This is a genomic window from Actomonas aquatica (assembly GCF_019679435.2).
Classification (GTDB): Bacteria; Verrucomicrobiota; Verrucomicrobiia; order Opitutales; family Opitutaceae; genus Actomonas; species Actomonas aquatica.
Map to the genome: position 1 here is coordinate 5091057 of NZ_CP139781.1, position 57671 is coordinate 5148727.

Sequence of the window (57671 nt, forward strand, 5' to 3'; positions counted from 1 at the left end):
GGCGACCAGCGGTGGGCGTCGGGCAGGACGATGGTGGGCAGGGATTGGAGATCGGTCGAGGGCGCGAGGGACTGCTGAAGTTCGGCCGCGGTGGAGCCGTCGGGGGCGACGATGCGGACGGCGAGGTGGTGGGACGCGTTGGCCGGATCGGCGGCGATAAAACGCAGGCGCAGATCGAGCGACCATTGGCCGGAAGTGGCATCAAAGGTCGGCGCGGCGTGGACGCGGGCGAGGCCGGCGGCGGGCAGGTAAACGAGGTGCACCGGACGGTAGATGCCGCCGTAGAGGTTGAAGTCGCTCAGGTCGGAGGGCATGGCCTCGAGCACGCGGGAATTGTCGGCGCGCACGGCGAGCGGGATGCGGCCGGCGGGGATGCGGTAGTCGGCGGCGGGCAGGTCGGGCAGGGCGCTGGCGCGGTAGGCGGCGACGGCGGCGGTGATGTCGACGATGAACTCGTCGTAGCCGCCCTCGTGGGTGTCGACGAGTTGGTCGCCGATCCAGATCTGGGCGCGTTGGCCGACGCCCTCGAAGTGGAGCAAAGTGCGGCCGCCCGGGTGGGGGTTGGCGATGTCGAGGGTGGTGCGATACCAGGCCGGGCCCTGGTAGTAGGGCACGTCGGGGTCGACGGCGTCGGTGGCGTTGTAGCTGTGGGGCAGGGTGACCTGCGACCAGACGGGGAGTTGGAGGGCACGGCTGTCGCTGCGCAGGGTTTCCCAGATGCCGCCGAGGTCACCGCGCACGAAGTCCCAGCCGGAGGTGAGGGTGGTTTGGTCGGCGAAGTCGCGGGGCGGCGTGGTTGCGGGGATCGCGATGGAGGCCGCGGAGGACGGTGTCGCGGCGGCGAGCGAGGGGGCGGATGCGGCGCTCAGCCCGAGGAGGGCGAGGGCGAGGAGGAGGGAGAGGCGGGGGGCGAAAGACCGTGGGAACCGGGCACGCGGCAGCACAGAGGGGGAGGGCATGGGGTCGGGGTTCATAATTATTCCGGGGCAAAACCTTGCGTTCGTCATAGCGGAGTCAGTAGAAAAATTCGAAATTGAAAGCCGGTTTCATATATGAATATTAATGCCCCTGCCCCCACTCGTGTTTCTTCGGTTTCTTTTGGTCGTCTGCGTGCGCGACTGTGTCTGATGGCGCTGGGTCTGTGGCTCGGCGCGGCGAGTGTGAATGGGGCAGCGGAGACGACGGACGCGGTGATGCGTCGGGTTTTCGACTGGCAGGTGGCGAATCTCTGGAGCACGCAGCAGCCGGTGGAGCATCGGTGGGGTCCGCGGGGATGGGTGCACGGGGCGTTTATGACCGGCGTGATGGAAGCTTACCGCAGCACGGGCGATGCGGCGTATTTGGACTACGCGGTGGCGCGGTCGGAGGGGAACGGCTGGGAATTGGGACCGCGACTGGAGCATGCCGACGATTATGTGATCGGGCAGACTTACCTGGAGTTGCATGCGATGGGCGTGGCGTCGGCGGAGTTGGGACCGTTGCAAGCGCGGGTGGATGAACTGTTGGCGGATGAGCACGTGGGGCGGGAGCTGTGGTGGTGGTGTGACGCACTTTACATGGCGCCGCAGACGCTGGCGAAGTTGGCGGCGGAGACCGGGGAGGGGCGTTATCTGGAAACGATGGACGCGTGGTATTGGGACACGCATGCCCTGCTTTATGACGAAGCGGAGGGGCTGTTTTTCCGCGATAAGCGCTTCCTCGATCCGGAGGATGGGAAGAAGGTCTTCTGGAGTCGGGGCAACGGCTGGGTGATCGCGGGCTTGGCGCGTTTGCTGGATGTATTGCCGGCGGAGCATCCGACGCGGGCGCGATATCTGGCGTTGTATCGCGAAATGGCGGCGGCGTTGGTGAAGGTCCAGCCGGCTGACGGACTGTGGCGGGCGAATCTGCTGCACCCGGAGGCCCCGCATGGGGAGGCGAGCGGCAGTGCGTTTTTCTGCTACGCGCTGGCGTGGGGCATCAATCAAGGGGTGCTCGACGCGGCGGAATATCGTCCGGCGGTGGAGCGCACGTGGGCGGCGTTGCTCGAGTGCGTCACGCCGGAGGGCAAGCTGGGCTGGGTGCAGCCGATCGGTTTTGCGCCGGACGAGTATGATGGGACGACCTGGCAGGAGTATGGCGCCGGGGCGTTCTTGGCGGCCGGGTCACAGGTGCGGTTGTTGGAGTGATTGAGGCCGCGCGCGTGGCGGTGAGGGGCGTGCCTGAGAGGTAGGGGGCTGTGAGGCAGGGCGTTTTTTAACGCAAAGAGCGCGAAGGACGCAAAGGAAGGCGGTGGGGAGATGGGGCTGGCGAGCCAGCCCGTTAAAAGGGGAGCCGCTAGGGTCAGGCTTCTTTCTCTTTCGTCTTTCTCTTTATCTTTATCTTTATCTGACGACGCGGAGCGTCGCCAGGCGCGGTGGTGGGGAGGTGGCGGCGCGGCGGGGAGAAAGAGAAAGATAAAGAATAAAGAGAAAGATAGGAGGGGCGGGGGGGGGGCTGGAGGCGGGGTGAAACCTTTGGGCGGTGGGGGGCGTCGTAGAGGGGGTGCGCTGGTTGAGGCCTTTCTCGACATCGGCCGGGGCGCGAAACTTACTGCTCGCTCCATGTCTCTTCCTGCCCGCCCCCACTGGACGAATCGCTCGGCTTTCACGCCGCGGGGCTGACGCTGCCATCATGCTTTCCGCGTTCCCGGCCAGTTCCCGTCCGTCCCGTGTCCGTCGTGGCTTCACGCTGCTGGAGATCATGGTCGTGATCGCGTTGATCGGTTTTCTGGCGGCGGTGCTGGCGGTGGGCGCGTCGACGATGTTGCGCGAACGCAAGGTGCTGCCGGAGGACGTGGCGTGGGAGGCAATTCGCAAGGCGCGGGAGTTTGCCCTGCTGCACGAGACCGAGGTCTGGCTGAGCTGGGACAATGAGGAACGGGTCTTCCGGGCGAGCACGGCGGCGGGTTCGGAGACCTTTCCGGTGCCGGAGGAGATGGACTTTGATCTCGAATTTTTGGGCACCAGCAAAGGCGGGCGCACCATCATGATCGGGGGGCGTTTGCTGGAGGCAGGGCCGATCGACGGCGTGCGGTTTTTTGGCGACGGCACCTGCACGCCGTTTCGCGTGCAACTCGTCGAACGCGGCGTGGATCCGACGATTCTGGAGGTCGATCCGTGGACCTGCGCACCGGTGCTGCGCAACAAGGAGGACGGTTTCTGATGTCGGCCGTGCGACGCAGAAACGACGCGGGGTTCACCCTGCTGGAAGTGATGGCGGCGATGGTCATCGTGTTGATGGCGGCGATCGTGTTGGCCGGCGCATACATGAACGTCTTGCAAGGTTACGCGCACGCGGAACGGGCGACGCGGGTGAATGCCGATGTGGCGTTTGCGCGGGAGATTCTGTTCCACATCGCCGACTTGGAGCAGGTGGAGGAGGGCGGCGATTTTCAGACGGCTGATGGGCGCAACGTGGAGTGGCGGGCGGTGGTATTACCGACCAACGTGGCCGACCTGTTTGACGTGCGTTTCGAAGTGCGGGTGCAGGGGGACGCGCAGCACGACGATGAGGAAGTGGTGGAGGAATTTCGCTTGCTGCGGCCCACGTGGTCGGAGGACGACGAGCGCGACAAGTTGCGTGAAGAGTCGCGGCAACGCATCGAGGAGTTTCTGCGGGATCGGGAGGCGCGACGATGAGACGGCGCGGTGGTTTTACATTGCTGGAGCTGATGGTCGCGCTGGCGCTGGTGGCGCTCGTGATCGTGGGGCTCAACACCTTCATTTTTTCGATGAGTGAGCTGTGGGGGCGCGGGCGGGATCAGCGGCTCTTCGATCAGCACGTGCGGGCGGTGACGCGGTTTTTGGAGCAGGAGTTGCGGGGAGCTTCGCTGCCGCCGGCGGTGGGGATCGGGCAATACGCGGTCGAAGCGGCCGAGGTGGAGGTTGAGTTTGGTCGGCGGGCGGAGCTGATCACCTTTGGGCTGCGCGAAGGCAGTCGGATTCTGGAGTGGCCGGAGCGGCCGTTGCCAGACGTGTGGTGCGCGTTGGAAGTGCGCCGCGACGAGGGGTTGGTGCTGTATTGGCAGTCGGCGTTGGAGGAGGACTTCGACAATGAAGCGCCGCGCGAGATGGTGCTCACGCCGCTGGTGACGAAGCTCAGTTACGATTATTACGACGCGGAGTTTAATCGGTGGGAGACCGAGGAGCTGCTGCAACGCGGCGACGACCGCGAGTTGCTCACGCCGACGCGCTTGCGGCTCACCTTCACCTACAAAGACCGCGAGGTCGAAACCCTCGTGCGCCTGCCTGCGCTGGGCAAAGGCCTGCCGGCATTCTGAGGTATGGACACGCCACGCCTCAGTTCAGACTCGGCAAGGTCGCGACCGCGAACGCGCGGATCGGTGCTCGTGATCGTGCTGGTGACGATCGTCTTCGCGACGACGGCGCTGCTGCTGTTCATGGAGAAAGCCAGCACCGATTTGATGGTGCCGGTGCGCGATGCGGATCGGCTGCGGTTGCGGCAGGAAGCCTACTCGGCGATGGAGACCACGCTGGCGGTGTTGGTGGATTTTAAGGAAGCGCTGGGCGGATTGCACAGTCCGGCGGAAGGTTGGGCGGAGCCGCTGGAATGGATTGGCTACGAGCCACCGGAAGGCATGGAGGTGGAGGTCATCTTCGAGGATGAGAGCGGCAAAATTTCCATCTCGCGGCTGGATTTCCAAACGCTCTACGACCTCTTCATCAACTGGGGGCGCACGGAGGACGAAGCCGAGTTGTGGGCGGATGCGCTGATGGGGTGGATGCACGAGGATTACGAACCGCGCTCCTTCAACGCGCCTGAGGCCGACGACTATGAGCGCGGCGAGATGCCCATCGTGCCACCGGGTCGGCCGATCCGCAGCTTTGGCGAGTTGCGTGCGATCGATGTGATCCGCGAGGAGTGGTTCGACGAGAACGGGTATCCGAACGAGCACGGGCGGCGGTTTGCGGCGGCGGTGTCGTTGTTTGATTTTGCCCGCACCAATGTGAACTCGGCGCCGGGTCAGGTGCTCGGCGCGATCGGGCGCTACGACCTGCAGCAACAGGAAATGATGGAGGACTATCGGCGCGGCGCGGGCGTTTATCGGGGCAACGGCAACGGCTACTTCACCTCGACCGACGAGTTGGAAGGCGTGTTTGGCAGCTCGGCCGGGGGGCAGGATTTTGGTGTGGAGATTCAGGCCTTGCGCGTGATGGTCACGGTCAAACAGGGCGTGAGTTCTTATCGACTCACGACGGTGATTTCGCCCAGCGGCGGGGCGCGGATCTTGGCAGGAGATCCCTTGCCGCGCAAAGAATCGGACCTGCAGCAGGGCGGGCCTGGCGAGGCCGAGGCGGCGGAGGATGCCACCGATACGGCGGGCGAAGGCGGTGGCAGCTCCAGCGGTCAACGCCACTCGGCGGCGGAACTGGCGGCGGCCGAAGGCGACGAATCGGAGATCCCTGATATCGAGTATCCCTTTACACTGTTGGAGATTCGCGAGATTGATGCCCCGCCGTCCTTGGCGGAAGCTGGCCGCTCGCCGGAGATATAGACCTATGCCCTCTCTTTCCTCACGCTTTTCGGTTCTGAAGACGCGACCACGCTCGGTCGTGTTGTTGCCGGACCATCGCTTCTTCGTGCGTTCGGTGCCGGTCTCGCGCGACGTCGAAGCGGGCACCGAGCGCGAACAGATCGAGCTCGCCCTCGAAGCCATGGCGCCGTTCCCGCTCAGCCAGCTCTACTGGGGCTACTGGACCAAGGCCGGCTGCGAGCGCGCGCTGGTATTTGCCGCCTACAAAAAACGTTTCACCGCCGACGCGACCGAGGACTGGGCGGAGGCCGAATGGGTGGCGCCGCGTTTCGGCGCGCTGCTGGCGAGCGAAGCGCCGGCTCCGGCCACGACGTGGATTTTGCGCAGCGACGAAGGGCTGACCGCGCTGCACTTTGGCGATGAGAGTGGCGTGCCGACCCGCGTGACGTCGGTGGAGCTGAGCGACGAAGCGACCGAGACCCAAATTTCCGCAGCCCGCGAACACCTCATCAAAACCTGCGGCGGTAGCCGCAGTGTGGAGGACATCGACGAACTCGAAGTGGATCCCGGTCAACCAGGCGACGACGCGCTCGACATCCGCCACGGCGCGGCGAAGGCCGAGTTGAGTCTAGACCGCGCGCAACGTCTCGACGTGCGCGACCAGGACGAGCTCTCGGCGCGGCGACGGGCGCGGGTGCGCGACACCTGGGCGTGGCGCACGGTGGTGGCGGCGCTGGTCGTGCTGCTGTTGTCGGCGCTGGGCGAAGCGACTTTATTTGGATTGGAACTGTGGCAAAAAGGCCGCCGTGCGCGCGTCGCCGCGCAGACGCCGATTGTGAACGAAATCGAGACGGCGGAGCGGCTCGCATCGCGCATCGAAGAACTGCGCACGCAGCGCCTGCGGCCTTTCGAAATGATCGCGCTCGTGGATCAGCCGCGGCCGGAATCGATCGTGTTTTTGGAGACGCGGGCGATCGGGCTCTACACGATGGAAATCGAGGCCGAGACCGACAATCAGGCCGACGTGAATGTTTACATCAACGCCCTGCAGCAGCTGGCCGGCACGGAGTCGGTCGAGTCGCTCGGGCTCAATGCGCGCGGCGCGCGGGCGACGCTCACGCTGCGGGTGAATTTCTCGCCGGACGCCTTCGATACGGCGGCGCCGCCGCCGCCCGAGGAAGCGATGCCGCCGCCGGCGAGTGAAGAGGAGGTGTCGGTATGAGAGCTTGGTTCATGGGCAAACACGCCCGGGAAAAGTTTTTGTTGCTCGGCCTGTTGGTCGCCGCGGCGGTGCTGTGGGCGAATGATCTGACGCAGCGGCTCGGCACGACGGCGCGCGAAGTGACGGTGCTCTCGAGCAACCTCCAGACGCAGCAGCAGTGGTTGGACAACCGCGAGCGCATCGAAGCCGAAGCGCGGGCCGCGGTGGAGGATCTCGACAGCTCGCGCACCTTCAACAGCGTGGCGCTCTCGGCAGAGTTGAGCACGATCGCGGAGCAGACCGGCATCGCGGAGACGTTGCGTTCCAGTGCGGCCGGCACGCAGCAAACGGCGCAGTTCTCGGTGCACCAAGTGGAGCTCACGCTCACGCGGGTGCCGTGGGAAAATCTTCTGCAGTTTTACGAAGCGCTGTCGCAGCGCGCGCCCTACATCAGCATCGAGCAGTTCCGTTTGTTTTCGGTGCGCAGTGATACCTCGTTGCTGAATGCGCAGTTGCTCGTATCGTCGGTCGAAATCACGACCCCTTAGATGGCAGGACGATCATCCAACATACCGGCCAGCGTGGAACCCACTGCCGCCCAATGTCAGGCGGCGGCGGAAGCGTGTGCCTGCTTCAACATTCGCCGCACGGCGCGGTTGGTGACGCATGTGTATGACGAAGCCTTGGCACCGCTGAAGGTGAGCTCGGGGCAGTTTGTGATCCTGCTGGCTGCGCGCATTCTCGACGCGGGCACGATGCAGGAGTTGGCGGAGGCGGTGTCGCTGGACCGCTCGGCGCTGTCGCGGTCGTTACGACCGCTGGTGGCGCGGGGGTTGTTGAGCATCAACGTGGGGCAGGATCGCCGACGGCGCGAAGTGTCGATCACGGCAGACGGCATGCAGCTCTTGGCCGACGGGGCACCGCATTGGCAGCAGGCGCAGGATCGCATGCAAGCGGCGCTGGGCGGCAACGGATTTGAGGGTCTGTTGCGGATGAGCAAAGACAGCTTCGCGGCGTTGTCGGCCTGAGGGTGCGACGTGGGCCCGAGGCGGGGCACTGAGGCAAGCGGTTGGCGATTCGCGGAAAAGAGACCTTGCGGCGGCACCAACACGGCCAACGGTGGTCTGCCTTCCTCCATCCATGAAACGCCCCGAATTTCGCTTCGCCCTCCTCTCAGCAGCCCTCGCGCTGGCCACCGGTTTGACCGCTCAGGATCGTCCGCTGCCGACTGGCGCCGTGCCCGTCGTCTCCTCCGCGATCCCTGATCAATCGGGTCAAGTGGGTGGTGCCACGGTCTCCGTCGACCTGCGGGAGCATCTTGATCTGAACACGGAGCGCACCGGTTTTGTGCGCTTCGATACAACCTTTGGTAAGCTCGACGTGGAGCTGTTGCCGGATCACGCGCCGCTGAACGCGGCCAACTTCCTGACCTACGTGCGGGCAGGGCACTACGATGGCACCATCATTCACCGCACGGCGTTTTTTGATGCGCAGGACAACCTGCCGGAGATCGTGCAGGGCGGCGGTTACACGCCGGAAAACCCGCCGCAGTATAAAACGCCCAACGATCCGGTGGTCTTGGAATACAGTCACCCCAACGAGCGGGGCACCCTGGCCGCAGCGCGCACGCAGGTCGCCGATTCCGCCACCTCGCAGTGGTATTTCAACACGTCGGACAATACCACGGGTCTCGGCCAAACTGACGGCCAAGGCGGCTACAGTGTGTTCGGCAAGACGGTGGGCTCCGGTATGGCGGTTGTGGATACGATGGGCCTGGTGAACACCTTTGCCTACAATACCATTCTGACCGATTTGCCGTTGCGTTTCTTCAGCGGTGGTCCGCTGACGGAGCAGAACTTCGTTAACATTTTTTCGGTTTACGAAGTGCCGCTCTACCCGGCGGCGGCGGGCGATGAGGCCGTGCTCAATTTCAGTGCGACCAGCTCCGATGAAAGCGTCGTGATGGTGACCGTCGATGGCTCAAACCTCATTCTGACACCGGTGAGCGCCGGCAATGCCACCATCACCGTAGCGGCGGAAACCATCAGTGAGGATCGGGTGGAAGACAGCTTTGTCTTCGCGTCGACGGGTCTGGGAATCGCGCAGCAACCGCAGAGCCAGGATGTGAGCGCGGGGGCGAGTGCGACCTTCACGGTCGATGCTCCGGCGGCCAATGGCACCAACACCTACCAGTGGTATGTCTTCCGTTCCGGGATGGCGGAGCCGGCGGTGATCGCGGGTGCAACCGGTGCGTCCTACACGGTGAACAACGTGCAGGCGGCCAACATGGGTGCTTACTTTGTGCGGGTGACCAATGGCGGTGACACGGTGCAGTCCGACGCCGCTCTGCTCACGCTCACGGGCGGCACCAGCCGCCTCTCCAATCTCTCGACCCGCGGTCGGATTCCGGCCGGTGGCTCGCTCACGCCGGGCTTCGTGCTGACGGGCGACGGCAACAAGCCGCTCGTGGTGCGAGCGGTGGGACCGACCCTGATCGACTTCGGCCTGACGGCCGGCTTGTTGGACCCGACGATGGACATCATCCCGCAGGGTCTGAGTGAATCCGTCGTAAGCAACGACAACTGGGGCGACGCGGCCAACGCGGCGACCTTGGTGACGACCAGCAACCAGTTGGGCGCGTTCCCGCTGACGGCGGCCTCGCTCGACGCGGCTCTGCTGACCGATGTGGCGTTGCCCAACAGCAACAACAACCGCGGCTACACCGTGCGTATCCAGTCCACGGATGCGGCGGCCTCGGGCATCGCCCTGGCGGAGGTTTACGATCCGGAAGCACTGGGGGCGGCGACGCGCCTGGTGAATGTGTCGGCGCTCGGTTACTCGGGCACCGGTGATGACGCACTGGTCCCGGGTTTCGTGATCGAAGGTTCGGGGGCCAAGACGATGTTGATCCGCGTGGTGGGTCCGTCCCTGGAGCAGTTTAACGTGGGGGGGCGCATGGCTGATCCGCGCCTGACGATCGTGCCGCTGCAGCAAAGCTTCGCGGTGGCGGCGAACGACAACTGGGGTGGCACCGATGCGCTCAAGACGGCGTTTGGCACGACGGGCGCGTTCAGCTTTTCCGGTGACGCGTCGCTCGACGCCGCGGTGCTGGTGCGGTTGCCGCCGGGTGGTTACACCGTCGTTGTGGCGGGCGCGGCGGGTGGCACCGGTCAGGTGCTGGTCGAGGCCTACGACGTGCAGTGAGGCTGACGCGCAGGCGTATTTAAAATGATAGGACGAAGACCGCGGAGGGATCCGCGGTCTTTTTTATTTTTGGTGGAAGGGGAGGGGGAAGGGCGCGCGCGGGAGGGCGGAGGGGCAGGAGGGGCAGGTGGGGGAGAAAGATAAAGATAAAGAATAAAGAGAAAGATGGGGGGGCGGAGGGGCAGCGTTAGCGCGAGCAAGCTCGCGGCCTACGTGGAGGGTTCGGCCGCGCACTGTAGGCTGCGAGCCCTGGTCGCCTCTGGCGCCGCCGTAGGCGGGTAAACTTGCTCGCGCTGCGTCGGCCCGGGCGGGCTGCGCCGGCCTTTACATGCTGAAGCTGCTGCTCAGGGAGAAGATGGCGCTGACCATGGCGTAGGCGATGAAACCTACAAAAACGAAGACGCTGAGCAGCACGCCGCTGGCGAGGACCTTGGTGAAGGTGTTGAGCTGACCGCTGATCTTTTTGCGGTAGGTCACGGCCATCTTTTTGAGCGAGGGCACGACGTTGCCGGTGTTTTCACCGACGGCGAGTTGGTCGAGCACGAGGTCGGGGAAACAGCCGGTGCCGGGCAGGGCCTGCGAGAGCGATTCACCCTCGAGGATACGATCCGTGGCCTCATCAAAGGCGCTGCGGTGGACGCGGTTTTGGATCTGCTTTTCGGTCATGCGCAGGGCTTCGGCGGTGGTGATGCCGTTTTCCAGCAGCACCGAGAGGGTTTGGCTGAAGGCGAGCACGGTCTGGCTCTGGGCGAAGTCGCCGAGGAGCGGCATACGCAACAACCAGCGGTCGCTCACGGCGCGGCCGGCTTCACTCACCCGCCAGCGCCAGAGGGACAGGCCGAAGAAGATCACGGCGCCGATGACAATGAGGCCGTATTTGAGCGCGAACTCGGAGACCGCGACGAGGATGGCGGTCGACCACGGCAGGTCGCCGCCGAGGGCATCAAGCAGGGTCTGCAGGCGGGGCAGCAGGAAGAAGAGGAAGAACAGGATCACGCCGGTGGCGACGACCGTCATGAAGATCGGGTAGGCGAGGGCGTTGCCGAGTTGCCGCTGCATTTCCCGCTGTTCGGAGAGATGCTCGATGATGCGGTTGAGCGTGTCGTTGAGGTTGCCGGTGGCTTCGCCGGCCTGGATGAGGTTGACGGTGGATTCGTCGAAGACCTGCGGGAAGTCGACCAGCGCGCGGGAGAGGTTGGCGCCTTCGGAGAGGCGTTCCCAGACCTCGGTGCTGAGGCCCTTGAGCACGGGATCCTTGAGGCGGGTGGCGAGCAGGCGGATGGCTTCACCGGCGGAGAGACCGCTGGAGGTGAGGTCATACACGGCCTGAAGGAAGGGCAGGCGATGCTTGCGGGTAAACTTGATCTTGCCGGCGTGACGGGAGCTCGACGGCGACGGGGGCGTGTTGGTGGAGGTAGCCGGTTTGCCGGGCTTCGGCTTCTTGGCTTTGCGCGGGGCGGCGCCGGTGCGCTCGTCGAGCTTGATCGGGCGCAGTCCGCGAGCCTGCAGGCGGCGCAGCGCGTCCTTGCGCGACGGCGCTTCCAGCTCGTCGGCGACGGCCTGACCGGAACGGTCGCGGGCGGTGTAGGCGAAACGCGGCATCAGCGGAGAGGCAGGGCTTTTTCTTTAACCACGGATGGACACGGATGGCTTCGCCTACCGGCTACGCATCGGAATTGTTTATCAAAAGCTTGAAGCGGAACGTTAGTGACGCTCATCCGTGTCCATCCGTGGTTTATAAAAGTCCGGTGGTTCACGCTTCGGTGACGGTGACTACGCGGAGGACTTCCTCCATGGTGGTGTGGCCGGCGCGGATCTTTTCCCAGCCGGATTGGCCGAGGGTGCGCATGCCGTTTTTGCGGGCGACCTGGCCGAGGGTGCGGGTGGATTCGCGCTGGAGCACGAGTTCGTGCAACTCCTCGTTGAGGCGGAAGATTTCGAAGATGCCGATACGACCGCGGTAGCCGGTGCCACGGCAACGGTCGCAGCCGCAGGGGACTTTGAGGGTGGCGGTCTGGTTCTCGGGTTTGTCGGGGTCGAGGCCGAGCACGAGCATGTTCTCGCGGAGCTTGACCGGGTTGACCGGCTCGTCCTTGGCGCAGTTGGGGCAGAGGCGGCGCACGAGGCGCTGGGCGATGACCAACTCGATGGAGGACGCGACGAGGAAGGGCTCGATGCCCATGTCGACCAGACGCGTGATGGCGCCGGGAGCGTCGTTGGTGTGGATGGTGGAGAACACCAAGTGACCGGTGAGGGAGGCGCGGATGGCGATGTCGGCCGTCTCGCGGTCACGGATCTCACCGACCATGATGACATCGGGATCCTGACGCAGCACGTGGCGCAGGGCGGAGGCGAAGGTGAGGCCGATCTCGGAACGCACCTGGAGTTGGTTGACGCCCTCGATCTCGTATTCGATCGGGTCCTCGATGGTGATGATGCGCAGGTCGGTGGAGTTGATCTTGCGCAAAAAGGCGTTGAGTGAGGTCGACTTACCCGAGCCGGTGGGACCGGTGACGAGGATGATGCCGTGGGGGAAATCGAGGACCTGGGAAATGATCTCCTGCTCCTGTGGGCTCATGCCGAGCATCTCCATGGAGAAGGCCTGTTTCTTCTGGTTGAGTAGGCGCAGGGAAATGGACTCGGCGTAGATGGTGGGGAAGGTCGACACGCGAATGTCGAGCACGGTGCCGTGGGCGCGGAAGTTGATGCGACCGTCCTGGGGCAGGCGTTTTTCCGAAATGTTGAGGCGGGCCATGATCTTCACGCGGGAGATGATGGCGTCCTGGTAACGCAGGAGGTTTTCGGGCACGGGCACCGGCACGAGCAGACCGTCAACGCGGTAGCGGATGCGGAGCTGGCCCTCCTGGGGCTCAAAGTGAATGTCGGTCGCCTCGTCGGTGACGGCTTGGGAAATGACGTCGGTGACGAAGCGCACGACGGCGGCGTCCTCGTCGACGATCTCGGCATCCTCGGCCGCGGCTTCGGGGGCGAGGTAATCCTCGTCGCCGTCGTCGAGGGAGCCGGCGCCGACGCCGAAGTGTTCGACGATGAGCTGATGGATGCGCTCGGGCACGGCGAGGTGCCAGACGAGGGGACGCGGAGTGAAGGTGCGTATCCAGTCGGCCATGACGTCGTCGGCCGGCCAGGCGGTGGCGAGGTGGAGCGGCGCGGTGGCGAGTTCCTCCTCGGTCAGCGGCTCGGCGTCGGTCGGACGCAGGTCGATCGGGAGGATCTGGTATTCGTGGACGAGGCGGGCGGGGAGCAGGCGGAGCGACGGGCGGTCGGCGCGCAGGTCGGAAGCGACGTCGAGGCCGGCGGCGGCGGCGACGTTGTCGAGGGTGACGGCTTCGGCTTCACCGCGGGCGGCGGCGAGGGCGGCGATGCGGGCGTGGCGCGGGGCTTCGAGCACGGCGAGCTGCTGCTCGTCGTCGAGCGGCTCGATGAGGGCGGCCGGCAGGGCGTCGGTGGTGGTCATCGGAGCCAAGGCTTATTGATCCATCGGTTCGCCCTTGAGGACGCGCTCGGTTTCTTCGCCGATCTCGGTGGCGCGCAGCCGTTTCATGGCGTCGGCGTTGTCGATATCGGAGTGGGTCAGCACGACCGGGCGGAGGAAGAAGATGAGGTCGGTGCGCTGGTCGTCGCGGGAGCGGCTGCCAAAGATGTCGCTGATGATGGGAATGGGGCCGAAGCGGGTGCGGCCGCGGTTCTCCACCTTCTGCTGGAGGCCGCCGAGCACGATGATTTCGCCGCTGTTGACGGTGATGAAGGACTCGGCTTCGCGTTTGCTGATGACGGGCTGTTCGTTGCCGTCGACCTCGACGGTGTCGATCTGGCTGGAGACCTCCTGTTTGATCTCCATCTGCACGGAGCCGTTGGAACCGATGAGGGGTTTGACCTGCAGGGTGATACCCACCTCGCGGCTCGAAATGGTGGTGCGGCCGAAACCGCTGTTGACCGAACCGGAGTTGGTGGTGTCGGACAGGAAGCTGTTGATCGTGGGAATATCGCGGCCGACAAAGACGCGGGATTCCTTGTTGTGGGTCGTGACGATCGACGGGTTGGAGAGGATGTTGGCCTTGGTTTTGCGGCTGTCGTCAGAGGTGATGTTGACGATGGAGGTGAGGTCCCAACCGCTGAAGGTGGCGAAGCCGGAGGCGAGGGCGGTGGCGGCGTCGGTGGCGTCGCCGGCGAGTGCACCCACGCCACCAATACCGATGCGATCTCCGGTGGCGTTGAAGCCGACCAGTTTGCCTTGATCGACGACGAGGTTGAGCGAGCTGATGCCGGTCGAGTCGCGATCGGTGAGGGCGACCTCGGCGATGACGACCTCGATGCGCACCTGGGCGAGCAGCACGTCGATCTTGTTAACGAGCTCTTTGATGAGGCGGATGTCCTCGACGGTGCCGGAGACGACGACGGCGTTGCTGCGTTCGTCGGCGAGCACGGTGACGAGCTCGGAGAATTCGTTGGTGTTGATGCCGGCGGCGTTCGCGGCGGCCTGAGCGGCGTTGTTGTTCGGCTGCGCGGGCTGGACTGTCTGCATGGCGGCGGTGCCGGTGCGGCGGGCGGACTCTGTGCGGGAGGCAGCTTGGTTTTGGCCGGAGACGAGCTGGCTCACGAGGGAGGCGACCTCGGTGGCCTCGGCGTGCTTGAGGGGGATGACCTCGTTGCGGGTGTTGGGGTCGGAGCGGACGTCGAGTTTGGCGATGAGTTTATCGAAGAAGGTGTGCAGGCGCGGGTCACTGATGACGACGATCTGGTTGGTGCGGTCGTCGGCGTTGAAGGTGGTGCCGGTGCCGAGTTGCTGCTGGGCGGGGCCCTGCAGGATGGTGCGCATCTTGTTGGCGAGGTCGGAGGCCTTGGCGTAGACGAGCGGGTAGAACTTGGGTTCGAGGGAGGCGACGTTGGGGCGGTCGAGTTGTTTGACCAGGATTTCGACGCGCTGGAGCGTGCTGATCGTGTCGGTCACGAGCAGGGCGTTGGACTGCTCGAAGGGCATGGCGCCGCCGAATTGGGCATTGAGGAGGTTGGCGATCTTGGCGGCGAACTGCTCCACGCGCACGAATTCGAAGGTGAAGAGTTTGGTGGCGACACGGCCGCTGGGCGGGAGGTTGAGGGTGCTGCCTTCGATGAGTTCGGGGGCCTCGATGCGGGCGGAACCGATGGGCACCACTTTCACGAAACGATCGCCGAGGGGGGCGATGGCGATGCCGTTCATGGCGAGGGTCGTTTCGATGGCGAGCAGGGCCTCGGCCGGGGTCATCGGTTGTTTGATGACGAGGGAGAAGGACTGCTGGGGCAGGTTGGAGGGACGGAGGACCTCGCGGCCGGTGAGTTGCTCGATGAGGCCGTAGGCGCCGTCGACCGGACCCTCGGGGATGTCGATCTCCTCAATGGTGTCCGTCACGATCGGGGTGAGCGACGGGCTGAGGCTGCTGGCGGACGGGGACTCGTTGGTCTGGGCCGGGGCGAGACTCGCGAGCGCGAGCAAGCCGGAGGCGAGGACGCCGAGGCGGAAGAAACGGGAAAGCATGCGGAGGAAAGTGATCAGGTTGGCGAAATGGCCAGGAGGAGGCGGAATGTGAGTCCATCCCCGGGGTCATGTAAACTGAGATATGGCTCGCGGGGACAACACAGAGACGCACGGGAATCGAGAAAGTTGCGGGATTTTGGCACTTGCGGGCTGCGGGGGGCGAACGACAGCTTCGCCGACGTATGGGCAACGTGTTTGGCGAAGTATTTAAAATCTCCACTTGGGGCGAAAGCCACGGTCCGGCCGTAGGTGTGGTCATCGATGGTTGCCCGCCGCGCCTGCCCATCACGGTGGAGGAGATCCAGGCCGAGCTCGATCGGCGCCGTCCGGGCCAGAGCGACATCGTCACGCCGCGCAAGGAGGCCGATCAGGTGGAAATCCTGTCGGGCGTCTTCGAGGGGTTAACCACCGGCACGCCGATTTCGCTGCTGGTGCGCAACGCCGACCATCGCTCCAGCGCGTATGACGAGATGAAGGACAAGTTCCGTCCGTCGCACGCCGACTTCACTTACCAGAGCAAATACGGGATCCGCGATCATCGCGGTGGTGGCCGCAGCTCGGCGCGCGAGACCATCGGGCGGGTGGCGGCGGGGGCGCTGGCCAAGAAGTTGCTCAAGGGCGTCGAGGTGCGCGCCTTCATCACGCGCATTCAGGACATCGCGATGCCGGAGGCGGCCTTGGCGGAGTTTCCCAGCGCGGAGGCCGTGGAGGCGACCCCGGTGCGTTGCCCGCATCCGGAGACGGCGGCGGCGATGATCGAGCGCATCAAAGCGGTGCGCTCCGACGGCGATTCGGTGGGCGGCGTGATTGAATGTCGCGTGCGGGGTCTGCCGGCGGGGCTGGGTGAACCGGTTTTTGATCGGCTCGAAGCCGATCTGGCGAAGGCGATGCTGTCGTTGCCGGCGACGAAAGGTTTTGAGGTCGGCAGCGGTTTTGGCGGCACCTTGCTGAAAGGCAGCGAGCACAACGACCGCTTTGAGAACCGCGACGGTCAGGTGCGCACGGCCAGCAACCGCTCGGGCGGTGTGCAGGGCGGCATCAGCAACGGCGAGGAGCTGGTCTTCCGCGTGGCGTTTAAGCCGACGGCGACGATTTTGCAGAAGCAGGCCACGGTCGATCGTGACGGGCAGCCCACGGAATTGATGGGCAAGGGCCGTCATGATCCCTGCGTGGTGCCGCGGGCGGTGCCGATCGTCGAGGCGATGGCCGCGCTGGTGCTGGTGGATCATTGGATGCGTCAGCAGGCGCAGAACGGGAGTTTTCCGCAGTGAGTGACGTGACTGACAAACCACTGGTGTATCTTGTGCTCGGCGCGCCGGGCAGCGGGCGGCGCGAGATCGTGGCCGACCTGATCGAGAGCGGCGTGAGTGCTGATGACGTGCCGGTGGTCTTCACGGCGGCGGCCGAGGCGGAGCGAGGGATCGAAACTACGATGCCGCGCGGCGAAGTGGCGACGTGGCTCTGGGAGGAACACGAAGATTTTGCACCGACGATGGCGGCGGTCTGGCCGGAGGCAGCGACGGTGGGGTTCTTCATTGTCGATGGCCTGCGCAACCCGGTGGATCAGATCGAAGCCTTCAAACCCTGGCTGGCGGGGCAGGGGCTGGAGTTGGCCCGGGTCGTGTGCGTGTTTCACTGCGCGCTGGTGGCGGAGCACGAGCGCCTGCGGGCGTGGTATGACGCCTGTGTGCATTTTTCGGACATCGTCCTGCTCAACCGTCGCGAAGGTGTGGAGAACAAGTGGATCTCGGAGCTGCGCACGCGCTTCAGCAAATCCTACCTGCCGTGTCTGGTGGAGATGGTGAAGAAAGGCCGTGTGGCGAATCCGGCGCTGGTGCTCGACCTGCAGGTGAGGCGCTACTCGCACTGGTTTGACGCCGATGAAAACCCCTGGTCGGGCCTGGTCGACGACGACACGGAGATCATCATCGAAGATGAGGAGGATCCGAAGGGGCGCGGCAGTGCGGACGAGGAGTTGGATTTTGACGAAGAGGACACCTACCTCGCGCGCCACCCCAGCGGCTTGCGCAAAAAGGACATCCCGGATATTGCCAAGATTCTGAAATGACCCGCCGCGCCGGGCGGGCGAAAATCGCGGCATCACCTCGGGAAATCACCGCGTGAGCAAAAAACGAGGCGAAATGGCTGGTGGAGAAAGTGATAGGTCAGTCCTCACTTTTTGTCATTTCCGTTAGGTTTCCTAATTTAGGAAATCTACCTAGCTGCTGGCGACTTGTGCCGGTGCGGTAGGGGCTCTTCCTTAGCCGCGTGTCGACTCACCTTGCTGCCTTTGTCGGCCGTGGCGCGCTGCGTCGTGGTCGAGTGACTACGTTTAAGCTCTTTGCAGGGCTGGCCTTGCTGCTGGGCCTTCTCGCCGGCCGTGCGACCGCGGTCGACCTCGACTTGGCCTTCGATGCCGACGTGCGGAAGTTTGGCTCGGGACGGGCCGTGGCGGTGCAGGACGATGGCAAGGTGCTCATCGGCGGGCAGTTTTCCTCCATCAACGGCTTCGCCCAGGCTGGGGTGACCCGGCTCAACGCCGACGGCAGCCGCGACACCGACTTCGATGTCGGCAGCACCCTGAACGGCACGGTCACGGCGATCGTGGTGCAGCCGGACGGCAAGATTCTGATCGGTGGCTCCTTCACCGAATTCGCGGCCGGCACGCACAACCGCATCCTCCGCCTCAACGCCGACGGGAGTCTCGACACCTCCTTCAACGCGGGCAGCGGCTTCAACGGTTCGGTGCTCGCCATGGTGCGGCAGGACGACGGCAAGGTGATCGTGGGCGGCGGCTTCACGACCTACAACGGCACGAGCCAGGCGCGCATTGTGCGTCTCAACACCGATGGCTCGATCGACACCGGCTTCAACCCCGGCTCCGGCGCCAACGATTCCGTCTGGGATCTTGCCCTGCAATCCGACGGCAAGGTCGTCGTCACCGGCTCCTTTACCGCCATCAACGGCACGACGCGTAACCGCATTGCCCGGCTCAACAGCAACGGCTCGCTCGACACGGGCATCTCCTTCGGCACGGGCGCCAACTGGGGCATCTACGCCGTGGTGATCGACAACGATGGGGGCTTCGTGGTCGGTGGCGGGTTTTCGACGCTGAACGATACCACCCGGCGCAGTCTGGGTCGCTTCACCGCCAGCGGCGCTCTCGATACGGAGTTTGATCCCAGCAACGGCTTGAACGGTTTTGTGGCCGATCTGCAGCTCGACAGTGCGGGCCGCGTCGTGGTGGCCGGTGCCTTCACCGGCGTTTATGGTGACTGGGGCTCTTCGCTGCCGGGTCTGCTGCGGCTGCAGGGTGGGGCGGTCGATGAAGGTTTCTCGGTCGGGTATGAGGAACTGATCCTCACACGCTCGTCTTACGTGACCGCGATTCAGATCGCGCCGGGCGACCGCGTGGTGGCGGCGGGTCATTTCTACGATGCCGACTCGGGCAGCGCCGGCTATGTGCGGCTCGCCTCCTCCGGCGCCTTGGACACGACGTTCACGCGTTCCCGTGGTCTGGAGGTCGCGCCGGCGGTGCGCACGCTCGTGCAGAGCAGCCAGGGGCGTTATTACGTGGGCGGTGACTTCGACTGGATCGGCGGCGCGGCGCGGCAAAACATCGCCCGCTTCACGGCCGACGCAGCGATCGACACCAGCTTCAACCCCTCGACCTATTACGCGGCGATGGACTTCGACGGTCTGGTGACCGCGATCGTGGAGCGCAGCGATGGGCAGGTCTGGGCCTTCGGCACCTTCAGCCACGTGGCCAACTCGGCCGGCAGCACGACCTCCTGGGAATATGCCGGCGCGGTGCGTTTCGCGCCCTACGGCGACATTCAATCGAGTTACGATGGCAGCATCTCGGTCGAAGGCGGCTACGTGGGGCATGCCACGACCGACTCCACCGGCCGCCTGATTCTGGCGGGCAACTTTACGGGCATCAACGGCACGGCCCGGGCTGGCGTCGCGCGCGTCAGCGAAACCGGCGTCCTCGACACGACCTTCGCGCCCGGCAGCGGTCCGGCGGATGGCAGCATTTCGGGCGTTGATGTGCTGTCGAACGACGACGTGCTCGTCTCCGGCTCCTTCACCAATTTCAGCGGGGCGGGGGAGGCCTACCTCGTGCGCCTGAGTGCGACCAATGGCGCCGTCGACACGACCTTCGCGGGCAACACGGTTTTCAACGGCATCGTCAACAGCGTGGCCGTGCTGGCCAACGATCAGATCGTCGTGGGCGGCAACTTCACTTCGTCCGGCGGTTACACTGTCAATGGTATCGACCGACTGAATACAGATGGCACCAGCGATCCCAACTTCCTGCCCGGCGCAGGCGCTGCGGGCACCTATCCCTACGTGTATGCGGCGCGCCCCGACAGCAGTGGCCGCATCGTGGTCGCCGGCACCTATACCTCGCTGCGCGGCGAGGCGCGTCCCGGCGGCCTGGGCCGCATGACGGCCAACGGACCGCTCGATCCGCTCTTCGACGACACGTCATTGGACGGTGGATACGCCTCCGATTCGCTCACGCTGCCGGATGGCAAGATCCTGGTGCGCGGCAGTTTCACCGGCATCAACGGCGAACCCCGCGTCGCGCTGGCCCGTTTCCATGGCGGCTGGGTGCTGCGCGGCGGACTCGACTCGGCTTTTGACGGGGCGCAACTGGCGACCAACACCGTGCGGGGCGTCCTGCCGGCGACCGATGGAGGTTACTGGATCTTTGGTGACTTCACGACCATCGCAGGCCAGACGCGCAACCGCATCGCCAAGCTCGATCGCTTCGGCCTGCTCGATCCCAGTTTCGCGCCGGTCAACGGCTTCAACGGCAACGTCAACGGTGCCCGCTTGCTGGCCGACGGCGGCATGCTGGTGTGGGGGCAGTTCAGTTCCTATGAAGGCGCGGTTTCCTACGGCGTGGCCAAGCTGACGGCGACCGGAGCGCGGGATGAAAGCTTCACGCCGCCGGTGCTTAACGGAGCGGCGTTCACGGTGGCGCCCTACGGGGCCGATCAGTGGCTGGTGGGTGGCAATTTCTCCAACGCGGGCGGCACGGCGGCCGGTGGTTTGGTGCGCCTGAATGCCGACGGTTCCCGCGACACCTCATTGGTGGTGCCGAGTGGCACGGCGGGCACGGTGCAGGCGCTGGCGGTGAGCGACGCCGGGGCAATTTATGTCGGCGGCTCGTTCACGCAGTTTGCCGGTCAACCGGCGGCCGGTTTGGTGCGCCTGAGCAGCACTGGTGCGATCGACGAAACCTTTGCGCCGGGCGAGGGCAGTGCGGTGTGGGCGTTGCATCTCGATGCCGACGGCGGGATCTGGGTGGGTGGTGACTTTGCCTCCTGGGACGGGACCGGACCGCGGGGCCTCGTGCGCCTGCTGGCCGATGGCAGCATGGACACCGACTTCATGGGCGGGCTGGGCTCCGGCATCTACAGCGGCGTGCGGGTGCTGTCGGCATTGCCCGATGGTCGCGTGTTTGTGGGCGGTCGCTTCACGGCGCTCGGCGGTGGTGAACGTCGTGGTCTCGCGCGAGTTTATCCGAGCGGCACGATCGATCCGTATTTTGATATCGGTGAAGGTTTCAACAACGAGGTGATGGCGCTGACCCCGCTGGCCGACGGGCGGCTGGCGGTGGGCGGCAGCTTCACGCAGGTGCGGGGGGAGGCCCGCAATCGCGTCGCGGTGATTTATGCGGGCGACGATGCCCCGCCCTTCATCGCGGATGATGCGGTCATCACGCGTGAGATCGACCCGGGCGAGGACCTGACGCTCAGCTACGCGCTGATCGAAGGCATGAGTTACCAATGGTATCGCGACGGGGTGCGGCTGCCGGAGGAGGTCGGCCACGAGTTGGTCATCACGGACGCTGGACTCGAGGACATCGGCCTTTACACCGTGCGTTTCAGCAACGGCGCCGGCGAATACGTTAATGCCGGCACGCAGGTCATCGTGCGGCTGGCTCCGGCGGTCAGTAGTGCGCCGGTGAATACGGCGGTGGGCTACGGCGCCAACGCCACCTTTGCGGTGGGCGTGGTGGGTCCGGGACCGTTTACCTACGCGTGGTATCGGGACGGTGAGCTCATCGCCGGTGCCGATGAAAGCACGCTCACGGTGGGTGATGTCGGCGACGGTGATTTTGGCGCGAGTTTTTATGCAGTCGTGACCAACGCCTACGGTTCCATCACCACCGGCGCGGTGTCGCTCGACTTCGATTCGACGGCGGTGCCGGGCGCGTTGCGTGAGGTCTACTCCGACGTGCTGCCACAAAACCAGTATGCGCGCGTCGCGCTGCGCACCCCCGATGGTTCGACCTATCTCGGTGGTTCGGGTTTCCTCATTCGTCTGCGACCGGACGGTTCGGTGGATGACTCCTTCTCGACCAACTTCACGTCGCTCACGGTCGAGCAGATCGCGCTGCAGTCGGACGGCAAACTGGTGGTGGGCGGATACCTGTGGCCGGCCGGCGGCTCGCCGCAGGATCTGGTGCGTCTGCTGCCCTCGGGCGCGGTTGACCCGACCTTTGAGTCGCCGCGTTTCAATGGCGTGAGCGACATCAACGCCCTGCTGCTGCAGACCGATGGAAAGATCATTGTGGCCGGTCGTTTCTTCAGCATCGGCGGCGTGGATCGTCAGCATGTCGCGCGGTTCAACACCGACGGTTCACTCGACGAGGGTTTTGGTCCGAGCGATGACACGGATGGGCCGAGCGACGAGATAGCTTCGGCCCAGCTCGACGGCGATAAGCTGATCGTAGCCGGCACGTTTGCGACGTGGGGCGGCACGACGGTGAACCACCTCGCCCGCCTCAATGCCAACGGCTCGTTGGACACCAGCTTCGGTGGCGGCCTGCGCGCCAATGACGACATTGCCGAGATCATTCCGGCGCCGGGTGGCACGTGGTTGATCCGCGGTGTGTTTACGACCTATGGCGGGGTGGCGCGCCCGAAGATCGCTCGCCTGTTGAATTCCGGTGCGCTCGATACGACGTTCAGTCCGGGGAGCGGTCCGGAATCCACCAGTTCCTTCAGCACCGGCAGCATCTCGGGCATGGCGGTGGAATCAAACGGTTCCATCGTCGTGGTGGGAGGCTTCAGCAGCTTCAACGGTTGGCCGGCGCAGAACAGCGTGCGGCTGACCTCCACGGGCGCGATCGACACCGAGTGGGCCACGCCGATCGGCACCTTTAGTTTCACCAACCTGTTGCAGTTGTCCGACGGCACCCTGTTGGCGGGCGGCACCTTCGATTTGGATTTCGATTCGACGACCGATTACGCGCGGTCGGTGCGGATTCTCAGTGGCGTTTATCCGCCGCAGGCGCCGGCGATCACCTGGCAGACCGAAGGTTACGCCAATGCTGTTGACGCGGGCAGCGTGCGGGTGCTCACCGCTCTGGCCAGCGGCCCGGGTGAGTTGCAATTCCAGTGGTATCGGGACGGACAACCGGTGATCGACAGCACGCTTGTCACCGGAGCGACGACGGGCCGCCTTTCGTTGCGCAGTCTGTTGCCGACGGATGCGGGGTCGTATGTCCTGCGCGTCACGAGTGCCGAGAACGGGTTCGTCGAATCGGCGCCGATCACGATTGATGTCGGTGCGGTGCCGACGGGCCTGGGCAGTGCCGATCCGACTTGGAGCGTCGATACGGCCGCCTTCGATCCGCATGCGTTCACCTACGGTCCTGACGGCTCGATTTACTACGTCAGCGGACGTTCCGGCAGCGGTTATCAAGTCAACAAACTGAACGCCGACGGCATCACCGTGCCGTTGTCTGAGTTCAACCCGGGAGTCTCGGCCAACAACGTGATCCAAGCCGTGGCGCTGCAGTCCGACGGTAAGGTCGTGATCGGTGGCAACTTCGTCACGTTGGATGGCACCGATCGTCCCTACCTCGCCCGGCTTAACGCCGATGGCTCGCTCGACACCAGCTTCCAGTCGACGGTGGATGGCGCGGTGCGCTCGTTGCGGGTGCTGCCGGACAATCGCATTTTGGTCGGTGGTTCGTTCAATACCATCTCGGGCACGAGCCGACGCGGTCTGGCGCGCCTCAACGCCAACGGCAGCTACGACGCGTCGTTCGGTGATTATCACAACCTGAACTCGGTGTTGCAGGTGGAGCTGTCGAACGACGGCAGCCGCATCTTTGCGATGGGCACGAACTCCACCGCCGGTCGCATGGAACTCGTGCGTCTCGAATCCAACGGCACGCTGAGCCCCGGGTTCAACACCATCTACACGCCGTTCAACCAGCTGAACTCCTTCGCCCAGGATGCCAGTGGCCGGATCTACGTGGGGGGCTACTTCACCAGCGTCTCCGACGTCACGGTGCGGGGCCTGGCTCGCTTGTCGGCCACGGGTGTCGTCGACACCAGCTTCGGTCCGGTGAATTCGGCGGGGCCGGGTGGCACGGTGACCGGCATTCTGGCGGCGCCGGATGGCTTCCTCTACGTGGCCGGCACCTTCGGCACGTGGGATGGTTTTGCCCTCGGCGGTCTGGTGCGTCTCGATGCCAATGGTCAGCTCGACCTCGCGTTCCCGGCCGATGGCTTGCAACGCGTGCGCTCGGTGAGTGAGGCGCGGTTGGATTGGACCGACACGGGCAAGCTGCTCCTCGCCGGCGATTACAGCTATGCGCCGAAGCGCGGCTTTGTGCGTTTCAACGTCGATGGCGGACCCACCGGTGCGCTGCAGGTGATCGACGCGTCGGGTGATCGCGCGGTGGTGGAGGGCGTCGATGTGGCGCTCTATGCCCGCGTGGTCGGTGGCGGCCCGATTACCTATCAATGGAGTTTGAACGGCGTGGACCTCGTCGGCGCAATCGGCCCGCAGCTGTTGCTCGACAATCCGACCCAGGACCAGGCCGGCGTTTATACGCTCACGGCCACGAACGGTTTGGGCAGCGTGACTGCCGATATGACGGTCGGTTTCCTCGGCGCGGATCCGCTCTCGCCGATTCCGGGTATTGCGATGAACACCGGCATCGGCGGCAACGCCGCCGGCGTGACCAAACTGAGCGATGGCAGCCGCATCGTTTACGGCAGCTTTTCCTCATTTGAAGGCGTCACCTTGCGCGGCATTGCAAAGCTGAGGCCGGACGGCTCGCTCGACTCCAGCTTCAACAACAACCTGCCATTCAGCACGACCTCGGCGAACAACGTGTATCAGATCATCGAGGAACCGAGCGGCACGTTGCTGGTGCTCGGTCGCTATCTCTATCTGCCGGACAACAGTCGCTTGCTTGTCGTTCGCCTCAACGCCAACGGCACCCTCGCGCAGACCTTGGTGCAGGACGGCGACCTCGGAAACTTCCGCCAGGCCTATGCCATCGCGCGCCTGGCCGACGGCGGCATTTTGTTGGCCGGATTCTTCGCCGAGTTCAAAGGCACCGCGGTCTCCAATCTCATCAAGCTCCACGCCAACGGCACGCTCGACACCAGCTTCCTGCCGGGCGGCGTCGTGAGCACGGCCAACAACATCTTTGAAGATGCGAGTGGTCGTTTTTATGTGACCGGCACGTTCACGTCCATCGGTGGCCAGACCGTGCCACGCACCTTGATGATCCGCCTGAACGCCAACGGCACTTGGGACGAGAGCTTTGCGGTCACGGAACTCGCTTACTCGCCGACCCGCGTGGTGTTTGGTCCGCAGGGCGAACTCTACGCCTCGGGCAACCAGGTGCTCGCGACCATCGATGGTGAGGGGCAACGCCTCGTGCGCTTGTCGGCCGATGGCGCGCTCGATCGTTCGTTCAAGACCGAGTTCAGCAGCATCTACACGTTCGCGATGGATCCGTTGGATCGTCTGGTGGTCGTCGGCCAGCTGCCGGTAGCCACCCCGAACACACGGCTCGCGCGTCTGCTCAACAACGGCTCCATCGATCGCTCGGTGGTGATGACCGGTAGCGCCACCTATCTTGAGCGTGACGGCGACAACCTGCTCATCCTCACCTCGGGCAACGTGAACAACGTCTACGTGCGCGGCATCTCCCTGCTCAACGCCGGTGGCGCCGAACCGTTCGCGTTGGTGGAGACGCCGCAGGGCGGCAACTACATCCCGGGCAACGCGGTGACGCTCGGTGTCGGTGTGCGCGGAGCCGATCAAGCCACCTACCAATGGTATCACGACGGCGAGGTGATCGCCGGCGCGACGGACCCGGCGCTCTTCATTCCGTCGTTCGCCCCCAGCGATGCTGGCGCTTACACCCTCGACATCACGGTCGACGGGGAAACGTCGACCACCGATCCGGTCGATCTCACGGTGCGCTCCAACGCCGGCCGGGCCGGTGAGATTGATCTCACCTGGGGTGTTGGCGGATCCGCCTACAGCCTCGGTGGGGTGGGCGAGGATGCCGCGGGCAATCTCTATGCGTTCAACTACAGCCCGGCCTCCGGTATCGGGGCGCGCGTCTTGGTCGCTTGGGACGAACTCGGCCAGGAACGCACCGACTTCACTCTCGATGCCCGCTTCACCAGCGGCACGGTGCGAGGTCTGTATGGATTGCCGGACGGCAAGCTATTGGTGTTCGGCCAGAGCCTGCGCATCGACACCACCAACACGGCTATCGTGCGCCTGTTGGCGGATGGCACCATCGACTCCACCTTCGATTACACCCGCTTCACCAGCCACAACATCATGCGCGTGACGCCGATGGAGGATGGCCGCCTCTTCCTACTCGGTTCCGGTCTGGCGGGCATCAATGCCAACTTCGCCATCGTCGACACCGACGGCACGTTGGATGGCACCATGAACCCCATGACCGGCGTCTCGGTGTCCGATGCGGCCCCGGCCGGCGACGGCAAGTGGTGGGTGCGAGGCAACTACCTGTTGCCCGATTCCAACAACACGCGGGTCTATGTCTGGCGCATCAACGCCGATGGTTCCTTTGACTCGAGTTATGCCGGCCTGCGCGCCCGCTACAGCGAAAGCATTCAGTCCATCGCCGCGGCGCCCGACGGCGCGGTTTACGTGCTCAGCTACCATTACCCGAGCGGCCTGCCCAACGTCTACACCGTGCGCAAGCTGCTGCCCGACGGCACCTTTGATGCCAGTTTCAACACCAACCGCTTCGAAGGCACATCGGCCACCGCGCAGGTGCCGATTGGTGGCATGGCCAGCGACTCGCAAGGACGCCTCGTGCTCACGGGCAATTTCCGCTCCTATGACGGGGTCGCCCGTAACCGCGTGCTGCGCCTCCTGCCGGACGGCTCCGCCGATCCGTCCTTCGTATCGGTTGGCACGGACGCGCCGACCGCTTCCAGCAGCTACCCGAATTTCCTCTTCATCGCCGAAACGGCCGAGCGGATCCTTGTCTTCCAACAGACGCTTTCCGGTTTTGGCAACGTGACGGATCGGTCTGGTCTCTATGCACTCCACAACGGCGAGATCGATCCGGCGGCGACACCGGAGCTCACGGCTTCGGCGGCGGCTGTGGCGGCCTACGCTTATGAGCCGGTGAGCCTCGGGCTGCCGGTTTACGCTCCGGCGGATGCCACCGTGCAGTGGTTTAAGGACGGCAGCCCGATCGCCGGCGCCGTCAGCTGGGGACTGAGCTGGTGGGCCGTGCCGACCGAGGCGGCCGGCGCCTATCACGCGACGATCACCACCGCCGGTGGTTCGCTGACCACGCCCAGCGTTTCGCTCTCCGTGGAGCGTCCGGTTTACAGTGGCGCCCTGAGCAGCAACAACGCCGGTGCGACGGTCGACAGCCGGATCGAGTTGACCGAGACGCTGCCCGACGGGCGCGTGTTTGTGGTCGCCCGTCACGGTGCCTTCGTGGACGGCGCGGGCCCTTATCAGCTCTTCTTCCTCAACCCCGACGGCACGCTGGATCACGGCCTGCCGACCACCCTGAACAACACGCAGGAAAATCGCTACGTCTACGCGGTGGAGATCGACGACAACGGTCGCATCTACCTCGGCGGCCTTTTCACCACGGTCAACGGCCAGTCCCGCGCCAACCTCGTGCGTTTGCTGCCTGATGGCAGCATCGACTCGAGCTTCGCCATTGGCACCGGACCCAACTCTGCGGTGCGCGGCCTCGCTTTTGATGGGGACGGCAAGCTGCTGGCCGCCGGTCAGTTCTCGCAGTGGAATGGTCAGACCAGCCACAGCGGCACGAGCAACTCCCTGCGTTACCTCGTGCGCCTCAACTCCGACGGCTCGCTTGACCCGACGCTCGCGATGGGCACCGGCTTCAACAACTACCTCTTCGACGTCGCGGTGGACGCCGAGGGCGGGATCCTGGTGGGCGGGTATCAGAATCTGTTCAACGGCTTCACGTCGCGCTACCTCTCCCGCCTCACCGCGGATGGATCGATCGATGCGCTCTTCAGCCCGGTCATCAACAACGTGGTGCAACGGATCCGGATCGAGCCGGAAACCGATCGCATCGGCATCCAGGGCACCTTCACTTCGGTCGATTCCACCGCGAGCCGCGGTTTCGCCTGGCTCAACGCGGATGGCACCCTGAACCAGGCCTTCAATATCCCGGTCAGCCCGTCGAGCCTCGATGTGGCGGCCGACGGTTCGGTGTATTACACCAGCGGATACTATCCCTACCGCATGCGTCCCGACGGCACGGCTGACTCCGCCTTCAGCGCCGGCAACAACACCCGCGGCTATTTCGAGGGGGAGAACAACTCGCAGGTCACACTGCGGGGCATCGCGGCCACGGGGAACCAAGTGCTGGTTTTCGGCGACTTTGTCGAAGCGGGCGAAATCGAGCGCGTGGCGCTGGCCTGGTTGGAAGCGACCGACGGGGCCGAAGCGCAACCGCTGAGCTGGGTGTCGGCCCCGACCAACATCAGCACGGTGCCCGGCGGCCGCGCCGTCTGGACGTCCCAAGTCTCCAGCACCGGCGGTGGCACGGTCACCTACACGTGGACCAAGGACGGCCTGCCTGGTCAGGTGCTCAGCACCGGCTCCAGTCTCTCGGTCAACAACGTCACCGCGGCCGACGCCGGCACCTATCGCCTCGTGGTCGACAACGGTCTGGCGACGCTCACGGCCGTGGTGCAGTTGAGCGTGGGAGACGCGATCGGCTCCGGCCCGGGTTCACCACGGATCGACTTCTTCAGCGAACAGGCTGCCACAAATGATCGCAGCGTGCTGCGTCTGCTGGACGGCAGCCTGCTGCTCGTCGGCGGGACCAGCATTCGCCGCGTCGACGCCTACGGTGCGACGGTCCCCGGCTACACCCCGTTGATCGCCGACAACCAGATCGTTGGTGCCGAGCAGGGCCCCGACGGAGCCCTCTATGTCTGGGGCTCGTTCGAAACCATCGGTGGCCATGCGACCGCCGGTTTGGCGCGATTCACCGCGAACGGCACGGTGGATACCGGATTTGTCTCGCCCTTCACGGGCCTCGGCGTGCCCGGCATTAATGCGGTGGCGCCGCTCGCGGCCGCCGGAGACGGACTCTACATCGTCTGGTCCGGCAATCTCGAGCTGGACGTGGCCGGCACTCCCACCCTGGGGCTGGCGCGCCTGCTGGGTAATGGTGATGTGGATACGAGTTTCAACCCGAACGGCGGGGTCGAAGGCACGGTGCAGAGCATGCTCGTCCAACCCGATGGCCGCCCGGTGATTGTGGGCAACTTCACCGCCATCGGCGCCGCCTCCCGCAGCGGCGTGGCCCGCCTCAATGCCGATGGCAGTCTCGATACTTCCTTTAACAACATCGCGGTGTCCAACGTTCAGCGGATCCACCGTCTGCCCGACGGTCGTTTCCTCATCGGCGGCAGCTTTACCACCGTGGATGGTCTGGGCCGGCCGCGCCTGGCGCGGCTCGATGCCAACGGCTTTGTGGACCAGAGCTTCGGTCCGCTTGGCTTCGACTTCAATAATGTTTACGCCTTCGCGGTGCGACCGGACGGTCGCATCGTGGTGGCGGGTTACCTCGGCTCGGGGGCGGCGATCACGACCCAAATCGCGCAGTTCCTGCCGGATGGTTCGTTGGACACGACGTTCGACAGTTCCTTTACCTACCAGCGAACCACTGGCAGCTACAACCAGGCCAGCATCACCGATCTGGAGGTGTTGGCCAACGGTGACATTGCGGTGATGGGCAACCTGATCTTGATCAGCAACGAGGTCAGCCGCACGGGACTGGCACGCATTCATGGCACGCCGCTGGCGCCGGGCTTCTTCGGCGCGCCGCGCGGACCGCGTTCGGCAGGCGCCGAAGGCAGCGTGACCTACACGGCCGATGCCTACGGTTCCGGCGCGCTCACGTATCAGTGGCGCAAGGACGGCACGCCGATCGACGGCGGGACGGACTCGACCCTCGAACTCAGCGCGCTTACCGCGGCCGATGCCGGCGATTACGATGTGATCGTCACCAGCGACCTCGGCAGTGCGACCAGCCCCGCGGCGACGCTGGAAATCGTCGCGCCGCCGACGATCACCAGTGATCCGATCGACGTGGCGGTGCCGCTCGGCGAGCCCGCCAGCTTCGCGGTGGCTTACAGCGCCAGCGGTGTGGCGACGGTGCAGTGGTTCTTCAACGACGACCCGATCGTCGGCGCGACGGGTGACACCCTGAACCTCACGGCGGTCACCCTCGATGACGCTGGCGACTATACCGCCGCAGTCACCAACGAGGTGGGCACGACGGTCAGCGCCTCGGCCACCCTCACGGTGCAGACCGCGCCAGAGATCTCGGTGGCGCCGGTGGGCGGCACCTTCGATCCGGCCGCGACGGTGGAACTCAGTGTCGAAGCCACCGGCAACCCGATGCCGACGTATCAGTGGTTCAAGGACGGCGAGGCGATCACCGATGCGATGGCTGCGACGCTCACTCTCACTGGCGTGACTCGCGCCGATGCCGGCAGCTACACCGTGACCGTCACCAACGTGGTGGACGCCGTGACCAGCGGGCCTGCTGTTGTGGTGGTGAATTACGCGCCGGGGATCACTTCGCAGCCCGTCGATGTCGACGCGGTGGAAGGGGATCGTGTTGAACTGAGTGTGATCGCCGACGGTCTGCCGGCGCCGACTTACCAATGGTTCTTCAACGGCGGTGAACTCTTTGGCCGCACCGATGCGACTCTGGTGATCGATTCCGCCAACGCCGGGCACAACGGCTTCTACACGGTCGAGGTGACGAACGCCTTTGGCAGCGACACGAGCGATCCGGCCGAGGTCGTGGTGGCCTTTGCGCCGATCGTCATCAGCCATCCGACCGATACCACGGTGAACGCCGGCAGCACGCTGGAACTGAGCGCGCAGGTGATCGGCTTGCCGACGCCGACGCTGCAGTGGCGCTTCAACGGCACGCCGATCGACGGCGCGACCGGATCCACGCTCACGGTGCCGAACGCGCAACCGGCGGACGCGGGCAGCTACGACGTCGTTTACCAAAACAGCCAGGGCAGTGGCACCACCAACGCCGCGCTGGTGACGGTGAACTACGCGCCTGCCATCACGACGCAGCCGACTCCGGTTACGCTCAACGCCGGACAGGGCACGAGCTTCAGTGTGGCCTTCACCGGTCACCCGACGCCGACCGTGCAATGGTTCTTCAACGGTGAAGCGATTGCCGGCGCGACGGGTCCGTCGCTGGCGCTGAGCGACCTGCAGGCGGCCGACGCCGGCGACTATCACGCGGTGGTGACCAATGCCCGCGGCAGCGCGACGAGTGATGTCGCCACGCTCACGGTGCAGACGGCGCCGGTCATCAATGAGCAACCGATCAGCGAGACGGTGAACCGCGGTAAACCCGTGAGCTTCACCGTGGTCGCCGAAGGTCTGCCGACGCCGACGTATCAGTGGCGCAAGGACGGCGCGCCGATCTCCGGCGCGACGGCGGCGACTTACGCCATCGCCGAAGTGCAGGCGGATGACGCCGGCAGTTACGACGTGGTCGTCACCAATGCGGTCGGCAGCGTCACCAGCGCTGCGGCGACGCTCACCGTCAACGTAGGTCCGGAGATCACGACCCAGCCGCAGGACGCGGTCGTGTTGGTGGGCGACGATGTCACGCTGAGCGTGAGTGCGACCGGCGGCGATCCTTTGACGTATCAGTGGCGCAAGGACGGCACGCCAATCCCGGGCGCGACGAGTTCCACGTTCGAGTTGTTCGCGGTGACCGAGGACGACCTCGGCGACTACGATGTGGTGGTGACCGATCCGGTTGACTCCGTGACGTCGAATGTCGCTCTGGTGGTCGTGGCCGAAGTCGTGGCGACGCACAGTGTGCGCGAAGGCGCCTACGTCCCGGGCGGCACGATCACGATCGATGTGGTGGTGGAATACAGCGCGGCGGTGACGAGTCTGCAGATGCCGGTGTTGCTGCCGGCGGAAGTGGGCGGCGAAGCCTGGAGTTACGTGAGTGGCTCGGGGGCACAGTTCTTCCCGGGTGGTGAAGCCAGCCTGTTTGCATCCTGGTCGGGCGGTGGCCTGCCGCAGAGCGCGTTCGACTTCAGCTACACGCTCAACGTGCCCAGCGCGGCGGCGGGAGACTACGAGTTGACCGCTTGGTTCAACATCGGGGTCGCGGGTGAGACCTTGCAGGACATGGTCACGCCGGATCCGCTCATGCTGACGAAAATGCCGGCGACGCATTCCGCCGACAGCGATGCGAACTTCGAGCTCAGTCTCAGCGAGCTGCTGCGGGTGATCGAACTCTACAACACGCGTCTCGGCACGGCTCGCACGGGTCGTTACGTGCCGGCCGAGGGCACGGAGGACGGGTTCGCCAGTGACCCGACGACGGCCGCCGGCACGCCGCCGGCGTTCACGACCTTCCACTCGGCCGACAGCAACCGCGACGGTGAGTTAAGCCTCAGTGAACTGCTGCGCGTGATTGAGCTCTACAACACGCGCGATGGCACCACGCGCACCGGTCGCTATCACGTCTCTCCGGGCACGGAGGACGGGTTTGCGGCCGGGCCGGGGGCCAACTGAATGGCACCTTCCGCGGGCCACCTTGTCGCTGCGCTCCAAGGCAGCTACGAGGTGGCCCGCCGGGGCGACGGCGTTGCCGGGAATAGTTTCTGAAAACCAGTCCTCGGTTTGCGGGTCGGTGCAGGGTGTCTATTCTGCATCATGTCCACGACTCAGGAAAACCAGCTTCCTCATATTGTCGTGCTCGGGGCCGGCTTCGGCGGCCTGAGCTTCGCGCGGTCATTCCCGACCACCAAGGCGCGAATCACGGTCGTGGACCGGCAAAACCACCACCTTTTCCAGCCCTTGCTCTACCAAGTGGCGACCGCCGGTTTGGCGGCGCCCGACATCGCGCAACCCATTCGCACGATCCTGCGCGATAAACCCAACCTTGAGGTCCTGATGGCCGAGGTGACGGCGGTGGACGCCGAGAACCATCGTGTGGTGCTCGATGGCGGTGAGTTGCACTACGACTACCTCGTGGTAGCACTTGGGGGAAAGACCTCCTACTTCGGCAAGGACGAGTGGGCGGAGTATGCGCCGGGGCTTAAGTCGCTCGACGATGCCATGCGTTTGCGCCGCAACCTGCTGCTGGCCTACGAACGGGCCGAGCGCGAATCCGATCCGGAGAAACGCCAGGTGCTTATGACGACGGTCGTGGTGGGCGGCGGTCCAACAGGAGTGGAATTGGCGGGCTCGTTTGCCGATTTGGCCCAGACGGTCCTGTATCGAGATTTTGACCACATCGACCCGCGTGAGGCCCGTATCATTCTGGTGGATGGCGGCGATCGACTGCTAGGCAATTTTCCGCCGGAGCTTTCGGCCCATGCCGAAAAAACGCTGCGCGTTCGTGGCGTGGAGATTTACACCGGCACCCGGGTGACTGACGTGCGCGCTGGCGAAGTCGACTTTGGCGATCAGACCGTGCAGGCCGGCAACATCGTGTGGGCCGCCGGGGTGGGTGCGAGTCCGGTGACGGAGTCGCTCGGCGCCGAGCGAGATCGGGCGGGCCGCATCCTGGTGGAACCCGATTTCAGTGTGCCGGGACATCCGGAGATTTTTGCCATTGGTGACTTGGTTTCGCTTACCGACACCAAGGGCGTGAAGGTTCCGGGCGTGGCGCAGGGCGCGATGCAGGCGGGTGAACACGTGGCGAAAGCAATCGAAGGCGATTTGGATTTGAAGACCCTGCGTGAGCCCGGACTGCGACCGGCGTTCGCGTATTGGGATAAAGGTGACATGGCGACGATCGGGCGTTCGGCGGCCGTGGCGCGCATCGGCAAACTCAAGCTGCGCGGCTGGTTCGCGTGGGTGGCGTGGCTGGCGCTGCACTTGGCCTTCCTCGTCGGTCTGCGCAATCGCATCTCGGTGTTGATCCAATGGATCTATGCTTACTGCACCTACAAGCGCGGCGCGCGTATCATCATGGGCATGACACGGCTTGGCCCGCCCGGGCGGCAGTTGGACAAACCGCACCGCGAGACCGTGCCGGCGGCCGGGCGTGACCCGGAGCCGGTGGGAGCGGGCTCGCGCTGAGGTGGTGCGGCGGTTCGACGCGTTCTTAGACGGTGCCATCCGGCGCAGCGCGACCAAGGTCGCGGCCTACAGTGCGGTAGCGAACGCGAAATGTAGGCTGCGAGTTTACTCGCGTTGCGTTGCCTCTCCGCTCGACGCCTGGAGGAAGGTGCTTACAGCGGCCGGAGTTGGTCGGCGATGCTCTTGGTTTGGGCGGTGGCGTTGTCGCCGGTTTGTTGTGTGCTCTTTTTTTCGATGAGCAGCACGCTGCACTCTTCGGCGGCGACGGGGTTGTGCAGCACGCCGCGCGGCACGATGCACATCTCGCCCGGGCCGAGGTCGACGCTGTGGTCTTCGAACTCGATCTTCAACCGGCCGTCGATGACGAGGAACAGTTCATCTTCGTCGTCGTGTTTATGCCAGGTGAAGGAGCCTTTGAGTTTGGCGACCTTGGCGTAGTGGTCGTCGAGTTCACCGATCACGCGCGGCGACCAGTGGGCGTCGAGTTTGGCGACTTTGGCGCGCAGGTTGATGGCTTGGGCGGCGCTCATGAGGTGGAATTGGGCCAGGGGTATTCCATGTAGATGGCGGTGCGGCGGGCGGTGTCTTCGCCGTGGAGGCGGGCGACGAGGTGGAGCGAGGCGTCGATGCCCGCGCTGATGCCGGCGGCGGTGATGATCTTGCCGTTGTCGTGGAAGCGCTGCGCCGGGTCGACGGTCGCGTTGGGGGCGAGGTCGGTGAGCAAGTCGAGCGTCGAGTGGTGCGTGGTGACGGTGAGGCCGTCGAGGAGGTTGGCGCGGGCGAGCAGGAGGGCGCCGGTGCAGACCGAGAGGATGATCTCGGTGTGGTGGCGGGCGCGGTGCCGGATCCATTCGATGGTGGACTCCTGATGCAGGAGTTGGCGGGTGCCGGCGCCGCCGGGGATGATGAGCACATCGGTCGGGGGCACCGACTCGAGGGTGTGGTCGGGGATGACTTTGAGGCCGTTGCGGGCACGAATGGTGCCCGCGGTCACGCCGACGGTGTGGACTTTGAAGAGGGCGTCTTGGTTGAGCTCGCGGGTGACGCTGAAGACTTCAAACGGACCGGCGAAGTCGAGCACCTCGACATCATCAAATAGCAGCAGAGCGATGGAACGCATGCGGGCGGAGCATGCGGAAAGCGAGCGACGCGGAAACGCTGAAAATCGGGTGAAGCGAATCGCCTCAGCGGTCCTTGAGGAGGCGCTTTACTTCGGCCAGGAGGTCGCTGAGGGGGGCGGTTTTGCTGATGTAGGTGGAGATCTTGTTGGAGAGGGTTTCGTTCACCGTCTGACTGTCGAAAAGGATACCGGTGAGCAGGATGACGGGGGCATCGGGCACGAGTTCGGCCATCTTTTCGACCAGTTCGAGTCCGTCGGATTCCTCGAGCTGGAGGTCGGTGATGATGAGGTCGGGCGGATCGGAGCGCGCGATGTTGAGGGCTTCGTGAGGGGTGCCGACGCCGGTAAAGCGATAGCCATGGGCTTCGAGCAACTCGCCGAGGAGCTCGCGAATGATGTCTTCGTCGTCGATGGAGAGGATGTGGTGGGCTTGCACGGGTAGGAGGAGGAAAGGGTGAGGAAGGGCGGATTCAGGAACCAGTGGAAACGAGGTGAAGGGTGACGACGCCGCCCACGACCTTGTCGTTGTCGCGCAGGGGATAGAGCGAGAAGCGGACCGGCACGGGGTCGCCGTTTTTATCTTTCAGCGCGGCGGGGCGGTCGCGCAGGTCCTGGCCGCTGCGCAGAGCGTCCTTGACGGGGTCGAGCAACGGAGCGCCGTCGGGCGGGGCATCGAGGGCCACGCAGTCGGAGAGTGGGCGGTCGACGAGGTCGGGCATTTCCAGGCCGGTGGCGCGCAGCACGGCGGGATTCACGCGGGAGATGTTGCGGGCCTTGGTGATGACGAGGACGAGCTCGTTGATGGAGTCGATGATGAGGTGGTTGTAGCGCAGCTGGTGACCAAGGGCCTGGTTTTTCCAGCGGCTCTCGAGGTTCTCGGCTTTGAGCTTGGTGTTGGCTTCGGAAAGCTCGGCGGTGCGTTCGGCGACGCGGGCTTCGAGGCGTTCGTTGTCGGATTGGAGCAGCGCGGTGGCGCGACGGCGGGCGTTGAGGTCGTCGCGGATGAACCAGGCGGTGCCGAGGAGGATGAGCACGTTGAGGCTGGCGCCGATGAAGAGGGTGGTGCGGGACGTTTGATCGTAGGCGTAGGCCGCTTGGTCGCGTTGGTTGAGGGCTTCGATCTGTTGGGCCCGGATGTGATGGGCTTGGCGAAGGAGTTCTTGCAGGCCATCGGCGGCGGCGTCGCTGGTGAGCAGCTCCTGCACGGCGTCGTCCTCGCCGGCGCGTTGGTGGTTGAGCAGGTCACGGGCGAGCTGGGCGCGTTGACCGAGGGCGGCTTCGAGCGTGGCGATGTGGGCGGCGTTGGCCTCATTTGAAGCGGCGAGGGCTTTGGCGACCTCAACGTGTTCGGCGAGTTCGGCGAAGGCGTCGCGGTAGTCATCGCGCTGCAGCTCGCTGCGGGTGAGCAGGTAGGTGTGCAGGGCGCCCTCGGCGTGGCGGAGGGAGGCGACGATGCCGTCCACTTCGGTGATGAAGGCGTGGGTGTGGTTGACCCAGTCGGAGGCTTTGGCAGCTCGCTGGATGTTGCGCATCGAGACCACGACGACGCCGACGGAAAGCGCGGCAACGACGAGGAAGACGATGAGGATGGTGCGGAAGGTTCGGTCCATTGCAGGAGGGGACAGAGGCGGGGCGAAGAAAACGCGATAGGAGAGGAAGCGGACGGAGGAGGGGAGAGAGGGAAGGGGAGCTCAGTTGACCAGCAGGTTGCTGGGAGGCGGGGGGGCTTTGCCGGGCGGGGGATCGTCGGCGGGGTCGGCGGTGCGCACCACGGTGGCGGTGATCACTTTGCGGTCGCTGACGTAGGTATAAACGAATTCGGAGGCGGAGGTCCAATTGGCGTTGAGGGAGTCGGCGACCTTTTGGGCGATGGCGCGCAGGGAAGGTTTGGACTTGGTCAGGCGGAAGAAGACGGCGCGGTTGTTGTAGTCGAGATACACGCGCTCTTCGGTGACGTAGCAGACGGCGTGGGAGACCATGCCGGCGAGGCGCACGTGAATGAGGCGCGTTTCGTAGCCGTGTTTGGGCAGAAGGTGATCGGCGAGGATGGCGTAGTCGTCGCAGTCGCCGACGCGGTTGAGCAGGAACTGGTCGGGGGGCTGCACCTCGCGAAAGAGGCGATACTCAAAGTCCTCGAAGAAACTCGCGTAGCTCTTGGGGGTGAGGTCCGGGTGCCCGTCCAGTTCCTCGAGGGAGATCGCGGAGAGCGGCGATGTGGACCAGAGGGCCAACACCACCAGGAGGCCGCGGGTGCGTCGCGGGTGTCGGGATCCGCCCATGCGCGCAAGGTCGACGCAGCCACGGGCGGCGACGACGGCCAACCTACGCAGAATGCGGCGGGGCGTCATGAAGGAGAATCGCTAGCAGTTATCGGACGGAATGACAGGGACGTATTCCCCATCGGTCACGGGGGGGGCGATTTGAGCCCCAATTGTAAAAAATTGCCGGATCGGTGGCTGCTGGGGAGGGCCTCAATCGGAGGTTTGGGCGCGGGCGAGAGTGCCGAGGGTGGCGATGGCTTGTTCGATGGTCTCGTTCCACGGCAGCCCGCAGTTGATACGCAGGCAGTGGCGGTAGCGGTCGCGCACGGAGAAGAGGGGGCCGGGGGCAATGTTGATGCGGTGGCGCAGGGCGTCCTGGTGCAGCCGGACGGTATCGACGCCGGCGGGCAATTCGACCCAGAGCACGAAACCGCCCTGCGGTCGGCTGATGCGGGTGCCGGCGCCGAAGGCGCTTACGATGGCGGTGGAGAAGCGTTGCACCTGCTCGCGGTAGGCACGGCGGATGGAGCGCAGGTGATGGTCGTAACCACCGTTGCGCAGGAAATCGGAGAGCGTCTTTTGCAGGATGACGGGCGTGCCGACGGTGTTGGTGAACTTGAGGCGCCGCACGCGTTCGAGGTAGCGCCCCGGCGCGCACCAACCGACGCGGAGGGCCGGGGCGAGGGTCTTGCCAAAGGAGGAGCAGAGCAGGACGCGGCCATCGGTGTCCCAGGCCTTGAGCGGTTTGGGGCGGCGATCGCCCCAGTGCAGATCGCCGTAGACGTCGTCCTCGATGGCGGGCAGGTCGTGGGTGGCGAGCAGCTCGTAGAGGGCGGCCTTGCGGGCGTCGGGCATGCAGGCGCCGAGCGGGTTGGAGAAGGTGGGGATGAGCAGGACCGCCTTGATGGGGCAGGTCTCGAGGGCGCGTTGGAGCGCATCGAGACAGATGCCGTCGCGCGGGTCGCTGGGAATTTCGATGACCTTGAGGCCCAGGGCCTGGGTGGTCTGGAGAATGCCGAAGTAGGTGGGCGTCTCGATGGCAATGGTATCGCCGGGGCGGGTGACTGCGCGCAGGGAAAGGTTGAGCGCCTCGGTGCAGCCGACGGTGATGACCAACTCGTCGTGATCGAGCGGCGTGCCGACCTGGAGGTAACGGCGGGCGATCTCGCGGCAGAGGGGCGGGTGCGAGGCATCCATCGCGTAGCGACCGATGAGGGACGGATCGTCGCGGCCGGCGGCGCCGAGCAGGCGGGCGAGTTTTTTGGTCGGGAAAAGGCTGTGGTGCGGACAGGCGGCACCGAGCGCGACGAAGTCAGGCTCGGCGGAAGCGTTGACCACCTCGGCGGCGAGGTCGCTCACGCCCACCTCGGAAGGGCGCGCCATGGGACGGGCCATGCGTGGCTCGGGCGCGAGCAGGCCGGGGCGGGAGCGGACGTAGTAACCGGATTGGGGACGGGCTTCGAGCAGGCCGCGGTTTTCCAAGACGGTGTAGGCTTGGATGACGGTGGCGATGCTCACGTCGCGTTGCAGGGCCATGCGGCGCACCGAGGGCACGCGCGAGCCGGGGCGCAGCGTGCCGCGCTCGATGAGGGTTTGCACGGAGTCGGCCAGCTGTTGGTAGAGGGTGAGAGCAGGGGTGGGGTTGGCGATGACGGCGGACATGGGGAGCGATGCGGCAGAGGCGAGAGGGAGCAAAGAGGCGTGGTCCAAGGGTAACGGACAGAGTTGGGGGCGGCCCAGTAGCAGTCGTTTGCAGTCTTGACCGTTACAGTTGGTCGGTTGGCCGCCTTGCAGCCATACAATTTTTGTTCACCGCGGAGGTGAGACCGCGCTTGCGCAAGATTACGTATCCCCCCTATCAATAACCCCGCCTCCATGAGCGACGACGTTACAGAAGTCCCCGATTCTCCCCGTGTTATCCTCATCGAAGATGAGACGGTCTTTCGCCAACTCCTAAAGAGAGCGCTGGAAAAACGGAAGGGATGGAAGGATGTGGAAGACTTCTCCGACGGGGCGGCGGGATTGGCCGCGTGTTTGGAGAGTCCGCCGGATCTGTTGCTGGTCGATTTGCACCTGCCGGGTAAGCACGGTTTGGAGATCGTGCGGGAGTTGCGGCAGAAGACGCCGGATGTGCGCATCCTGGTGCTCACCGCGCATGCGGAGCCGAAGCTGCCGTCGCAGCTGATGGGGTTGGGCGTAGGGGGCTACGTTGATAAGACGGCGCCGTTGGCCTACGTGATTCAGGCCATTGATACGGTCATGGCCGGTGGAATGTTTTTTGCGTCCCACGTGCAGGCGGAGAGTGGCCCGGTCGCGGGAGGCGGTTTGCCGCCGGCGAGTGCCGCGCTGCCGTCTGTTCTGTCGGCGCGGGAATTGGAAGTCGCCCGTTTGGTGGCGGCGGGACGCTCCTCCAAGGAGATCGCGTCCGACCTCGATTTGAGCACCCGCACGGTCGAAAAGCACCGCGCCAACATCATGGAAAAGCTGGGCGTGCGCGAAGTCGCCAGCCTGGTGCGTTGGGTGCTGCAGAACGGGCTGGGTTGAGGGATTTTTGATTTTTGATTCGGGATTCTCGATTGGGTGCGGGGGGCGCTGATCACGGGAGCGTGATATTGCCGCGCAGGTAGGTGACGGCTTGGCCGGCGAGGCCGACGCGGTCGTCGCGCAGGTGGCACCAGAGTTCACCGCCACGGGCCGAGGTTTGGCGGGCGTGGAGGCTGTTTTGGCCTAACTTTGCGGCCCAATAGGGCACGAGCGTGCAGTGGGCGGAGCCGGTCACGGGGTCTTCATTGATGCCGGCGCGGGGGGCGAAAAAGCGCGAGACGAAGTCACAGTCGTCGCCGGGCGCGGTGACGATGACGGCAAAGGTGTCGCAGGCGGCGAGGCGGACGAAGTCGGGTTGCACGGCAGCGACGGCGGCTTGATCGGGCAGGACCACCACGTGATCGCGGGCGGCGCCGATCCACTCCGCGGATGGCAAGCCGAGTGCGGCCAGCAGGGCGGTGGCGGCGGGAGTGGTGGGATCTAGCGCGACCGAGGGACGGGCGGGGAAGTCGAGTTCCAAGCGGCCGTGGGTTTGGCGGGTCACGGTGAGTGCGCCGCTGGCGGTGCGGAAGGTGATTTGGGGGCCCACGGTGGCGAGCTCGTGGGTCAACACGTGAGCGGTGGCGAGGGTGGCGTGGCCGCAGAGATCGACCTCGGTGGCGGGCGTGAACCAGCGCAGGTCATAGTGGTCGGCGGCGGTGCGCACGCAGAAGGCCGTTTCGGAGAGCCCGTGTTGCCACGCCATGCGTTGGAGTTGGTCATCGGGCAGCCAGTGGGGCAGGGGAACGATGGCGGCGGGGTTGCCGCCGAAGGGATGGGAGGTGAAAGCGTCGACCCAATAGAACGGTAACTCGAGCATGGAACCGAGCACAGGGCGGGGCGCACGGCGCCGCAAGGCGAGGATGGGGTGTGCTGGTCGCCGAAGTGCTGTATTGCACGTCAGTTGCGGCAATTGGCCACTAAAGGAGTCTAATCATTTGCACCGGTGTTTGCGGGCTGGACAGCGCCCGGTGCGCCCCTTGGGTAGGTATTTCTACTGGGCATGTTATTGGCGTCGCTTAGCCGCAAGATCGGTCGATTTTACGCTGCAGGGCTCCTCCTGTTTTCCGCAGGCATGAGCCTGGCCCAACCTTCGCCGGATGGTGTGGCGGAGTCGACGCGAGTTGAACTGATCCTGACCGGGGAACCGGGCTTCCGCCAAGCGGGCTATTATGCGGCCCTGTGGAAGGGGTATTTTGCCGAGGCGGATTTGGACGTCGTGCTGCGGTATGCGGAAGAGGGCGAGGTGGTCGTGGACACGGTGTTGGTGGAGCCGGGGGTGTATGCGATCGGTGGGGAGGCATTCTTTGAGGCGCGGATGCGGGAGCTGCCGGTGGTGCTGTTGGCGGCGATCCAACAGGAAACCCCGCAGGCGTTGCGGTTGCGCGGCGACGGGGGACGAGGGGAGCGCGCCAGTTTGCTCGATCTGGCCGGGTCGGGAATCGCTTTGCGGCCGGGGGCGGAGTCGGCGCCGTTGCGGCGGATGTTGCGGCGCATGGGCGCGGGGGAAACTCAGGCCACTTGGTTGGATTGGCCGGATGGCACGGAGCCACCGACCGCCGCGCAGTGGGTGCAAGGGGATGTCTTTGAGGGCGACCTGGCGTGGGTGCGGCCGGCGGATCAAGGCGTGGTGGCGTTTTACGGTGACAGTCTTTTTGCGAGTGAAGCCGAGCTGGCCTATCATCCGCAGCGAGTAACAGCCTTGCGGGCCGCGGTGCTGCGTGGCTGGCGTAGTGCGTTGTCGGATACGGGGGGAATGATTGAGGAGATCATGCGCCACTCGAACGAAATCGGTTTGGAGCGGTCGCGGGCGAGTTTGTGGTATGAGGCCGAGATCGCGCGGGGCCTGATCAAGCCCGCCACGGTGGAGCTGGGCCAGGCGGAGACCGCGCGGGTGCAGGAGATCGGTCATGCCATGGTGGAATTGGGTTTGGTCGATGCGGCGTGGAACCTGCAGAACTTTCTCTATCGGCCGCCGGGCAGCGGGTTGCCGCGCTGGGTGTATGGCATCGGCATCGGCCTGGTGTTGGCGACGCTGGTGGCGCTGGGCGTGATCTGGTTTAACGTGCGGTTGCAGCGTCGGGTGCACGACAGCACGCGTCGTCTGCGCGAGTCGCAGGAACGTTATCGGGAGATGCTGCAGCACGCGCCGGTGGCGATCGTGGAGGAGGATTACAGCGGGGTGGTGGAGTGGATCCGGGAACGCCGCACGGAGGGGGTGACCGATCTGGCTGCATGGTTGGATACGCACCCGGAGGATGTGACCCGGCAGTATGAAAAAGTCTCGGCGGTGCGGGCGAATCGCGCGGCGCTGGAGCTGGTGGGGGTGGAGGATGTGGCTTCGTATGCGCGCTGTTTGGCGGCGAACAGCAATGAGAGTCTGCAGGTCGCTTTTCGAGAGGAACTGCTGGCGTTGTGGCGGGGGGATTTGGATGTGCAGGTGGAGATGTCCTTTGTGCGTGCCGACGGCACGCGCGGGCATGGACTGTTGCAGTGGACGGTGCCGATGGTGGGCGGCAAACCGGACTTCAGCCGCGTGTTGGTGGTGGTGACGGAGTTGACCGATTTGCGCCGGGCGGAAGACAAACTGCGCACCAGCGAGGAGCGTTTCCGCACCTTGTTTGAGAGCGCCATCGAGGGCGTATATGAGTCGACGCCGGAGGATGGTTTTGTGGCGGTCAATCCCGCCTTTGCCCGCATGCTGGCCTGTCGTTCACCGGAGGCCTTGTTGACCTGGGCGCGGGAGATCGGCGTGGGCAACCTGTATGTGGAACCGGGTCGCCGTCATGCCTTTTTGACGGCGTTGTCCGAAAGCGATGCGGTGCTGGATTTTGAGTCGGAGATCGAATGTGCCGATGGTTCCCACAAGTGGATCTCGGAGAACGTGCGGGCGGTGCGCGATGGGAAGGGCCGTCTGATGGGATTGCAGGGATTTGTCTCGGACATTTCGGACCGGAAGCGGTTTGAGCGCGAGTTGGGCGAGGAGCGCGAGCGTCTTTCGGTGACCCTGCGGGCCATGGCGGAGGGCGTGATCTCGACCGATGAGCGGGGCGTGGTCACCTTTGTGAACGAAGCGGCCGAAGCGCTCACCGGGTGGGCGGAAGGCGCGGCCATCGGGCGGCGTTTGGGTGAAGTTTGCGTGTTGCGCCAGGAACGCACGCGAGCCGACGTGCCGGTGCCCTTTGATGCAGCCATGCGCAGTGCGACGGTGGTGGAGCTGCCGCGCTCGACCCAACTCGTCAACCGGGCCGGCGTGCCGCACCTGGTCGAGGGGCGCTGTGCGCCGATCCACGATGCGCGCAGTCGGCCGGTGGGCGTGGTGCTGGTGTTGCGTGACGTGACCGAGCGGGCGCGGCACGAGGCGGAGATGCAGCGCACGACCAAACTCGAATCGCTCGGCGTGCTGGCTGGTGGCATCGCGCACGACTTCAACAACCTGCTCACGGTGGTGCTCGGCAACCTGCATCTCGCGCGGCGGCGCTGCGAGGAGCTGCCCGATGCCTCCCGCTGGTTGAAGGACGCCGACCTGGCGGCGGAGAAGGCGCAGGGACTCACCCAGCAGCTGCTCACCTTCTCCAAGGGCGGCAACCCGCTGCGCTCGGCCGTGCGCCTCACCGAGGTGGTGCGCGAGGCGATCACCTTTGCCCTGCATGGTTCCAAGGTGCGCAGTGAAACGGACTTTCCCGAGCGCTTGTGGTCGGCGGACGTGGACCGCGCGCAGATTGGCCAGGTGGTGCAGAATCTGGTGCTCAACGCGGTGCAGGCCATGCCCGAGGGCGGTGTAGTTAAAACTTCACTACGCAACCATCGTGACGCGGGGGACCCGGTGCGATCGATCGCGGCTGGCGACTACCTGCAGTTGGAGATAACGGACAATGGATCGGGCATTCCGCCGGAGCATCTCGGCCGCATCTTCGATCCGTATTTCACCACTAAAAAAACGGGTAGCGGACTCGGTCTGGCCTCGGTGTATTCGATCATCAAACGCCACGCGGGCCACATCGACGTCTCCTCGGAGCTGGGTGAAGGCACGCGTTTCCGCATCCTGTTGCCGGCCTTGCCGGCCTCGCGCAGCAGCGTCGCCCGCGAGACGCAGGCAGAGCCCACCAAGCTCCAGGGCCGGGTGCTGTTTATGGATGACGAAGAAAACATCCGGCGCATGGCGGAAACCCTCATCGGTATGTTGGGTCTGCGCGTGACCACCGTCGAACGGGGCGAGGATGTGGTGCAGCAGTATTTTGAAGCCAAGGAAGCGGGCGATCCCTACGACGTGGTGATGATGGACCTGACCGTGCCGGGGGCGATGGGCGGTAAGGAGGCGATGGATGAACTGCTCAAACTCGATGCCAAGGTGAAGGCCATCGTTTCGAGCGGTTACTCCACCGATCCGGTGCTCTCCAATTTTGCTGATTACGGTTTCACCGCCCGCGTGACCAAACCCTATCGCGCCGCCGACCTCGCGCGGGTGCTGCGCGAAGTGTTGGAAGGCGAAGCGATGGTGGAGTGACCGGAGGGCCGTCCGGCCGGGAGGAAGTGCCGAGGCTGGAAGCCTCGGCCACAACCTGGTCGCCACTTATTTGATACGGACTTCGCGGCCGGTGGCGGCGGACTGGTAGATGCCGTCGAGGATCTTTTGCACGGCCAGGGATTGGGCGGGCGTGACGTAGGGCTCGGCCTTGCCGAGGAGCACGTCGATGAAGTGGACCATGCGGTTCTCGTGCACCAGCGGGGTGGAGGCGGCGACCTCCTCGGTGATGTAACCCTGTTTGCCGGGGCGGATGAGGCGCAGCGGGTTGAGCATGATGCCGGCGTCGGTGCCGAAGACTTGCGAGGTGAAGAAGTCGTGCTGCGGCAGGTGGGCCGCCCAGGAGGCCTCGAGCAGCACGGTGCGGCCGCTCTTGAGTTTGATGAGTGCGACGGAAAGGTCGTCGACGTCGAAGGTGGCCTTCTTGTCGATCTCGCCCTTGCCCCATTTGCCTTCACCGCGACCGAGCGGGCCGAGTTTGGAGAAGGTCTGACCGGAGACCGCGGCGGCGTCGAATTCGCCCATGAGGAACAACGCACGGTCGAGGGCGTGCACGCCGATGTCGTAGGTGCAGCCGCCGCCGGCGAATTGTTTTTGGGTGAACCAGGAACCGATGCGGGGGATGCCGCTGCGGCGGGTCCAGGCGGTCTTGGCGTGGTAAACGTCGCCGAGTTTGCCGTCGGTGATGAGCTTGCGTGCGGTCTGCACCTCGGGGGAGAAGCGCATGTTCTGGCCGACCATGAGGCGGACGCGACGCTTCTTGGCCTCGGCGATTAACTTGGCGGCGTCCTTGGCGTTGGTCGCCATGGGCTTGTCGATCATGAGGTGCTTGCCGGCCTTGAGGGCTTCGAGACCGACGGAGGCGTGCAGGTAGTTGGGCAGGGCGACGGAAACGACGTCGATGTCGTCGCGCTTGAGCAGCTCGCGGTAGTCGGTGACGAGCGTCGGAATGTTATAGGTGTCGACGGCTTCCTGACCGCGCTCGGGCGAAACTTCGGCGAGGGCGGCGACGGTGGCCGCGGGGTGCTGTTGGAAGCTGCGAATGTGGTCGAGGCCGATGGCGCCGGCGCCGATCACGGCGACGTTGAAGGAAGATTTTTTCTTGGGCATCTGGAGAGGGGAGGGATTTTCGATTTTGGATTCTCGATTTTGGATTGGGGCGGACCGAGAGGCAGGGTGAGCGCGAGCAAGCTCGCGGCCTACATGGTGGGGGCGAAGCCTGGATTAGGATTTAGTGATTGGGATTTAGGATTTCCCGCGCCGCGGGCCCTATGCTTGTCCCCAGGTCTTGAGTTGCTCGAGGGAGAGGCGGACGGATTCGAGCGGGTCGTGGTTGTATTTTTCCACTTCGATCACGTTCCACTGCACGGCGCCGATTTCGGCGGTGGCGGCGAAGATCGGGGCGAAGTCGACGGGGCCGCTGCCGATTTCCTTTTCGTCCTTCACGTGCAGGAGGCTGATGCGGCGGCCTTGCTCGCGGATGAATTCCACGGGGTCTTTGCCGCCTTTGTGGACCCAATAGACGTCGGCCTGGCAGCCGAGGTTGGCGGGGCTGGCTTCGTCGAGAATCCAATCGAAGACGCGGCGACCCTCGACCTCCTTCATTTCCCAATCGTGGTTGTGGAAGTGGAGTTTGAAGCCGAGCGGGCGGAGGCGGGCACCGAGCTCGTTGAGCTCCGCGCCGATCTGGCGGCAGGCGGCGGCGCTGCGGTAGTGGGCGGCGGGCCAGGAGGGCACGATGAGATCGGTCGCGCCGCAGAGCAGGGCCTCGTCGACGACCTTGTTGAAGTCGGCCCGGAAGAGGCGGATGTTGAGGTGCATGCCGGAGACGACGAGGCCGGCATCGGCAATGGCTTTGGCGGCATCGGCGGGCTCGAGGTTGCCGAAGCCGGCGGTTTCGACGCCTTGGTAGCCCATCTTGGCGACCGCGGCGACGGTGCCGGCGAAGTCTTGCTGCGTGTGCTGGCGAACGGACCAGAGCTGGAGGGAAGTGCGGGGTTTGGCCATAAGGTTGAAAAGCTGAGAGGTTGGCGTCTCGCGGGTCAACGGCCGGGGTCTTCAGTCCTGTTCGGTCGGCGTTGAATGTGAACGTGAACGCTCGGCGTCGAAGGCGAGTTCGATCTGGTGGGAGTCGGTGGCGAGGCGGGCCTGGTGGCTGAAGTAGCGGTCGCTGAGCAGCTGGTCGAAATCGAGCAGGCGTTCGGTCGTGGTGTCGATCGCGGTGCGCAGCGAGGCGGCGGAGGTGTCGCGTTTGGCGGTGGGCGGCGGCGCGGTTTCGTCGTCCTCGGAGGCAGCGGCGAAGTGACGGCTGAGGTCGAACTCGCGCAACTGGTCGAGGATGGCGCCGAGCAAGGTCTCGGGTGCGGTCTCTTCGCTCTGGTCGGTGACGGAGCGGATGTAGGCGAGGCTGGCGCGGATCTGCGACAGGTTGTGCAGAATACTGCGGGGCGCCTCGGGCTGTTGGAGGAAGAGTTTGGCGACGAAGAGCGGTTGGCTGCGGGTGCGGAAGAGGCGGCGATAGGCGTCCTGCGAACCGAGCATGCGCAGGAGGGCGGAGAGCTCGGGGTTGTCGCGGTAGTGCAGGTGCGAATCGAGGGACGGTTCGTCGTTGAGGGAGTCGGCGGCGGCGACGAGCACGTGACGCAGGGTGGAGGTGGTGACGTGGGCGCGCTCGAGTTGTTGGCCGATTTGCAGGAAGTGCCAACCGACGTCGTGCAGCATGGTGCGCGAGGCGGCGCCGAGGCAGGCGTTGACCTCATCGAGCACGGCGGTGATGGCCTGACCGGCGGCGCGAGCGCGTTGCGAACGGGCGCGGCGGGAGCGGCCGGTGGTGTCGGGTTGGGCGGCGAGTTCGCGCAGGGTTTCGTCGAGGCGAGTGAGCACGCTGCCGGCCTCGGGGCTCACGTAGTCGCGGAGCTGACGGGCGTTGTGGGCGGCGGCGGTGACACTGTTGATGAGCGAGCTGGGGTGGTTGCGGCCGAGGGTCATGCGCCACAACAGGTCGTCGGTGAAGGTGGCGGTGGGGTTGGTGCGGGCGTTGATCTTGAGGTCGGAATGACCGGTGGCCTCGAGCAGGCCGCGCCAGAGCGGCAACCAGCGACGGCGGTCGGATGCGGAGATTTCCTCGAGGGCCACGTCGTCGAGGATGTGGAGCATGCGCGCGGTGGATTCGGCGCGCTCCAGGTAGCGACCCAGCCAGAAAAGGGATTCGGCGGCGCGGGAGCTGGGCAGGGTGGACTCGGCGTCGATGACGACGTTGGTCTCAAAGTCGGAGAGGCTGCCGGCAGTCTCGGCATCGCCGGTGAGCACGATGACATCGGCGCAGGGACCGACGCTGTCGCGCGGGTAGGGGCCGCGACCGATATTGATGATGCCGCCGGGCAGGACGGCGATGTCGTTGCCGCGGGCGAGGGTGAAGGCGCTGAAGCGGAAGGGCGTGTTGCGCTTGGCGGCGTGGGGCAGCGGGACGGATTCGAGGGTGGGTTGGGCGACCCAGGCGTGCGGCTGCTCACGCAGGAGGCGGGGCAGGGCGTTGTCCTTGATGCGCAGCGGCGCGCGGTCGGGCTGGCCGAAGCGCGGGGAGTGGGTGGGCTTCAGGTGCAGCGACTCGGCTTGGTCGATGATGGCATCGATCTGGTCGGTGTCGGAGCAGATGTAGGTCGGCGCGGAGGGCAGGAGCAGGCGCTCGCCGAAGTAGTAGCGGGCGAGGCGCGGCCAGTAGGCGTTGAGGGCGCGGTTTTCGGCGACACCGGCGCCGATGGCGTTGGCGACGACGACGTTGCCGGCGCGAATGCACTGCATGAGGCCGGGGATGCCGGCGGATTCGAAGTCGGTCGAGAAGACGACCGGGTCGATGTAGGCGTCGTTGAGGCGGCGGTAGATGACGTCGACGCGTTCGAGGCCGGCGACGGTTTTGAAATACACGTGGTTGTCGAGGACCAGCAGGTCGTCGCCCTGGGCGAGCCGCAGACCCATCTTGCGGGCGAGGAAGGAGTGCTCCGAGTAGAACGGGTAACGCGGGCCGGCGGAGAGGAAGACCATCGACGGGCGGGTGCGGCCAGCCGGGGCGAGGCTGCGCAGGGTGTCGACGAGTTTGAGCGGAAAGTTGATGACCGAACGGTAGTCGGGCAGGGCGCGGTAGAAGTCGCCCACCTCCTGGGTGAGGAAACGGCGGTTCTGGACGGCGTAGCTGAGGCCGACGGGGGCATTGGTGTGGACGTCGGTGAAATGCCAGCCGTTGGCGGTCTTCACCAAGTCGAAGCGAATGAGGGTAGCTGGGGACGTGCGCTCGGGTTGGAGGCCGTGAGACGGGCGGCGGAAGTAGGGATCGGCGAGGGTGATCTCGGGCGGGACGAGTTCCTCTTTGAGGGCGCGTTGCTCGTGGTAGAGGTCGGCGAGGAAGGTGTTGATGAGCCGGGCGCGCTGCTGGATGGCGGCCTCGAGGACCTTCCACTCATCGGGCTGGATAATGAGCGGGGTGGGCTCCAGCTCCCAGAAGGCGCGGTCGGCATCGCGGTCGGAGGGGAACAGATCGGTCAGCCCGGCGTCGCGCACGGAGAGTTTCAGCCGGTTGCGCAGGGCGCGCAATTGGGCGGGCGACGGATAGGGAAGCGTTCGGGAGCGCGGAGACACGATGGCGTAAAGGCGGAGTAGAGTGGCAAGCGGGGGCCGGATTCAAGCGTGGGCTTGCGGGCATTTTCCGCACCCCGGGAAGGGGCAATCTCCGTGGTTGCCAACGCAAGGGAATCGCGAAGGCTCTTTCGCTCACACATTATGTTTAAGAAGATTATTGCGGCGTTGCGCGGCACCAAGGCCAGCGCGTCCGATGCGCCGGCCCCCCAGAAGGGCAAATCCCCCTCCTCCTCCAAATCCTCCGCCCCCTCCGGCGAGCGCAAGCCGCGCTCCGAGGGCACTCAGGGCGATGCACCCAAGCGCAAGCGCGGCAACCGCGGTGGTCGCGGTGAAGGCGCTCCCGCCGGCGATGGCGACCAGCAGGGTCAAGGTCAGCGTGAAGGCGGCCGGGGTCGTGGTCGCGGCCGGGGTGGTCGCGGTGGCCGGGATGGCGATCGCGGCGAGAAGCGTGGCGGTGGTCGTGAGGGTCGGGGCGGTCGCGGTGGTCGCGGGCGCGGCGAAGGCCGGCGCGAACGTCCGGAACGCGACGATTTTGAGCATCCGCGCAGCGAGCCGATCAAGCCGGTGACGCCGATCGATATTCCCGCGCAGGATACGGAATTTTCCAAACTGGGCCTCAACGATGCGCTGGCCTACTCGGTGGCCGAGAAGGGCTACGAGTCCCCGACCCCGATCCAGGCGCAGGCGATCCCGCAGGTGCTGGCCGGTCGCGACGTGATCGGTTCGGCGCAGACCGGCACCGGCAAGACGGCGGCTTTTGCGTTGCCCATCCTGCAACGTCTCGGGGCGCATGGCAAAATGCGCTGCCTCGTGCTCGAGCCGACCCGCGAGCTCGCGCTGCAGGTGGAGGAAGCGTTCCAGATGTATTCCAAATACACCGACCTCACCACGACGATCGTGTATGGTGGTGTTGGATACGGCAAGCAGCGCGAGGACCTGCGCCGCGGCGTGGACGTCTGCGCCGCGACCCCGGGGCGTCTGCTCGACCTCTTGGAGGACGGTTCCACCCACCTCAACGACATCGAGATCGTGGTGCTCGACGAGGTCGACCGCATGCTCGATATGGGCTTCCTGCCCGACGTGCGCCGCATCGTCGAAAAGTGCCCGCGCTCGCGTCAGACCTTGTTCTTCACCGCCACCCTGCCGCCTGAGATCGCCTCGCTGGCGGACTGGGCGCTGACCAATCCGGTGGAGGTGAAGATCGGTGTGCAGCGCAAGCCGGCCGAGACGGTGTCCCACGCGTTTTATCCGGTGGTGGCTCCGCAGAAGTTCAGTCTGCTGCTTGAGCTGATGAAGCGCACCGATTTCAAGAGTGTGATCGTCTTCACCCGCACCCGCATGGGCGCGGACCGCATTGCGCGGCAGTTGAAGAAGGAAGACCATACCGTCGGCGTGTTGCACTCGGACCGCAGTCAGCGTGAGCGCGTGGAAGCGTTGCAGGGCTTCAAGTCGGGCAAATTCGAAGTGCTGGTGGCGACCGACATCGCCGCGCGTGGTTTGGACATCGCGGGCGTGTCGCACGTGATCAATTACGACGTGCCGGAGAACCCGGAAGACTACGTGCACCGCATCGGTCGCACGGGTCGTGCGCAGACCAGCGGTGACGCCTTCACCCTAGTGACCGAAGACGACGTGCGTTACGCGCGCTCGATCGAGCGTTTCATCGGTGCCGAAGTGGAGCGCAAGCGTATCGACGACTTCGACTACATCTACTCGGCCCTGTTTGACCCCAACGCTCAGCAGGCGGCCGCCCCGGCGGTGCGCAAGTCGCGCCTGCGCCGGTAAGGGGTGGAGGTGTCGGGCTTAGTGCCGGCTCCAGCCTAAGCCGGCATTGCGCGAGACGGCGGCTGAAGCCGCCGCTACGGCCGAGGGGCAGGCGTTAGCGCGAGTAAACTCGCGGCCTACAGTGCGGGGGCGGGAGCGGAATGTAGGCTGCGAGTTTACTCGCGCTGCGTTGCCGCTCAGGACACCGGGGTGACGGTGATGGCCGGAGTCTCGACGGATTCGTCGAGCTCGGGGAAGAGGGTGCGCAGGAGGGCGGGATTCTGCTGCAGGCCGGAGCCGTCGAGGTATTTCCAGTCCGACTCCCCCTTGGTGCGGATGGCGATCATGAAGGACTGGGTGCGGAGCTTCTGACCCTGCATCTCCATAATGGCGGTGCGGGGCACAAAACAAAGTTCGTAGTCGCCCGCCGGATACAGCTCACCGGGCTCACCGGTGGTGGATTCGACGAAGCGGATGCCGGTTTGCTTGAGCATGGCCAGGGCCTGCTCGGTGATCTGCGTAAACACCTCCTTGCTGCCGACCAGTTTGTAGATGCTGTCGTGGGTGTGCTCGATGAGGGCCGAGGCATCACCTTTTTCAAAGAGGGTGAACATCGAGTCGATGTCGGCTTTGATCTGCGCGGTTTCGTCGGCGGAGGGTTTGGCGGCCCAGGTGGTGAGAGAGAGCGCGCAGAGGGCGAGCGTGAGGAGTGAGCGACGAAGGTTTTTCATGGGGAATGGAGAGAGATGGATTGCGGGGGGGGCGGGGAGGGCGTGGCAAGCCAAGCCCCGACACGCGGGCATAAAAAACCGGACGCAGGACGCGTCCGGTTTTGGGACCGGAAGGCGAGCCGCCGAAGCGACATCGGCCGTGTCCGGCCTACTTTCCTCTGCCTTTGGCGGCGCCGGGCGGGCGCTGCTTGGCTCCGGTGATTTGGTCGATCAAGGCCCGTTGTTGGCCGGGATTGAGCTCGAGGATGGCGTTGACGAGGACTTGTAGTTTGGCGGGTTCGGATTCGCCAGGTAGAACGACGCCGAGGGCGCTTTCCAACTGCGTGCGCGTGTCGCCGGTTGCGGTCAGTTCGAGTCGCACGGCTGCCAGTTGAGCTTCGCTGGTGGCGAGCATTTCCAGGGTGGCGGCCAACTCCGCCTGGGCGGTTGCGAGATCGGTGTGGCATTGGGTCAACTCAGCGGCGGCGGCGTCGAGCGCGGCTTGTAAGGCGACGACGGCGTTTTCGAGGGCGGCGACGTTGGACGTCAGCGCCGCGTTGTCGGTTTCGAGGGCTTCGATCGTGGCGTCCAAGGTGGCGATCTCTGCATTGCTGGCGGCCAGCAGGGAGGTGGCCGTCGCCAAGGCGGCGGTGGTGTCGTCCAACTCGTTCTGCAAGCGGGCGGTGTTCGCCTCCAGTTCCGCGATTTGCGCCGCGTGAGCAGCCTGGATCAGGGCGTCTTCGCTGACCGCGGAGACCGTGAAGTCAGCGGTAATTTTTTGTTCGTATTCGACCCGAGGACTGGGGTCCCAGATCGTGATGTAGATGCTCGTGGGGGATGTGGTGAATTCGACCGGAGGCGAACCGTCGATGGGGATCTGGTCCGCGGTCGGTTCGAACTGGAAATTGAGATACAAAAAGCGATTGGCCGAATAGGTAACCAGTTCCATGAACTGACTCGACCAGATGAGCCGCATGTTGCTCGCGCGGTCCGGGGCGTCAGGGGTGTGAACGTAGGTGTAAATCGTCTGCCCGCTGGAGACATCTTTGACCACCAGCTTCGCGTCCGTGACTGCTTGGACGCTCCGGACCCCTCGGTATGCGCGTTCCGAGGGGTAGATTACGGAGGGACTCTCGGGATTGAAGGTTAGGGTGACGTCAAATTCGTAGGCGCCATCGATAAAGTGGGCGTGATACATGATGTTGGACGCCGAACTGAGGAGGGGGGAGATCAGGGCGAGTCCGAGCGACGCGAGTCGAACGGGGCGAAGAACGCGGTCAGGGCGAAGAGTCGCGAAGGCCGCAGCAATACGCTGCTGGATATTCATGACAACGACAGGGGATGGGGTGAAAATGATCGCACGTCGCGGTGCGCCTCATTCGGCCTCTCCGCTAGCGATAACGGAGTCAGTTGGCGATCTCTATCGCGATGGGAGGATGTAATTAGATCCTTATAAGATCCATAAGAGCAGTGGTTTGTGGGTTTTGGCTCGGCTGGGGGTTCCGCTGCAGACACAAAAAAACCGGACGCGGGGGGCGTCCGGTTTGGAGGAGAGGGGGGGAGGGGATTCAGACCTTCGGGAACTTGGTCCAGCGGGCGCCTTTTTGGGAGCTCTTCACGACGGTTTCGATGAAGAGCATGCCGGCGATGCCGTCGTCGACCGTGGGGAAGTCGTAGCCCTTCTTCGGCGGTTTGCGGCCCTTGATGGCGTCGGCAATGGCGTCGGAGGCGGCGAGGTAGACGTTGGCAAAGGCTTCGATGAATCCCTCCGGGTGAGCGAAGGGCGTGCGGGTCGCGCCTTGGGCGGCGGCACCGAGGTAACCGTTGCCGCGGCGATGCACCTGGGGCGGGGCGTCGGCGCGTTTGAAGATGAGCTCGTTGGGGTTTTCCTGATGCCACTCGAGTCCGCCCTTGGTGCCGTAGACGCGAATGTTGAGGTTGTTCTCATCGCCGTTGGAAATCTGCGAGGCGAAGAGGATGCCTTTCACGCCGTCGGAGAAACGGACGAGGCAGTTGCCGTCATCGTCGAGCGGGCGGCCCGGGATGAAGGTGGAAAGCTCGGCGCAGATCTCCTCGACCTCGAGCCCGGTGATATAGCGGGCGAGGTTGTGGGCGTGGGTGCCGATGTCGCCCATGCAGTTGGAGACGCCGGCGGTGGAGGGGTCCATGCGCCAGTTGGAGATGGCGCCGTCGCCCTTTTCCTCGATGGCGGTGATGGCGTAACCCTGCGGGTATTCGACGACGATCTTGAGCAGCCTGCCGAGTTTGCCCTGCTGCACCCAGTCGCGGGCTTCCTTCACCATTGGGTAGCCGGTGTAGTTGTGGGTGAGGGCGAAGACCTTGCCGGTCTTTTCGATGATCTTCTTGAGGGCGCGGCCTTCTTTGACGGTGAAGCAGAGCGGCTTGTCGCAGATGACGTGGATGCCAGCTTCGAGGAAGGTTTTGGCGACCGCAAAGTGGGTGTTGTTGCGCGTGACGATGGAAACGAAGTCGATGCGTTCGTCTTCCGGCAGCGCGGCTTCGGCGGCGGCCATTTCCGCGTAGGACGCGTAGACGCGTTTCGGGTCGAGGAAGAAGTCCTGACCGGAGAGTTTGGACTTCTTCGGGTCGGAGGAGAAGCAGCCGGCGACGAGTTCGATCTGGCCGTCGAGGTTGGCGGCCATGCGATGCACGGCGCCGATAAAGGCACCGCGGCCACCGCCGACCATGCCCATGCGGAGTTTGCGGTTAAGTTTCATAATTCAGGGGTGTTTTTTAACCACGGATGCACACGGATGGCTTCGCCTACCGGCTACGCTCTGCCGAGGGGCAACGCGAAACGGTAGTGGAGCGCATCCGTGTGCATCCGTGGTTAGATAAATCAGGTTCAGAGGGCGATGGGTTGGCCGGAGGCGGCGGAGGCGTAGGCGCCGTCGATGATCTTCATCAGCGAGAGGGCTTCGGCCGGGGTGTTGAGCGGGGCTTCTTCGCCGGTGAGGGTTTTGATGAAGTTGGCGGCGGAACGCTCGCGGCCCATCGTTTCGTCGGTGGCGACCTTTACGTCGCGGTTCACCTGCACGCCGTTTTCGGTGGTGTAGAGCTGGCAGGCGTCGATGGAGGTTTCATCGAGTCCGTCGACCCCGAAGAGGCGTCGCACCATGCCGCCGGCCTTGGAGCCTTGGAAAGTGCAGGAGCATTCTTCGCGCTCGTTCATCTCGGCCCAGGAGATCTGGAAGGAGAGGGACTGGCCGGTGGTGAAGGTGACAAATCCATGCGCGGCGGCTTCGACGTCGTTCACGCCCTTGGCGTTGTCGGGGATGCCCCACGGGCCCTTGAAGGCCTTGTCGTCGATGTGATCGTTGTAGGTGCGGGCGAGGATGTGCGCCGGCTCCGGGTAACCCATGAAGTGCAGGCCGAGGTCAACCATGTGCAGCAGGTCGATGAGCGGACCGCCACCGGCGAGGGCCTTGTTGGTGAACCAGCCGCCGAAACCAGGAATGCCGGCGCGGCGAATCCACTTGGCCTGGCAGGAGTTGATGGTGCCGATGGAACCGTCGTTCACGTAACCGCGCATGGCGTAGCTTTCGGGCCGGGCGCGGTTGTTGAAGTTGAACATGAGGGTCTTGCCGGCGGACTCGGCCGCAGCCTTGAGCTCCGCCATTTCAGTGGCGTTGAGCGCGGGCGGCTTTTCGCAGAAGACGTTCTTGCCGGCCTGCAGAGCCTGGAGCGCGAGCGGAGCGTGGAACTTGTTCGGCACGATGACGGAAACACCGTCGAGTTCGGGCAGGGCGCTGAGCATCTCGGCGACGTCGCCGAAGGTTTTGTCGATGCCGTGCTTGGCGGCGGTGGCCTGGGCGGCGGCGTGATTCACGTCGGCCATGGCGACGACATCGGCCCCGGCGGAGCGGAAGCCGTTGATATGATAGGCGGCCATGCCGCCGGCGCCGATGATGGCGATTTTTTTACTCATGGGGAAAGCGGTCAGCAGTCAGCGATCAGCCGTCAGCAATCAGGTCCCTGAGCAGGGCTGAAAGCTGAGTGCTGAAAGCCGATGGCTCAGTTTATTGGTTTTCCTTGTCGAAGGCGGCGTCGAAGGCGACGGCGCTCTTGGAGAAGTCGATCTGCTTGCAGAAGGCGGCGGATTCGGTGCCGCCCTGGACACGGTCCATGCGGATGTCTTCCCATTCGACGGAGAGCGGACCGGCGTAGCCGATGTCGTTGAGGGCGACGATGATCTCCTCGAAGTTGATGTCGCCGCGGCCGACGGAGCGGAAGTCCCAGAAGCGGCGCGGGTCGCCGAAGCCGGTGTGACCGCCGAAGACGCCGACGTCGCCGTTACCGTGATCCCACCAGACGTCCTTCATGTGCACGTGGTAGATGCGGTCGCTGAACTCGCGGAGGAACTTCACGTAGTCGACGCCCTGATACCCGAGGTGAGAGGGGTCGTAGTTGAAGCCGAAACGCTTGTGACCCTTGAGCGCCTCGAGGGCGGTGCGGGCGGAGGCGATATCGAACGCGATCTCGGTCGGGTGCACCTCGAGACCGAAGTTCACATTCACCTTGTCAAAGGCGTCCATGATCGGTCCGAAGCGCTTGGCGAAGTCGGCGAAACCGGCCTGCCAATACTCCATCGAGGTCGGCGGGAAAGCGTAGAGGGAGTGCCAGATGGAGGAGCCGGTGAAGCCGTTGACGGTGACGGCGGCGCCCTTCTCGGCACCGGGTTTGGCGTCGAAGAATTTGCGGGCGGCCTTGGCGGTTTTGATGAGTTGTTTGGCGGCGCGTTTACGCACGCCCTCGGGTTTGCCGTCGCCCCAGACCTCGGCGGAGAGGATGGCCTTGTGGCGCTCGTCGATGTTGTCGCAGATGGCCTGGCCGACGAGGTGGTTGGAGATGGAGAAGCAGGTCAGGCCGTGGTCGGCGAGCAGCTCCCATTTTTCCTTAATGTATTTGGCGTTGGCGGCATCGACATCGAAGTGGTCGCCCCAGCAGGCGAGTTCGAGGCCGTCGTAGCCCATCGACTTGGCGAGGGGCGCGAGTTCTTCGAGGGGGAGGTCGGCCCACTGGCCGGTGAAGAGGGTGACGGGTCTGGGCATGATGGGAGGAGGGTTGAGCACCGGCACCACGGCCGGCGAGGGAGGTAGCGGGTTGAGGGTTTTTGGGTGTGAAAAGCGTCCGCGGGGCGCGGAGGGAGGACCTTCATTCGCGCGGGCAAATGCTGCAACCTCGAATGGCTTAATGCGTTGGTGATTCGTTGAGTAAACGGCGGCGGCGAATGCGCCGGGCGGTGGTGGAACGGTTGAATAAATAGGCCCCTTGACTCGGCGTGGTGATGAAGGGATTGGCCTTGGCGCGGGTTTAGCCTAGTCCGATCCACGTTCTCCTCGTTCGCACATGTTTTGGCGTCGTCTCATCCCGTTGATTTGTCTGTTGGCCGCTCCGGTTGGAGCGGCGGAATTGGAGGGGGACCAACCGATCGAGGTGATCCCGGTGCAGCCGGAATACCCGCGGGAGGCGAAGCTGCGGCGCATGGATGGTTATGCGAGGGCGGTGATCGAAGTGGATGAGCAGGGGCAACTGGTCGACTACCTGATCGTCGAAGCGTCGCATGACTACTTCGTCGAGGGCGCGATCAACCTGATCAAACACTCGATCTATCGGCCGGCGATGGTGGACGGGCGACCGGTGCCGTTGCGGGCGGAGTTGCCGATCGAGTTCACGGTCGACGGCATCACCATCAACTCGGATTTCCAATCCATCGTGGACCTGTATTTGCAGGGTGGGCACGCCCGCGATCGGCAGACGGTTTTTCAGGCCACGCTGCAGGAGCTCGATGCCATCCCGGTGCCCATCGCGGTGGCGGCGCCGTCGTTTCCGAGTGAGTTGGCGCAACAGGGTATCGTGGGCAAAGTGGTGATCGATTTCTTCATCGATCAGGCGGGCAAAGTGCGCATGCCGGCGATCGCCGCCAAGGATCACGAACAGCTCGGCACACTGGCGCTGGAGGCGGTGCGCACCTGGCGCTTTGAGCCGCCGCTGCGCGACGGCCATCCGGTGATCGTGCGCGTGCGACAGGAGTTCATGTTCCGCGAAGGCGGCGTGGTGGCCCCGTCGACGCCGTAGTCTCAGTCGCTGAGGCGGGCGGTGAGCCGTTCGCGGAGTTTTTGGCGGGCGCGGTAGAGGCGGGTTTCCACGCCGCGCGGACTGCAGCCGACGATCTCGCCGATCTCGAT

Annotated in this window: 37 protein-coding genes (2 of these 37 cut by a window edge); 17 read left to right on the forward strand and 20 right to left on the reverse strand. The window is 64.9% G+C overall.

The window, feature by feature from the left end; translation table 11 throughout:
• On the reverse strand, nucleotides 1-959 hold the 5' end (the start) of the coding sequence (locus K1X11_RS19450; protein WP_221029590.1) for an alginate lyase family protein. Its footprint begins 2797 nt before the window's first position; the window shows 959 of its 3756 coding nt (coding positions 1-959); it begins with the start codon at nucleotides 957-959; the stop codon falls past the left edge of the window.
• A gap of 168 nt (nucleotides 960-1127) precedes the next feature.
• Between K1X11_RS19450 and K1X11_RS19455 the strand changes: the two genes are divergently transcribed.
• The 9 genes from K1X11_RS19455 to K1X11_RS19495 all read left to right on the forward strand — a co-directional run bounded on the left by K1X11_RS19455 (nucleotide 1128) and on the right by K1X11_RS19495 (nucleotide 9920).
• Nucleotides 1128-2168, forward strand: a complete 1041-nt coding sequence (locus K1X11_RS19455; RefSeq protein WP_221029589.1) for a glycoside hydrolase family 88/105 protein — start codon at nucleotides 1128-1130, stop codon at nucleotides 2166-2168.
• Between the two features lie 484 nt (nucleotides 2169-2652).
• Nucleotides 2653-3183, forward strand: a complete 531-nt coding sequence (locus tag K1X11_RS19460; RefSeq protein WP_221029588.1) for a type II secretion system protein — start codon at nucleotides 2653-2655, stop codon at nucleotides 3181-3183.
• An 8-nt stretch (nucleotides 3184-3191) separates the two neighbouring features.
• The gene (locus tag K1X11_RS19465) at nucleotides 3192-3659 is read left to right on the forward strand and encodes a PilW family protein (protein ID WP_221029587.1); all 468 of its coding nucleotides are present in this window, start codon (nucleotides 3192-3194) and stop codon (nucleotides 3657-3659) included.
• Nucleotides 3656-4300, forward strand: a complete 645-nt coding sequence (locus K1X11_RS19470) for a PilW family protein (protein ID WP_221029586.1) — start codon at nucleotides 3656-3658, stop codon at nucleotides 4298-4300. Before K1X11_RS19465 ends, K1X11_RS19470 begins: the two co-directional genes overlap by 4 nt.
• Nucleotides 4301-4303: 3 nt before the next feature.
• Nucleotides 4304-5536, forward strand: coding sequence for a type II secretion system minor pseudopilin (locus K1X11_RS19475; RefSeq protein WP_221029585.1), 1233 nt, complete (start codon nucleotides 4304-4306; stop codon nucleotides 5534-5536).
• A 4-nt stretch (nucleotides 5537-5540) separates the two neighbouring features.
• On the forward strand, nucleotides 5541-6737 hold the full coding sequence (locus K1X11_RS19480; RefSeq protein ID WP_221029584.1) for a hypothetical protein: 1197 nt from the start codon (nucleotides 5541-5543) through the stop codon (nucleotides 6735-6737).
• Nucleotides 6734-7264 (forward strand): hypothetical protein, encoded by a 531-nt coding sequence (locus K1X11_RS19485; protein WP_221029583.1) that lies wholly within the window; start codon nucleotides 6734-6736, stop codon nucleotides 7262-7264. Before K1X11_RS19480 ends, K1X11_RS19485 begins: the two co-directional genes overlap by 4 nt.
• Nucleotides 7265-7297: 33 nt before the next feature.
• Entirely contained in the window at nucleotides 7298-7744 is a 447-nt protein-coding gene (locus tag K1X11_RS19490; protein ID WP_221029582.1) for a MarR family winged helix-turn-helix transcriptional regulator, read from the forward strand.
• Nucleotides 7745-7856: 112 nt separating this feature from the next.
• On the forward strand, nucleotides 7857-9920 hold the full coding sequence (locus K1X11_RS19495; RefSeq protein ID WP_221029581.1) for a peptidylprolyl isomerase: 2064 nt from the start codon (nucleotides 7857-7859) through the stop codon (nucleotides 9918-9920).
• 324 nt (nucleotides 9921-10244) lie between these two features.
• Here K1X11_RS19495 and K1X11_RS19500 read toward each other — a convergent pair whose 3' ends face one another.
• The 3 genes from K1X11_RS19500 to K1X11_RS19510 form a co-directional block, all read right to left on the reverse strand.
• Entirely contained in the window at nucleotides 10245-11522 is a 1278-nt protein-coding gene (locus K1X11_RS19500; RefSeq protein WP_221029580.1) for a type II secretion system F family protein, read from the reverse strand.
• Nucleotides 11523-11673: 151 nt separating this feature from the next.
• A complete protein-coding gene (locus tag K1X11_RS19505; RefSeq protein WP_221029579.1) occupies nucleotides 11674-13395 on the reverse strand; it encodes a GspE/PulE family protein in 1722 nt (573 codons plus the stop codon).
• A 12-nt stretch (nucleotides 13396-13407) separates the two neighbouring features.
• Complete coding sequence (locus K1X11_RS19510) at nucleotides 13408-15453, reverse strand: secretin N-terminal domain-containing protein (RefSeq protein ID WP_221029578.1); 2046 nt, start codon at nucleotides 15451-15453, stop codon at nucleotides 13408-13410.
• Between the two features lie 182 nt (nucleotides 15454-15635).
• On the opposite strand from K1X11_RS19510, the gene aroC reads away from it, so the two are divergent.
• The 4 genes from aroC to K1X11_RS19530 all read left to right on the forward strand — a co-directional run bounded on the left by aroC (nucleotide 15636) and on the right by K1X11_RS19530 (nucleotide 33867).
• Nucleotides 15636-16724, forward strand: a complete 1089-nt coding sequence (gene aroC, locus K1X11_RS19515; protein ID WP_221029577.1) for a chorismate synthase — start codon at nucleotides 15636-15638, stop codon at nucleotides 16722-16724.
• A 5-nt stretch (nucleotides 16725-16729) separates the two neighbouring features.
• Nucleotides 16730-17521, forward strand: a complete 792-nt coding sequence (locus tag K1X11_RS19520) for a hypothetical protein (RefSeq protein ID WP_221029576.1) — start codon at nucleotides 16730-16732, stop codon at nucleotides 17519-17521.
• A 200-nt stretch (nucleotides 17522-17721) separates the two neighbouring features.
• A complete protein-coding gene (locus tag K1X11_RS19525; protein ID WP_221029575.1) occupies nucleotides 17722-32352 on the forward strand; it encodes an immunoglobulin domain-containing protein in 14631 nt (4876 codons plus the stop codon).
• 141 nt (nucleotides 32353-32493) lie between these two features.
• Nucleotides 32494-33867, forward strand: coding sequence for an NAD(P)/FAD-dependent oxidoreductase (locus tag K1X11_RS19530; protein WP_221029574.1), 1374 nt, complete (start codon nucleotides 32494-32496; stop codon nucleotides 33865-33867).
• Nucleotides 33868-34019: 152 nt separating this feature from the next.
• On the opposite strand, the gene K1X11_RS19535 is transcribed toward K1X11_RS19530, so the two are convergent.
• From K1X11_RS19535 to K1X11_RS19560, 6 genes are all read right to left on the reverse strand, one after another.
• A complete protein-coding gene (locus tag K1X11_RS19535) occupies nucleotides 34020-34397 on the reverse strand; it encodes a cupin domain-containing protein (protein WP_221029573.1) in 378 nt (125 codons plus the stop codon).
• Complete coding sequence (locus tag K1X11_RS19540) at nucleotides 34394-34987, reverse strand: DJ-1/PfpI family protein (protein ID WP_221029572.1); 594 nt, start codon at nucleotides 34985-34987, stop codon at nucleotides 34394-34396. Before K1X11_RS19540 ends, K1X11_RS19535 begins: the two co-directional genes overlap by 4 nt.
• Before the next feature lie 64 nt (nucleotides 34988-35051).
• Nucleotides 35052-35423 (reverse strand): response regulator, encoded by a 372-nt coding sequence (locus K1X11_RS19545; RefSeq protein ID WP_221029571.1) that lies wholly within the window; start codon nucleotides 35421-35423, stop codon nucleotides 35052-35054.
• Between the two features lie 34 nt (nucleotides 35424-35457).
• Entirely contained in the window at nucleotides 35458-36597 is a 1140-nt protein-coding gene (locus tag K1X11_RS19550) for a CHASE3 domain-containing protein (RefSeq protein WP_221029570.1), read from the reverse strand.
• Between the two features lie 81 nt (nucleotides 36598-36678).
• The gene (locus tag K1X11_RS19555) at nucleotides 36679-37335 is read right to left on the reverse strand and encodes a transglutaminase-like domain-containing protein (protein ID WP_221029569.1); all 657 of its coding nucleotides are present in this window, start codon (nucleotides 37333-37335) and stop codon (nucleotides 36679-36681) included.
• Between the two features lie 123 nt (nucleotides 37336-37458).
• On the reverse strand, nucleotides 37459-38910 hold the full coding sequence (locus K1X11_RS19560; RefSeq protein WP_221029568.1) for an aminotransferase-like domain-containing protein: 1452 nt from the start codon (nucleotides 38908-38910) through the stop codon (nucleotides 37459-37461).
• A gap of 213 nt (nucleotides 38911-39123) precedes the next feature.
• Between K1X11_RS19560 and K1X11_RS19565 the strand changes: the two genes are divergently transcribed.
• Nucleotides 39124-39792 carry a response regulator gene (locus K1X11_RS19565; RefSeq protein ID WP_221029567.1) on the forward strand — a complete coding sequence of 223 codons (669 nt, stop codon included), beginning with the start codon at nucleotides 39124-39126 and terminating at the stop codon, nucleotides 39790-39792.
• A gap of 52 nt (nucleotides 39793-39844) precedes the next feature.
• Here K1X11_RS19565 and K1X11_RS19570 read toward each other — a convergent pair whose 3' ends face one another.
• Complete coding sequence (locus tag K1X11_RS19570; RefSeq protein WP_221029566.1) at nucleotides 39845-40651, reverse strand: PhzF family phenazine biosynthesis protein; 807 nt, start codon at nucleotides 40649-40651, stop codon at nucleotides 39845-39847.
• Between the two features lie 255 nt (nucleotides 40652-40906).
• On the opposite strand from K1X11_RS19570, the gene K1X11_RS19575 reads away from it, so the two are divergent.
• Entirely contained in the window at nucleotides 40907-44338 is a 3432-nt protein-coding gene (locus tag K1X11_RS19575; RefSeq protein ID WP_221029565.1) for a PAS domain S-box protein, read from the forward strand.
• 66 nt (nucleotides 44339-44404) lie between these two features.
• Here K1X11_RS19575 and K1X11_RS19580 read toward each other — a convergent pair whose 3' ends face one another.
• The 3 genes from K1X11_RS19580 to K1X11_RS19590 form a co-directional block, all read right to left on the reverse strand.
• The gene (locus K1X11_RS19580; protein ID WP_221029564.1) at nucleotides 44405-45466 is read right to left on the reverse strand and encodes a Gfo/Idh/MocA family protein; all 1062 of its coding nucleotides are present in this window, start codon (nucleotides 45464-45466) and stop codon (nucleotides 44405-44407) included.
• 159 nt (nucleotides 45467-45625) lie between these two features.
• Nucleotides 45626-46363, reverse strand: a complete 738-nt coding sequence (locus K1X11_RS19585; protein ID WP_221029563.1) for a sugar phosphate isomerase/epimerase family protein — start codon at nucleotides 46361-46363, stop codon at nucleotides 45626-45628.
• A gap of 51 nt (nucleotides 46364-46414) precedes the next feature.
• Nucleotides 46415-48988, reverse strand: a complete 2574-nt coding sequence (locus K1X11_RS19590; protein WP_221029562.1) for a circularly permuted type 2 ATP-grasp protein — start codon at nucleotides 48986-48988, stop codon at nucleotides 46415-46417.
• Nucleotides 48989-49129: 141 nt separating this feature from the next.
• On the opposite strand from K1X11_RS19590, the gene K1X11_RS19595 reads away from it, so the two are divergent.
• Nucleotides 49130-50773, forward strand: a complete 1644-nt coding sequence (locus K1X11_RS19595) for a DEAD/DEAH box helicase (RefSeq protein WP_221029561.1) — start codon at nucleotides 49130-49132, stop codon at nucleotides 50771-50773.
• 176 nt (nucleotides 50774-50949) lie between these two features.
• Here K1X11_RS19595 and K1X11_RS19600 read toward each other — a convergent pair whose 3' ends face one another.
• From K1X11_RS19600 to K1X11_RS19620, 5 genes are all read right to left on the reverse strand, one after another.
• Entirely contained in the window at nucleotides 50950-51483 is a 534-nt protein-coding gene (locus tag K1X11_RS19600) for a hypothetical protein (protein ID WP_221029560.1), read from the reverse strand.
• A gap of 148 nt (nucleotides 51484-51631) precedes the next feature.
• Entirely contained in the window at nucleotides 51632-52789 is a 1158-nt protein-coding gene (locus K1X11_RS19605) for a hypothetical protein (protein WP_221029559.1), read from the reverse strand.
• Between the two features lie 241 nt (nucleotides 52790-53030).
• On the reverse strand, nucleotides 53031-54200 hold the full coding sequence (locus K1X11_RS19610) for a Gfo/Idh/MocA family protein (protein ID WP_221029558.1): 1170 nt from the start codon (nucleotides 54198-54200) through the stop codon (nucleotides 53031-53033).
• Nucleotides 54201-54328: 128 nt separating this feature from the next.
• On the reverse strand, nucleotides 54329-55411 hold the full coding sequence (locus tag K1X11_RS19615) for a Gfo/Idh/MocA family protein (RefSeq protein ID WP_221029557.1): 1083 nt from the start codon (nucleotides 55409-55411) through the stop codon (nucleotides 54329-54331).
• Nucleotides 55412-55502: 91 nt separating this feature from the next.
• The gene (locus tag K1X11_RS19620; protein WP_221029556.1) at nucleotides 55503-56534 is read right to left on the reverse strand and encodes a sugar phosphate isomerase/epimerase family protein; all 1032 of its coding nucleotides are present in this window, start codon (nucleotides 56532-56534) and stop codon (nucleotides 55503-55505) included.
• Nucleotides 56535-56832: 298 nt separating this feature from the next.
• Between K1X11_RS19620 and K1X11_RS19625 the strand changes: the two genes are divergently transcribed.
• Nucleotides 56833-57561: an energy transducer TonB gene (locus K1X11_RS19625; protein WP_221029555.1), complete on the forward strand. Its 729-nt coding sequence runs from the start codon at nucleotides 56833-56835 to the stop codon at nucleotides 57559-57561.
• 2 nt (nucleotides 57562-57563) lie between these two features.
• Here the strand turns inward: K1X11_RS19625 and K1X11_RS19630 are convergent, their stop codons facing one another.
• Nucleotides 57564-57671: the end of an RNA polymerase sigma factor gene (locus tag K1X11_RS19630; protein WP_221029554.1), read on the reverse strand. It continues 480 nt past the right edge of the window; only the last 108 of its 588 coding nucleotides appear in the window; its start codon lies beyond the right edge, outside the window; its stop codon occupies nucleotides 57564-57566.

What these genes read in the sequence shown, in the direction of transcription:
- K1X11_RS19595 (WP_221029561.1), top strand. Translation starts at nt 49,130, where the DNA reads ATGTTTAAGAAGATTATTGCGGCGTTGCGCGGCACCAAGGCCAGCGCG.
- K1X11_RS19625 (WP_221029555.1), top strand. Translation starts at nt 56,833, where the DNA reads ATGTTTTGGCGTCGTCTCATCCCGTTGATTTGTCTGTTGGCCGCTCCG.
- K1X11_RS19540 (WP_221029572.1), bottom strand. Translation starts at nt 34,987, where the DNA reads ATGCGTTCCATCGCTCTGCTGCTATTTGATGATGTCGAGGTGCTCGAC.
- K1X11_RS19565 (WP_221029567.1), top strand. Translation starts at nt 39,124, where the DNA reads ATGAGCGACGACGTTACAGAAGTCCCCGATTCTCCCCGTGTTATCCTC.
- K1X11_RS19585 (WP_221029563.1), bottom strand. Translation starts at nt 46,363, where the DNA reads ATGGCCAAACCCCGCACTTCCCTCCAGCTCTGGTCCGTTCGCCAGCAC.
- K1X11_RS19530 (WP_221029574.1), top strand. Translation starts at nt 32,494, where the DNA reads ATGTCCACGACTCAGGAAAACCAGCTTCCTCATATTGTCGTGCTCGGG.
- K1X11_RS19455 (WP_221029589.1), top strand. Translation starts at nt 1,128, where the DNA reads ATGGCGCTGGGTCTGTGGCTCGGCGCGGCGAGTGTGAATGGGGCAGCG.
- K1X11_RS19580 (WP_221029564.1), bottom strand. Translation starts at nt 45,466, where the DNA reads ATGCCCAAGAAAAAATCTTCCTTCAACGTCGCCGTGATCGGCGCCGGC.
- K1X11_RS19605 (WP_221029559.1), bottom strand. Translation starts at nt 52,789, where the DNA reads ATGAATATCCAGCAGCGTATTGCTGCGGCCTTCGCGACTCTTCGCCCT.
- K1X11_RS19480 (WP_221029584.1), top strand. Translation starts at nt 5,541, where the DNA reads ATGCCCTCTCTTTCCTCACGCTTTTCGGTTCTGAAGACGCGACCACGC.
- K1X11_RS19575 (WP_221029565.1), top strand. Translation starts at nt 40,907, where the DNA reads ATGAGCCTGGCCCAACCTTCGCCGGATGGTGTGGCGGAGTCGACGCGA.
- K1X11_RS19615 (WP_221029557.1), bottom strand. Translation starts at nt 55,411, where the DNA reads ATGAGTAAAAAAATCGCCATCATCGGCGCCGGCGGCATGGCCGCCTAT.
- K1X11_RS19460 (WP_221029588.1), top strand. Translation starts at nt 2,653, where the DNA reads ATGCTTTCCGCGTTCCCGGCCAGTTCCCGTCCGTCCCGTGTCCGTCGT.
- K1X11_RS19505 (WP_221029579.1), bottom strand. Translation starts at nt 13,395, where the DNA reads ATGACCACCACCGACGCCCTGCCGGCCGCCCTCATCGAGCCGCTCGAC.
- K1X11_RS19535 (WP_221029573.1), bottom strand. Translation starts at nt 34,397, where the DNA reads ATGAGCGCCGCCCAAGCCATCAACCTGCGCGCCAAAGTCGCCAAACTC.
- K1X11_RS19620 (WP_221029556.1), bottom strand. Translation starts at nt 56,534, where the DNA reads ATGCCCAGACCCGTCACCCTCTTCACCGGCCAGTGGGCCGACCTCCCC.
- K1X11_RS19560 (WP_221029568.1), bottom strand. Translation starts at nt 38,910, where the DNA reads ATGTCCGCCGTCATCGCCAACCCCACCCCTGCTCTCACCCTCTACCAA.
- K1X11_RS19495 (WP_221029581.1), top strand. Translation starts at nt 7,857, where the DNA reads ATGAAACGCCCCGAATTTCGCTTCGCCCTCCTCTCAGCAGCCCTCGCG.
- K1X11_RS19485 (WP_221029583.1), top strand. Translation starts at nt 6,734, where the DNA reads ATGAGAGCTTGGTTCATGGGCAAACACGCCCGGGAAAAGTTTTTGTTG.
- aroC (WP_221029577.1), top strand. Translation starts at nt 15,636, where the DNA reads ATGGGCAACGTGTTTGGCGAAGTATTTAAAATCTCCACTTGGGGCGAA.
- K1X11_RS19610 (WP_221029558.1), bottom strand. Translation starts at nt 54,200, where the DNA reads ATGAAACTTAACCGCAAACTCCGCATGGGCATGGTCGGCGGTGGCCGC.
- K1X11_RS19475 (WP_221029585.1), top strand. Translation starts at nt 4,304, where the DNA reads ATGGACACGCCACGCCTCAGTTCAGACTCGGCAAGGTCGCGACCGCGA.
- K1X11_RS19500 (WP_221029580.1), bottom strand. Translation starts at nt 11,522, where the DNA reads ATGCCGCGTTTCGCCTACACCGCCCGCGACCGTTCCGGTCAGGCCGTC.
- K1X11_RS19555 (WP_221029569.1), bottom strand. Translation starts at nt 37,335, where the DNA reads ATGACGCCCCGCCGCATTCTGCGTAGGTTGGCCGTCGTCGCCGCCCGT.
- K1X11_RS19550 (WP_221029570.1), bottom strand. Translation starts at nt 36,597, where the DNA reads ATGGACCGAACCTTCCGCACCATCCTCATCGTCTTCCTCGTCGTTGCC.
- K1X11_RS19570 (WP_221029566.1), bottom strand. Translation starts at nt 40,651, where the DNA reads ATGCTCGAGTTACCGTTCTATTGGGTCGACGCTTTCACCTCCCATCCC.
- K1X11_RS19470 (WP_221029586.1), top strand. Translation starts at nt 3,656, where the DNA reads ATGAGACGGCGCGGTGGTTTTACATTGCTGGAGCTGATGGTCGCGCTG.
- K1X11_RS19510 (WP_221029578.1), bottom strand. Translation starts at nt 15,453, where the DNA reads ATGCTTTCCCGTTTCTTCCGCCTCGGCGTCCTCGCCTCCGGCTTGCTC.
- K1X11_RS19600 (WP_221029560.1), bottom strand. Translation starts at nt 51,483, where the DNA reads ATGAAAAACCTTCGTCGCTCACTCCTCACGCTCGCCCTCTGCGCGCTC.